This is a genomic window from Ruegeria sp. AP12, assembly GCF_056540025.1.
Genome location: NZ_JBQFVZ010000004.1, coordinates 173,014 through 230,684 on the forward strand (window position 1 = coordinate 173,014; position 57,671 = coordinate 230,684).

The window sequence follows — 57,671 nt, forward strand, 5'->3', positions numbered from 1 at the left end:
GTTCCGCCCAAAGATGCGCGCGGCACCTCGTCACCGGCCAGCACCAGATTGACCTCCCAATCCAGCGTGTCGCCAGCATAGGTGCGCAGGATCGATTCCAGCCGTTCCTGCGACACGCCGCCGGGCAGAAGACGTTTGTAATCCTCAAGCGACAAAGGCCCGATGCGAATGCGGAACTTGGCCGAGCGCGACCAGACCCGGTTGCCAATGCTGGTCGATTGCCCCAGCCGCGCAGGCCCACCCAATTGCCATGTGTCATCCGGTTCCAGTTCCAGCCACGAGCCGATGAACTGCTGCACATGCGCCTCGACCCCGAAATAGTCGGAGATGATCGCGATCAGACCCTCGACCGTCTTGGTGCCCGATCCCAGATGCCCCGCAAAAAAGCGGCGCAGCATGTCGGGCATGGCATCGCGGTCGCTGAAATCCGCACCCTTGAACCCGGCCAAGGCCGCCACGCGCTGTTCGAACGGGTCATCACCCCGGTCAAAACTGGGTGCCGGTTCCGCCGCCGCCCACGCACGATAGAGCAAGCTCATCATCCGGTGGGTCAGCATATCGGCAAAGGCGACAAAGGTCGGGTCGCGGTGGTTGCGCTGCCGGTCGCGCGCAAATTCCGTCAGGTGCAGCGGCATCGGACCTTGCGGGCCGAAGAAGCCGAAGAACAGGTTGTTCAGCTTGCCCGGAGCCGCGTCCGTCGCCGGTTCAAACCGCGTCAGCGTGGTGGGCGGAAAGGCCAGCGAGACATCCTGCCCCAAACGCACGCGATCCTCGCGCGGGCGGCGCGATTCCCCCAGACGCGGCGCATCTGCATAATGCGCCTCGATCACCCGCAACGCCTGAAAGACGTGATGTCTTTCAGGGTCGGCCGCAAGCGCGGCAAGCAGGCTCAGATGATCCTGCCCAGTCCGGCTGCCGGTCGCCATCTGGCAATCTCTCCTCGTCGTTCGGTTTTCAGAACGGTTTCCGTGAAACTGTTGATCGTGGTGTATTTGCGGAAGAACCTCTCCAGCACCGCGCCCAGCACGTAGACGCTGGTGCCTTCGTAAAAGCTTTCGTCAAAGCCCAGCGTGATTTCCAGACCCCGCACGGCGGTGCTGAGCACCTCGTCGCTCATGCGGCGCACGATGGGGCGGCTGGTGACCGAGACCACGCCTTCCAGCTGCTTTTCCGTTACGCGGTTGCCCAGAGGGGCGTAAATACCCAGAAGTTCGCGCAACGCCCCTGCCCCGCCTTCCTTGCCGTCGCCCGCGATGGACAGGTAATTGAGGCTCAGGTGGCTGATCAGCTTCCACGCGGCATCGCCTTGCGCCAACGTTGCATGAGGGCGCGTTGGCGTGACCGGGGTGCGTACCGATTTTACCGGCCCGCCATCAGGCAGGTGGAACACATCGTCGCCGCCCGCCGCCAGCAGCATGGGCAGGTCACGGTTCGAACATAAGGCTTCAACGGCCAACTGATCCAGCGATCCGGGATAGGGGGCCTGCGCCCGATCCACCAGCGTCAGGTAGACCTCGGACCCCAGATACGAGGTTCGCACCCCGCGCAGACGCTCTTTTTCATTGCGCTGCCGCATCCGCCGTTTGACGGTGTAATAGGCCGAGTGATTGTCGCCCGCCGCCGTCAGATCGGTGTCGCTGTAGAAGGGGCGGAAAGGAATATCTCCTTCCTCTTCAGACTGGATGCCGGTCACACGCTCGATCGAGAAAATCTCGTAATCCAACCCCGCCGTCCGGTTCGGCACAACGTGGTGCTGGGTGTCCATCTGGGTGATATGAACCCGGTCGCAGCGGCGGTGAAACAGGTTCACGGCGGGCACCGCATTCAGCGAAAACGCCGCAGGTGTGACCGCCGGGGCCACGTCGCGCATGCCGTCTTTCAGAAGAATGTAGATATCGACATCCGTCCCCGCCGATTGCTGCAGCGCGGGTTTCAGCCCCGTCAGTTCCACAAACAGGAACCGCTCGGGCATGGCGAAATATTCCTGCAAAAGGCGGTAGCCGTCGAAAGACTGGCGCGGGGTCGGCAACAGCGCCTCGTCCGGTTCGAACCCTTTGGGCACCACATCCGCGTCGGTCAGGCGCGTCGTCCAGTCGGCGCGGCGGTCGGTGGAACGCCCGGTCAGACCAACGCATTGGGTGGCAAGCAATTCGTGCAGCGCCCAGGGTTTGCCGCTTTGCGTGTCGAGATGCAGCACAAGGCTGTCCATCTCAAGCTCAGCCATCGGTTCGCCATCGGTGCGGTTCAGCCGCAACCGGATGCCCGCGCGGGCGTCGGTGTCGCGGGCTACACCGGCGGCCACCAGCTCTCCGCGACCGTCGATATATTCCGCCTCGGAAATCTCGATGGGCCAGAGTGTCAGGTCCGATGCGGTCGAAAACTCACAGGCCGTCTGTTCCCCCTCGGCCAAACGCGCGCGCAGGGTGGACCCCCGGGCAATCGGATACCCCTCTTTCAGCGCGGCATTGCCCACATCCGGCTCCAGCTGCGCGATCATCATCGACGGCGTCGGGGCCAGATAATGCGGGTAAACAATCTCGAGCAGGTTCGAGGTGAAAGTCGGGAACTGCATCTCCAGCTCCAACTGCACCCGCGCGGCCAGAAAGGCGCTGCCTTCCAGCAAACGTTCCACATAGGGATCGACAACTTCGATCCCCTCCATCCCCAGCCGCGAGGCGATCTTGGGATAGGCACTGGCAAACTCGGCCCCCATTTCCCGCAGAAAGGCTAGTTCGGTTTCGTAATGTTTCAGCAGTCGCGTATCCATGGCGTCTAACTCCGCTCAATCGCGACTTCGCCGGTGGTCACATCGACCCGGCTGCGCAGATAGAGTTCCAGCGGCATCGGCTGCGCCCACATCACGGCGCGGATATCGAATTCGACATGCATCTCGCCCGAGCGGTTTTCCGACCGCAAATCAACCGCGACCGAACCTTTCACGATCCGGGGTTCGAACACCTCAATCGAATCCGCAATGGATTTCTGGATGCGCTGCGCCTGCCTCAGGGTCGAAAACGCGCCCGAGGTTTCACGAATGCCGTAATTCAGCACGGATTTCGACGCGTAGGGATAAACATCTTCATCGATCAGATCGGACTGATCGGTGGTATTAAGCAACATGGACAAATCGCGCTGGATGATCTCTCGCAGACGGCCAACATCGATGACACGTGCATCGCGCCCTTCTTTCTTCTGATCCGGAGCGTTATCGGTCAGCCGATCCAGAAGCGAAGGCTGCAATCGTTCGGCAAGTGTCTTTTCAGCCATCTCCTGCCGCTTCCTCGACCTCCACGGCGACGTCCAGTACCAGTTCGCGAATATCCAACAATGCGACGTCAGATTTATCTGTCGCCAACAATCGCTGTCCAAGGCCGACAAAAGTATCCGCACCGGCATCAGCCCAGCTTGTCGCCCGCGCCAGACGCGCCGCATCGTCGCCCTGTTCGGTGGTGCCGGCATAGCGCGTCGGGATCAGTGCCGCGACCTCGCCGCCGCTGGCGACGGTCAGCGTACAGGCTGTCCAGACCGCGTCGCGCAAATCACTGGGGGGATCGATGTCCAAGCGGACGATCTGTGCAAAGGGCAGCCAGAAGTAACGGCCATTCACGATCACTTCCAGCACCGGTCCCAGACGCATATCCGCATCGGCAATCCACTCGAACGCCTCACCGTTCACAGTGCCCGAGGTTGCCGGGGCGGCGTCGAAGGCGCGCCCGCGCATCTCGGCGGCCTGATCGAAATGACCGCCCGCCGTCAGCTTCTGTGCTTCGATCAGATGGGCCAGCCATTCCTGCGGCTCGCCAAAAATCATCGGGGTCTTTTCCCCCGCAAACACCTTTTCGCGATAGACCTCGCAGATGATCGCCTCGCGATAGGTTTTGGCCATCATCGTGGCCGCTTCATCCATCTCGGCGCTCAGCTTCAGCTGGGTGATCGCGCGTTTCCAGTCGCCCATGACACAGAGCAGCTGAAACAGAAAAATCCGCAGCTTGGCATCTGCGGGATTGGCGCGGATCTTGTCTTGCAGAGTGGCCAGCGTGGCCGCCAGATCGCCTGATTTAAGATGCTCTTCCGGCGTCATGTAACCCTCGCGCTGTCAGGATGGTAAAAATGCGTAAAGGCCCCGGCAGCCCACGCCGCCGGGACCCATGGTCTTGCAGGGCTTAGCTGACGTCGCCGGTTTCCAGGTTCCACAGGAACTCGGTCGGGGCGCCCAGTTTGCCGGTGTTGAAATCAGCTTCTTTGTACTGAATCTGGATACCACGATAAGCGATGGTCCAGTTTTCCGACGGGATCGAATCCTCGCCGCCATCGACCGAGTAGCTGTCGATGATTGCGTGGCGCAGGGTGAAGATCAGATAGGGCTCCATGCCTTTCTTGTCGTCATCGCCCGACCGGCACAGATGAACAGTCATCTCTTTGGTCGCTTTGCCCGATGCAACATACAGCATCAGCTTGGGGGATGCCTTGCTCAGCTCGGTTGTCATGGTGACTTTGCCGAAGTTGGCGTTGGCATAGCCACGCTGGGTGGTGCCCAGGTCGGCCATGTCCAAGGTGCGGGCAACTTCCCATGCCAGCGTCTTACAGGCGATCCAGTCCTTGTGACCTTTCTCACGTGCTTCACCGGGGATTCCGTCGATTTTTACGAATACGTTTTCCATTTTGCCTTCCTCTAAGGTTTATGGTTCCGGTCTACGGAAATGTCGGCCCGGCGGCAGTGAAACAATTCACATCCCGCCAGGTTTTTTTACTTTTATGCGCCTTTTTCTGACGGAAGTTTCGATACGAGACGTAGCGAAACCGACAGACCTTCAAGTTGATAGTGCGGACGCAGGAAGAACTTGGATGTGTAATATCCGGGGTTGCCTTCCACGTCCTCTACGACGACCTCGGCCGAGGCCAGCGGCTTGCGGGCTTTTTCCGCTTCGGCCGAGACATCTGCGTTGAAGTCCACATACTGGTTGATCCAGTCCTGCAGCCAGGTTTCCATGTCCTGACGGCTTTTGAACGAACCCACTTTGTCGCGCACCATGCATTTCAGGTAATGCGCGAATCGGCAGGTTGCGAACAGGTAAGGCAGGCGCGCGGCCAGGTTGGCGTTCGCGGTTGCGTCCGGATCGTCATATTCGGCCGGTTTGTGCAGCGACTGCGCGCCGATGAAGGTCGCCGAATCGCTGTTCTTGCGGTGGATCAGAGGCATCATGCCGTTTTTGGCCAGTTCCGCCTCGCGCCGGTCCGAGATCGCGATCTCGGTCGGGCACTTCATGTCCACGCCGCCATCGTCGGTCGGGAAAGTATGCGCGGGCAGGCCTTCGACCGTACCGCCACTTTCCACTCCGCGAATGCGCGAACACCAGCCGTATTCCTTGAACGAACGGTTGATGTTCACCGCCATGCCATAGGCTGCGTTCACCCAGCTATAGCTTTCGCTGTTGGCACCGGTGGTGTCTTCCTCGAACGCGAACTCTTCAACCGGTTCGGTTTTCGAACCATAGGGCAGACGACCCAGGAAGCGTGGCATCGCCAGACCGACATATTTGGCATCTTCACTGTCACGCAACGACCGCCATGCGGCATATTCCGGGGTCTGGAAGATCTTGGTCAGATCGCGCGGGTTGGCCAGTTCCGACCAGCTGTCCATCTGGAACAGGCTGGGCTTGGCGCCGGTGATCAGCGGCGCGTGGGCCGCAGCTGCGATCTTGGACATCTCGCCCAGCAGCTCGATATCCTGTGGGCTGTGGTCGAAATGGTAATCCGCGACCAAAGTGCCGTAAGGCTCGCCACCGAACTGGCCGAATTCCTCTTCGTAGAGCTTCTTGAAGATCGGCGACTGATCCCACGCGGTCCCTTTGAACTTGCGCAGGGTCTTGTGCATGTCCTTTTTCGAGATGTTCATCACGCGGATTTTCAGCATCTCGTCGGTTTCGGTGTTGTTCACCAGATAATGCAAACCACGCCACGCGCTTTCCATCTGCTGGAAATCGGCATGGTGCAGGATCAGGTTCACCTGCTCGGTCAGCTTCTTGTCAATCTCGGCGATGATCCCTTCGATCGAGCGCAGCGCGTCGTCCGAGATCAGGCCGGTATTGGCCAGCGCCTGTTCGGCCAGCGTCTTGACCGCGCTTTCAACAGCGGTTTTCGCCTGATCCGATTTGGGGCGGAACTCTTTGGTCAGCAGCGCCTCGAATTCCGAGGATCCAAATGCTGTCGCGCCTTCGGCGGCTTCTACCTTGGCTTCTTCTTCGGCCATCTTTTACTCCTCCTCGGCGGCGTCGCCGCCCGGTTTGGGCTGGGCTGCCAGTGTCTTCAGCAGGCTCGGGTCCTGCATGATCCTGGAAATCAGATCCTCGGCCCCGGTCTTACCATCCATATACGTCATCAGGTTGGACAACTGCGTGCGCGCATCCAGCAGCTCTTTCAGCGGTTCGACCTTGGCGGCGATGGCCGCCGGGCTGAAATCATCCATCGATTCAAATGTGATATCCACGGCCAGATTGCCCTCACCCGTCAGGGTGTTCGGCACGGTAAAGGCCGCGCGCGGGGCCATCGACTTCATCCGGTCGTCGAAATTGTCGACATCGATCTCCAGAAACTTGCGGTCGGCCACGGCGGGTTGTTCGACCTCGGACTTGCCCGCCAGATCGCTCATGACGCCCATGACAAAAGGCAGCTGTACCTTCTTCTCGGCCCCGTACAGTTCAACATCATATTCGATCTGAACCCTCGGAGCCCTGTTCCGGGCTATAAATTTCTGTGAACTGTCAGCCATCTGATGCTCCTCGATTCATCCATCAGTTTTTACTTGCAATCCGCTGTACCGGCGCAGCCGGACCGGATTAATAATCGTCGTCGTCCTGCTTGAGACCACCAATCTGGCGGACCTCATCCAGACCTTCCTTCGCCATGTCTTCGATAATCGTCAGAAAATCGGCATTAACAAGGCGCTTTGCACGTTCCAGCAGGACCGGCAGCGGGCTGGACGGCTCGCAGCGTGCATAATAGTCCATGATGCGATCCAGCATCATCGTGACATCATCGGGCGAGTTGATCGCACCGCCCCCCGACGGCCCCGGTGCAGCAGCCCGCGCCGCCGCCGGGGCAGCGCCCGCGTCGGTGTCGCCGGCATCATCCTCGTCCACCTCACCCACATCGGCATAGCGCGCCAGCGCCTGTTTGATGTGTTTCAGGACATCGGTCAGCGGTTCAAGATCGGGGCCTTCGCCGGGTGTCTTATCGGAAAAGACCGCATCGATTGCGGCCACATCGTCCAGCGCGCCCGCAACCGCATCGGCATTGGCCGCCAGAACTTCATCATTGGTATCCTTGAACGCCGCCGCGACGCTGGTGGCATCGGGAATGTCGTCCATGTCCGGCGGCATGTTGATCTTGCCTTCGGCCACCTCAAGATGGCGCAGGGTCATGTGGCCAAACATCCGGCTTTCGGTCAGGCCGGTGCGGCGCAGCGCCCGCACGATGCGATCGGTCGAGGCCAGCCCGCGCACCGCATTGATCCGCATCGTGGCATCGCCGTCATCTTCGTCCAGTTCAGGGTGGCAGCTGTCCCAGAAATCTTCCAGCAGCGATTTCACATACCCGACCGAGGTCGCAAAGGCGGGCAGACCCTTGGTGTGCAGCACCGCCTCGGCCAGATAGACTGCGGCGCGCAGGTCGTGGCTTTTGTCCATGACCGCCAGCGATTTGTCCTCGACATCGCCCCAGTCCTGTTCTTCCGCCGCGACAACCTCGTCGCCCATCTGACGTTCTTCGCCGGGCTGCGCGGCAATCTCCAGATCTGTGAACGCAGGATCGTATTCCAGATTCTCGCCACTCGGGGCATCATCCCCCCTGGGTTCCAGATAAGACGTTAGATCCATTTTTTCCCCGTTCGCATCTGACTTTTTCGTCGATTCTTGTTCTCTTGCACCGCTTAGCGCAGCGTGTGGTCCCGTGTGTATGAATTTGTTCACAGGAGTTAAAGACTGGCAAACACTTTGCTATTTATCTGCATTCTGTGTGGTTAATCCGCCGCATTGGCCCGGTTATGTCGAACTTAACATACATATTCGCCCTTGCGCTACGGGGCGTGTTCAAAACGCCGCCCGGTTCAAGCTTTCACGAACCGCGCAGTTTTATCTTCCCGGTCTGGCCCTGTTGCTGCAATGATCGGACAGGGTCCTGACGTCACCACAGGGCTCAAAATCAATGCCGTCGCACACAAGAACAGGGAACCAAACATGAGACCAGGGATTTTCGCCGCCTTCCTGCTGGCGCTGTCGCCCGTGATCGCGCACGCGGATGAGGGCAAACTGTCGATCGAGCTGAACAAGTTCGAACCCGGTGAAACCGGCGGTTGCCGCGCCTTTTTCCTGTTCCGCAACCAGACCGGCAACAGTTTCGAAGAGTTTGAGATGTCGCTGGCCATTCTGGACGGCAATGGCGTGATCGACCGGCTGCTGTCCATCGACGCGGCCCCCCTGCCCGTCCAGCGCACGGTTCTGAAACTGTTCGAGATCCCCGAGATCGACTGCGCCAATATCTCCGAGGTTCTGCTGCACGACCTGCCTGCCTGCACGCCGCAGAATGCCGAACCCATCGATTGCTTCCCGCTGCTGGCGCTGGACAGCAAGACCTCAGCCAGCCTGGCGCAATAAGCCATGTTGGGGTTTGAAAATCTGGGCACCGGCGGCCCGATCCTGATCGTTCTTGGCGCATTGTCATTGCTGTCGCTGACCGTGATCGCGTTCAAGGTCATCCAACTTGCCCCGGTCCGATCCGGCGCGGCGGCGCGCGATGCGGCCCTTGTGCAATGGTCGAGTGGAGACCGACAGGGGGCTCAGGCCGCTGTGGCATCCGGCAAATCCCCGGCAGACCGGGTTTGCGCCTACGCGATGCAGGCGCTGATCGACGGCTTCAAGGGCCCGGCCCTGACCGCCGAACTGACCCGGCGCGGCAATCTTGAATTCACGGCAATGAACACATGGATACGGGTGCTTGAGCTGATCGCCATGATCTCACCCCTGCTGGGCCTGCTGGGTACGGTGACTGGCATGATCCAGTCGTTTCAGGAACTGGAACTGGCGCAGGGTTCGGCCAATGCCTCGGTCCTGGCGGGCGGGATCTGGCAGGCGTTGCTGACCACCGCCGCCGGGCTGCTGGTGGCCATCCCTGCCGCCATCGGGGCATCCCTGCTGTCAGGCCGGGCCGAGGCCGGGGCGCAATCCATCGAAAACGCGGTGGGTCGCCTGATGGTGCTTGAAGAACGCGGCGCGCATTAAGGGGCCATCGATGTCGCGCGAGATCAGCCTGAGCAGACGCACACCATCACGGCCAGTGATCTCACTGGTGCCGATGATCGACGTGATGCTGATTCTGCTGGTCTTCTTCATGGTGACCTCGACCTATCTGAACCTCGACATGATCCCGGCGCTGGCGCAATCCGACCGCCCCGCGCCCGCCTCGGCGACAAGCGGCCCGGATGCCTCGGGCGTTCTGCTGATCCGCATCGGTGCGGATGGCGCACCGCATTTTCAGGGCAAGGCGTTGGAGCCTGAGGCGCTGACACTGCTGTTGCGCGACCGCCTGACCCAGAACGCGGCGACGCAGGTGATCATCCTGCCCACCGGCAGCGCCCGGCTGCAATCGCTGGTCTCGGTGATGGATGTGGTCACGCAGGTGGGTGTCGCCAATCTGCGTGTTGTCCGGCTGGAGGCGCGGCCATGAGGATCACGCGCCCCGCGCCCCGCAATCGCCCCGAGACAATCATTGCCCTGATCGACGTAGTGTTCTTTCTGCTGGTCTTCTTCATGCTGATCGGCCGGATGGATGCAACCGCCCCGTTCGACGTCTCACCCCCCGTCGCGCAAACCGGTGCGGATATGCCTGCGGGCGGTCTGACCCTGTCGGTCAGTATGGATGGAACCTTCGCGCTGGACGGAGCCGAAGTGACCAGCGCGGAGGCCCTGCAACAGGTTCAGGCGGCCTTGAACGAGAACCCCGGCCTGCTGATCCGCATCAACGCCCATCAGGACGCCGCCTTGCGCGAAGTTCTGCCGCTGATCGCGGAATTCGAAGCCTCAGGCGCACGCGATGTGGTTCTGGTCGTCACCCCGCCGGGGCCGATCCGATGAGGCGCGCGCCGCTGATATGGGGCGCGGCCCTGCTATGTTCAGTGGCGCTGCATGCCGTGGCTGGCGTGGTTCTGCTGCACTCGGTCGATCCCGACCCTGTCACCGAACAGCCCGTGCCCGAAACCCGGATGCAACTGTCAGCGCATCAGGTGACCCAAAGCGCCGCCGTTGAGGCGCAACCCGAGGCCACCACTGCCGAGAACGCAGACGCATCAGGCGCGCAACTGCAACAAGGCGCGATCCCGCAATCCTCGGCCACGGCCATCGCGGCCCCATCCGTTGAACTGCGTGCCGAGGATCAGACCGCGCGCGCCGAGGCCCTGACCCCGGTTCAGGATGCCCCCCTGCCGCTTGAGACCGCCGAGGTCGCAGCCGCGCCCCTGATTGCCGCCAGCCTGCCGCTGAACGCGGTTGAGGCAGGGATTGCACCGACCCAGGCGGTGGCCCTAGCGGCCCCCGAAGCGGAAAGCGCGACAGCGGTCGAGGCGCAGCCCGTGGCATTGACCCAGACGGTCCCCGAAACGGAAACAGCCAAGGCCACCGACGTGTTTTCGGCCACGGGCGATGGCCCGGTCGATCCGGTCAGCCTCGCCGCGTTCCAAAGTTTCACAAGGCCCGAGGATGTGGGCAAAAGCGCGCAGGATCTGCGCGACGGGATCGACGGGCTGCTGTCTCAGGTACCTTGCGCCCGGTTGCAGGTTCAGTTCCAACCCGAGACCAACACGCTGGAGCTGATAGGCCATATCCCCGAGGACGGCCTGCGCGCGCCGGTTCTAAACGCCTTGCAGGCCCGGATGGGTGAAAACATCCGGGTCGCCGACAATCTGCTGATCCTGCCGCGCCCCCAATGCGGCGCGCTATCCGGGATCGCATCAGTCGGCCTGCCGCAATCGACGGACCAGATCACCAACTCGCTTCTGGTGGGTGAGGACGTGCATGCGCGCGAATTCAAATACACCCAAGGCCAGCAACTGGTGCTGGACCTGACCGGGGCTGACTATGACGCCTATGTCTATGTCGACTATTTCGACGCTGCCGGTCAGGTGATTCACCTCAGCCCCAACAGTTCAGCCCCATTGACGCGAACGCCTGCCAAAGCGGCGCTGAAGATCGGAGCCGACAAACAGGGCGATCCCGGCCTGTTCATTACCATCGGCCCGCCTTACGGGCAGGAAATCGCGGTGGCCTTCGCCTCATCCGTGCCTTTGTATGAAGGGGAACGGCCCCTTGCCGAACCCGCCGGTCCGTATCTGGATTTCCTCAAGCAACGTGTGGCGGACGCCCGTGCCGAGAACGCGGATTTCAAAGGTGAATGGGTCTATTTCTTCATAACAACCGCAGCTCAGTAACTTAGGCCGTCTGCACAGGATCAGCCTGCAGGGCGGAGGCGCGTTTCATCATGATAACCGACGCCGGATCACCCCCGCGCAAACTGTCGGCCTTTTTGAAGGCGGCGATAGCCTCGGCAAAACGTTCGGCGCGGTAATGGGACAGGCCGGTCTCATACGCGTCGATCCAGTCGCGGGGCCCGGTGAAACTGTCTGCCATGGCGATCAGTTCAAACACCACCAGTTCCTTCGACCGGCCCATGATCTCGACCGTGTCCAATTCGCGCACGACGATGGACTCGCCCGCCTCGCGCCGGGTTTCGGGACCGATGATGATCGAGCTTCCGTAACCCTTGTTGGCCCCTTCCAGGCGGCTGGCCACATTCACAACGTCACCAATCGCGGTGTAATTCAACCGCTGCTCGGACCCGATATTGCCGACCAAGGCCTCGCCGCTGTTCAGCCCGATCCGCACCCGCAGCGCATTGTCGTTTTCGCGTTGAAGGCCCGATTTTTCCACCACATCGATCAGTTCAAGCGCGGCGCGGCAGGCATGTTCGGCGTGATCCGGGTTCGCCCGGGGCGCGCCCCAAAAGGCCATCACCGCGTCGCCGATGAACTTGTCGATAGTCCCGTCATGCCGTTCGATGGTGGAGGAGGCCGCGCTGAAAAACGGCTCCATCAGTTCCACGATCTTGGGGCCGTGCTTTTCGGTCAGACCCGTAAAGCCCGAGACGTCACAAAACAGAACCGAAATCTGTTTCGTCTCGCCCCCGGGTTGGGTCTTGATGCCTTCGGCCACCAGCATCCGCACCAGATCGGTCGGCACATATTTGCGGAAAGCCGACAGACCCACCGCCATGCTGGCCGTTGCGGCCGACAGGTTCTCCAACTCGGTCAGGCGCGAGGGGCGGCGCGAGACCTGTTCGACGTCGAAGCGTTCGATCCGGCTCAGGTCCTCGGCCACGCGGGACAGCGGGTTCGCCACCACGTGGCGCACGAACCAGATCGCCAGACCGATGGCCACAACCACGACCCCAAGCAGGATATAGACGAGATTGACCAGCGTCCGGTCGATCCCCGACAGGAAAGCCGATTCCGGGATCACCGTAGCAACCCGCCAGCCGTAAAACCCAAGCGGCGTCAGCGCCACCGCATAAGGCACATCATCATAGACGATCCGCTTGGTCACCGGGCCGGGCGTCTTGTTTTCCGCATCCGCCATCAGCCGTTCGCCCGAGATCTTGGCAACCTCATACAGCTCCCCCTCGCCCATCCGGGCTGGCGTGACCTCGTCGGCTTTGGGATCGGGAATGGCGATCACCTTGCCATCGGCGTTCAGGATAAAGGCCGCGCCGAACTCGCCCGGGCGTAAGGAACCCAGAAAGCGCGACAACCGGTCAGTGTCGATGGCCACCGCCAAAACACCCTGCCGCTGACGGCGCACGTCAATTGGACCGGCGAAGGCATAGACGGTCTTGTCGCTGTCCGGCAGGTCCCGGACCTCGATCCAGTCGGGCGTGTCGCGGGTTATGAAATTACGGTACCAGGCATGCGCGCGTGGGTCGTATCCGGTTTCGGTAAAGCTGCGTTCCTCGAACTGGATATCGCCGGGGATGAAGATGTAGCGATCCTTGCGCAGTTGCCGGTCGCGGATATTCTCGTCGATCTCGATCATCTCCAGCCCGCTGTCGCCCAGGCGATGGGCAGCAAAGAAATTGCCGTCAGGCCAGCCGAAGGTGATCCACGAGATATTGGGCTGCGCCTGTAGCTGCGACAGAAACACAAACTCGCGCTTGTCGGCCTGACGGGTCTGGATGACGTTCTGGATAAAGATGGTTCGCACCGCGGCCCAGGCCGCCTCGGCCGATCTGAGGGTCAGGCCCAGTTCGGTCTTTACGGTATTGGCGATCTGGCCATTGATCTCCGCCGCCAGCATCCGGCTGTTTTCCCGTGCCGTGGTCCACCACAGGGAATGCACGACAAAGGTCGATACACCGATCGACAGGGCAACAAGTATAGATACGGCGATCCCGACACTGACACGCATTTTGGCTCCACAACGGCCCTTGCCGGCAGGAACAAAACCTCTCTGCCGCAAGGTCGGGCCGAGCTTAGTGGGTGCACCACGCCGTTACCAGACGGTTGAGTCCGATATCCCAACTTGTTTACTTGACGTTGAACGAAACCGGGTTTCAGGCCAGTGATGCGCAGCCTGTTAGCGCCGCCGCATCGTCATCGATGATCCAGACCGAAGGCGAAAGCGATACATAGTCGTTTTTCTGTAACAAAGCCGCGCAGCAAATCTCGGCCCGTTTGCCCACAAGCGAGCTGCGCGCAACGCCCCCGGCCAGAAAGATTCCATCGGTGGGCAGGTAGGCCACCTTCAATTCACGCAGCAACACGCCGATCAGATGCGCATAGCTGTCAAGCGCCGTGTCGAAGGCTTCGTTTCCGGGTTCGCCGGTTTTGGCGATATAGGGCGTGGCGCTGTCAACGCGCTGCCCTGTGACCAAGGACAGGAACTTGCGGCGGCCACGGCCCGAGAACAGCGTCTCGACTGTGGGAAAGGCTGCGGACAGGCCCAGTTGCACGTCCTCCAGCGCAGCGCTGACCGAGCTATAGAGGCTTGCATGCCCGGCCTCGACCGGCGGACAGACCGTCCGGTCGCCCAGATCGACGGCGGGGCTGACGTTGAAACCGGTGCCGATCCCCACCACCAACGCCTGTGGTTGCTCAGAGCCCAGTGGATCATTTTCCACGACAGACAAAAGCTGCGCAGGTTTCAGGTGAAAGGCCGCGTGGCCCAAGGCGGTCAGATCATTGATCACACGCACCCGCGCGCCCGAAAAGCGCGACGACAAGGCCGCCCCATCAATCACCCAGTCCAGATTGGTCAATCGGCCCTTATTGCCACTGACCGGCCCGGCCATGGCAACCACGATCTGGTCGGGGTCGCGGGCACCGACCTCATCGAAATACGCCAAAATCACATCCTCGAACCTAGCGTAGTCCGCGTTTTTGTAGCCCTTGGCGTTTTCGATCAACGCGGAACCGGCCCCTGTCAGGGCCAGCCGCGTGTTTGTGCCGCCAATATCCGCAACCAGTCGCATGGGGTCAGTTCAGCCGCTCGCCGGTTTCTTTTGCGAAATACGACACTTTGCTCATGTCGATGGCAAAGTTCAGCATCTCTCCGGCTTTGGCGCTGGTTTCGGCGTGCAGCCGTGCAGTGACCTGCTTGCCGCCCAGTTCCGAGACCACATAGGTATCGGCCCCGGCGGGTTCGACCATATCGACCAGACATTCGGCCTCTTGCACCCCTGCCCCGGCGCGGAACCCGGCCTCGGCGATGTCTTCGGGGCGCAGGCCAAGGATCACGTCCTGCGGCAGCGACAACTCGCGCGCATCGTTCAGAACCAGCGTGTCCCCGGACGGGCGCGAAATGGCGATCTGCGTGCCGGGGCCGTTCTTGCTGGCCTGCGCCGGGATCAGGTTCATCGCGGGCGAGCCCATGAAATCGGCCACAAACAGGTTGGCCGGGTTGTTGTAGATCTCGGCCGGGCTGCCGATCTGCTGCACGACACCGCCCTTGAGAACGACGATCTTGGTCGCCAGCGTCATCGCCTCGATCTGGTCGTGGGTCACGTAGACGATGGAGGCATCCAAAGTCTGGTGCAGCTTCTTGATCTCGGTCCGCATCTCGACCCGCAGCTTGGCGTCGAGGTTCGACAGCGGCTCGTCAAACAGGAACAGCTTGGGATCACGCACCAGCGCCCGGCCCATCGCCACCCGCTGACGTTGACCGCCCGACAACTGGCTGGGGCGGCGGTTCAGCAGCGGCTCGATCTGCAGCAGCGAGGCCACGTCTTTCAGCCTGGCCTCCTGCGTGGCCTGATCGACCCCGCGCACCTTCATGCCAAAGGTTATGTTCTTGGCCACCGACATGGTCGGGTACAGCGCATAAGACTGGAAGACCATCGCAATATCGCGATCCTTGGGGCTGACATGGGTCATGTCATTGCCGCCGATGGACAGCGTGCCGCCGGTGATCTCCTCCAACCCCGCGATACAGTTCAGCAGGGTGGACTTGCCGCAGCCCGACGGCCCGACCAGCACCAGAAAGTCACCCGGATCGATCGAGATGTTGATGTCCTTCAGAATCTCGGTCGCGCCGTAATTCTTGTACAGTTTGTTGATGTCGAGAATAGGAGCCATGGGTCTTATCCCTTCACAGAGCCAGCGGTCAGGCCGCGGATGAAATACTTACCGGCAACGACATAGACGAGCAGCGTCGGCAGCCCCGCGATGATCGCGGCGGCCATGTCGACGTTGTATTCTTTGACGCCGGTGGTGGAGTTTACGATGTTGTTGAGCGCCACGGTCACGGGCTGTGTGCCCGCCTGGCTGAACGACACGCCGAACAGGAAGTCGTTCCAGATCTGCGTGAACTGCCAGATCACGGTCACAACGATGATGGGCAGTGACAGCGGCAGGAAGATCGACCAGAAAATCCGCAAGAACCCCGCCCCATCGACGCGCGCGGCCTTGGTCAGCTCGGCCGGGATGGTGACATAGTAGTTGCGGAAAAACAGCGTGGTGAAACCCAGCCCGTAGATCACGTGGACAAAGATCAGGCCCGGAATGGTTCCGGCGATCCCCATCATGCCCAGCAGCCGCGCCATCGGCAGCAGAACCACCTGAAACGGGATGAAGCAGCCAAACAGCATCAGCGAGAAGATGATATTCGCCCCCTTGAACCGCCATTGCGCCACGACATAACCGTTTAGCGCGCCCAGCAGGGTCGAGATGGCCACCGCTGGCACCGCGATCAGGATTGAGTTCCAGAAGTATGGCCGCAGGCCTTCGCATTGGATACCGGTACAGGCCCCGGACCAAGCGGTTTTCCAGGCGTCGAAACTGACCTCTCGCGGCAGCGAAATCAGGGACCCAGTGCGGATTTCCTCAAGGCTTTTCAGCGATGTGGTCAACATCACGAACAGCGGCATCAGGTAATACAGCGCAAACAGGCCCAGCAGGACGTAAAGCAGCCAACGCAGGGCAATCTTGCCAGCGGCGCTTTGGGTGCGGGTTTGGGTTTGGGGCATCGACAGATCAGTCATTTTTCGCCCTCAGCTCTGAATAAAGATAGGGAACCACGATGGCAAAGACGACCAACATCATGATCATCGCGGACGAGGCCGCCTGACCGATGTCACCGCGCGAAAACGCCATGGCGTACATATAGGTCGCGGGCAGATCGGTCGCGTACCCCGGACCACCGCCTGTCAGGGCAATGACAAGGTCAAAGCTTTTGATCGCAAGGTGAGCCAAAACGATGAAGGCGGACAGGAAGATCGGGGCCATCGACGGGATGATGATCGCCGTATAGATGCGCCATGTGGGGATACCATCGACCTGCGCGGCCTTGATGATCTCACCATCCACCGACCGCAGACCAGCCAGAAACAACGCCATGACAAAGCCCGAGCTCTGCCAGATCGCGGCCATCACAATGGTGTAGATGGCGTAATCGGGGTTCACCAACCAGTCGAACTCAAAGTTTGTGAAGCCCCAGCCCTGCACCATGGATTCAATGCCCAGACCTGGGTTCAGTATCCACTTCCACGCTGTGCCGGTGACGATCATCGACAGCGCCATCGGGTACAGGTAGATCGTGCGGATCGCCCCTTCGACGCGGATTTTCTGATCCAGCAGAATGGCCAGCAACAGGCCCAGCACCATCGCAATTACGATGAACAGCGCGCCAAAGATATACAGGTTGTTGATTGCCGTATCCCAACGCGGGGAGTCAAACAGGCGTTCATATTGGATGAAGCCGTTGATCTCGTATTTCGGCAGTAGTTTCGATCGGGTTAGTGACACCCAAGCCGTCCATCCGATAAAGCCGTAGACAAAGATCAATACGGCAATGAACGACGGTGCCAGCACCACCTTGGGCAGGTGGTTTTCCAGCCATTCGGACATTTTAGCCTCCGGGGAAAGATGCTCTGCCCCTCACTATAGGGGGCAGAGCGTGTTGGATCAGTAGCTGTTTGCCACTGCGGTCGCCAGTTGCTGAACTGCGTCAGCCGACGACATATCCGAGTTGAAATGCGCGGTCACAACATCCGTAATCGCACCGGACTGCGACCCGCGCAGCGCCATGCCGTGGGCATAAGACGGCAGCAGCGAACCTGCGTCCGAGGTCGAGCCCATGTCTTCGGCCGACAGGCTGGCGCAGATGTCAAAATCATCCAGCGCAACGTCGGTGCGTGCAGGGATCGAGCCTTTGTTCAGGTTGAACACTTTCTGGAAGTTCGGCGCAACGATCAGCTTGGCCAGCAGGTCCTGACCGGCTTTCTTGTCATCGCCGTCCACGTCGAACATGGCAAAGCTGTCAACGTTATACAGGTAGCCGTCACCGGGGGTCGAGGCACACAGGAAATCCTCGCCGGGCTTCTTGCCCGCCGCCAGGAACTCACCCTTGGCCCAGTCGCCCATGATCTGGAACGCCGCTTCGCCGTTCATGACCATCGCGGTGGCAAGGTTCCAGTCGCGGCCCGAGAAGTTCTCGTCCACGTAACCACGCAGGGTGCGCATCTGGTCAAAGACCTGAACCATCGTGTCCGAGGTCAGCGCGTCGGGGTCCAGATCAACCAGAGCTTTCTGGAAGAACTCAGGCCCGCCAATGCCCAGAACCACGGTTTCAAACACGGTCGCGTCCTGCCACGCCTGACCACCATGGGCCAGCGGGATCACACCAGCGGCCTGCAGCTTCTCGGCAGCGGCGTTGAACTCGTCCCATGTATTGGGCATTTCGATGCCATTGGCCGCCAGAACGTCGGCATTGGCCCAAATCCAGTCGACGCGGTGCACGTTCACAGGTGCCGCGCACCACGTGCCCTCACACTGCATGTGACCGGCGATCGAGGCGGGCAGCACATCGGCCCAGCCTTCGGCCTCGGCGACGCTGGAAATGTCGGCCAGAACGCCCTCTTCATACCATTCCTGAATGGCGGGGCCTTTCAGCTGAACGGCGGTAGGCGCGTTACCGGCCAGAACGCGGGCACGCAGCGCGGTCATCGCCGCATCACCGCCGCCACCGGCCACCGGCATGTCGGTCCATGTACCGCCGTTCGAGGCGAACTCTTCCTGCAGAACGGCCACCGATTTGGCTTCACCACCCGATGTCCACCAATGCAGAACTTCGGCCTGCGGCTCGGCCACAACAGACGACGCGACCGCAATGGCCAGTGTCGAAACGGTGGCAAATGCAAAACGATTCATTATGTGTCTCCTCCCTGAGAACTCAGTGACTGCGAAAAGCAGCGATGGCTGCATTACTGCGACCGGATCATCATCTGGCAACGCAGAATCCGCGACGAATGCGTGCCACTGCCCAAATTTTCACCGCTTTTGTTACAGCGTGTTACGTTGACATTGAATCTGTTTCCGTTCGTTACAATGCATGATGTCGGAGGCGCAGAAATCGGGAGGAGAAACCGCGTGAGCATTCCGCGACTTTTGGTGGTGGATGACGACCCCGAGATGCGGTCGATGATGACCCAGTTCATGCATCAGAACGGGTTCATCGCCCTGCCCGCCAGTTCCGAAAGCGAAATCCGCTCGCATCTGACGTCGGGCCGGATCGACCTGATTCTGCTGGACGTGATGCTGGGGGACGAAAACGGGGTCGAAATCTGCGCCCGCCTGCGCGCCGAACAGGATGTGCCTATCATTCTGGTCTCGGCCCTGTCTGCCGATCATCAACGCATGGCTGGGTATGAGGTCGGGGCCGACGACTATATCGCCAAGCCCTTCAACCCCCAATTGCTGCTGGCCCGTGTCCGCGCCGTGATGCAGCGCGCAAGGCGCACCCCCTCGCTGGCCTATCGCCGCCGGACCAAGAGCTTTCGGTTCAACGACTGGAGCTATGACGGCAAGCGCGATGAGGTGCATTCGCCCGAGGGCTATCTGGTATCCCTGTCGCAACGGGAAACCGCGCTGCTCAAGGTTCTGCTGGCCAACCCGCATATCCCCCTGACACGGGATGAGATCGCCGCCGCGCTGGATGTCACCGGCAGCGCCGACAAGCCCGAGGCGCAGGGCCGCGCCATCGACATGCTGGTCGGGCGGCTGCGGTCCAAGATCGAGGCCAACCCGAAAGACCCGCAGATGCTACGCACTGAACGCGGGGTCGGTTATGTCTTCGCCGCCGAGGTTTCGGTGGAAGAAGACGCATGACAGCGCGCGCCCCGCGCCTGCGCAGCCTGGGCTGGATCTGGACCGGGGCGGCCTTTGCCTCGGGCCTGCTGGCGGCGGGGCTGTGGTTCGCCTCGGCCCGCGCGTGGGAGGACTTCCTGACCCGCGCCTATGTCGCGGGCTTCGCGGTCTACGAGGACCTGCGCATTGGTCAGATCCCCCCGCCAGGGATCACCATCACCCCCCTGCCCGCCCAGGCCGCAGCGCTGGCCGATGCCGGGCTGTTCGAGCAATTGCCGGGCCTGTCGGACCGCAGTTTTGTTACCAACCTGTCGATCCTGACCGACAACACCGCCCCTCTGGCCGGGCGCGAGTTGACGCTGGCGGTGATGTCCGACCGGCTGGTTTATCCGGTGTCGGATATAATGTCCGGCATCGATCAAACGCCCCCCGAGAAACTGGCCAACCTGACCCGCCTGCTGGCCACCTATTGCAGCGAGCCGATCCTGATCGCGCAATTCGGGCGCAGCCCCTGGCAGCGGGTCGATGGCACCGGGGTCTGGGGCTGCAAGGCCGCCCCTGCCGATTTGCGCCTGCCCGCCATTCTGGCCGCGATTGTGGCGCTGGCGGTCATTCTGACCTCGGTCGGCAATGTCTCGGACAGCTTCACCCGTTTCGCCACCGCTCTGCACGACCGCAAACGCCGGGGCGGGCCAAACAGCTATGACGCGGACGGGCCTGCAGAATTGCGCGAGATCGTCTCGGCCGTGAACGCCCATCTGGATGACGAACGGATGCAGCTGGAAAAGCGCGCCACGGTTCTGTCCGGCGTCAGCCACGACCTTGGCACCCCCGCCACCCGCGTTCGCCTGCGCGCCGCGCTGATCGCCGATGACGAGCTGCGCGAAAAGCTCGAGGCCGATGTGGACCAGATGACCGGCATGATCGAAAGCGTGCTGACCTACACCCGCTCGGAACTCAGCATCGAAGAGCCGCAGCAGATTTCACTGACCGCTTTGGTCGAGTCCCTCGTGGCCGATTATCAGGATATGGACCTGCCGGTGACGCTCAGAAAAATCGCTCCGGTCAAGATCGAGGGCGCACCGTCGGTATTCATGTCGCGGCGCGGCCATGGATCCCTGCCGGAAACCCGGCGCATGCTGGTGATGGGGCGGCCTATTTCGCTGAAACGCGCCTTGACCAACCTGATCGACAACGCGCTGAAATACGGTCGCCGCGCCGAGGTGCAACTGGAAACCGACGCCACCACCGCGACGATCACGGTCGAGGACAAGGGCACCGATCTCTCGGTCTCGGATATCGAGGCGCTGATGGCCCCGTTCCGCCGCGGCTCGAACACCGGATCGTCAGACGGGTTCGGCCTGGGCCTGACCATCGCGGCAACCGTCGCCGAGCAACATGGCGGCGGCCTGAGTTTCGAAGCCGGAGATCAGGGCCTGCGCGCGCAGATACAGATTACCCGGCAATAGGTCTTTGAATGAACGCGCCCGCCGCGGCTTAGCGGAACCGGTAGTCCCAGCCGTCAAGGTAATAGCCGATCAGAGCATGGGATTGCAGGGATGTGTCGCAAACTTTTGAAACGACCATAGGCGGTCAACTACTGGACACACCTATCCTGCGATCTCGGCAAACATCCGAAAACCCGAGCCCGTATTGCTGGGGAATTGCTGCTTGCGGATCATGTTGGCGACCTCAATGCCGTCCAGAGTAGCTGATGCGGTTCTGAACGATTTGAACCCACACATATGCCGTACGCGACGCTTGATAAATCGATGATCCTGTTCGATCAGGTTATTCAGATACTTGGACCTGACCGTTTGGATTTTGGCTGGGCAGCCAAACCGATTGAGGATTTTGTTCACCTCTCGAATGCCCGCCGCGTTGGCTCCACTTTTGTCGATGACGATCTTGCTCGGGATTCCATTTGAAGCCAGCGCGTTGCCAAAGAACCGTGCTGCTGCTGGACGGTTCCTACGCTCAGACAGCATGAAATCAAGAGTATTCCCAGCTTTATCGACGGCCCGATAGAGGTACATCCATTTGCCGCGAACACGAATATAGGTTTCGTCCATGCGCCATGAATTCAGCATTGGACGCTTCTTTGATTGCGCACGAGCTGCGACGATCGGCGAGTATTTCACAACCCACCTATTCAGGGTGGCGTGGTCAACCCGAACACCGCGCTCAGCCATGATCTCTTCCAGATCACGATAGGACACCGTGTACCGAAGATAGAAGTAAACAGCGTACAAAACTGCATCCTTGGGGAAATGGCAGCCTTTCAAGGAGATCATGCTGAAACCTGTTGGAGAACTATGCTCTGAGAAAAGACGTCAGAACCTGTCTTCCCGTCAATCCAAACGACAAAAGTTTGCGACACAACCCTGGGATGCAAAGAAGGGTACGCAAATCCTTGCCCGGCCTCATGGAGCACAGCTATTGGATAGCTATAAAAATAGTCCTATTCCAAAAATACTTTCTGGTGTCCCGATGATACGGCTGCATGACTTGAGTATTGAGTTTGCTTTTGGGCAATCCCTCAAGTCAGACGGTGCCACAGATGCCGTCTTTATGAGTTTGCGCTTCAGTCAAAATCGTCCACAGGTTCTGTGCTGCGCAACAGATCAGCCTTCGGGTTTCACTCCAAAACACATCATGAAAATCGCATCACTTTTGCCAGCACTCGGATGTGTTGTTGAACTGCTCACAGCTCGCAGAACGGCTGTTCATCTTTTGGATGCTTACGTGGGGCATGATGCCGGTACCCGCATTCTGAATGGAGAAATCACGCGTGGGTCCGGTAAAACTCAAAGCGGGATCATATGGTTTTGCGACCTTGCCGGATTTACGTCAATGAGCGATGCACTATCCAGTAGCGATTTGATTGGAATGCTAAATCAGTTTTTCGACGCTATGGCCAAACCGGTTGAAAAATACCAGGGTACAACTTTAAAGTTTTTGGGAGACGGCATTCTAGCGTTTTTTGCTTTGCCGGCAGACGTCGATGATCCTTCGAAAGTGTGCTCGTCGGTGTTAAATGCCGCGCGCGAAGCTTGCGAAAACGTAGATCGACTAAACTCCGACCGCAGTAATGTAGGAGATCCGCCAATTTCATTTGGGATTGGTTTGCACATCGGTGAAGTGCTTTATGGGAATGTGGGCGCGGTAAATAGACTCGACTTTACCGTGATTGGGTCTGCCGTGAACTACACGGCGCGATTAGAAGCGATCACCCGCCGCACGAACCACCGCATTGTGGTGTCATCTGAGTTTGCGTCTCGTGTCAGCGAAACGTTGCCTTTGGTTGGCCTCTTTGAGTTGCCGGGCATTCGCGAACCGCAGCCTGTTCACGGCGTGTTGTCGTGTTAACCGCCATTCGATTGTTTCTTATGGAATTTGTTTCACGCCCGTTCGTTAGAAAAAGTACTTGATACCAATGTATGGACCATGCTGGTCGACGTCATAGGCAAATTCACCGGAACTCAGTGTGTCGCTATAGTCGACGCTAAAGTAACGATACCCGAACGTGAACGCGGTCTTCTCCCAAGGTTGATAGTCGAAGCCAACATTTACACCAATCTGGAGGTCATTTCCTCCGGCACCAAAACCGCCAAGTTCCAAGGACCCAATCCCAGTCCATTTCTGGTTTAGCCGCCACATCCCGCGTATGCCGACGACTGGTTCTATCCAACCCTGATCTCCGCCCAACGTAGGTGGGTTCCCCGGTCCTGGGGTAGTTAGGTCGAGTTCCTGACGAATGGAATTGTACCTCAGACCGCCTTGGAGATCGATTGCATATCGCTGGCTCCTGCTACCGTACAAGCCATCTGCAACACGGTAAGCCCCCAGCACACCAAACCACTTTTGACGAACGTCGACGTTAATCCCGGCACCCAGAGGACCAGGCAATGTGGTATCCTGTTCGATCCCCACATAATTCGCTTCTACGACGACCCCAAAATCCCCGTTCCATGCCTCGTACCGGCCGGCTGCCGCGAAATCGAGCACATCCAGGACGTCGCCAAGGTTCAGATCCAGATCCGCGGATTGTCCAGCCACGGTTGACGTTCCCGTGGTTCGTAGGGGTGTGAACAGATAGAATGACGCTCCATGACGCCAGCCTGTTTCGTCCTGACCCGGTGCAGGTAGAGACTGAGCGCAGGAAAGCCCGGGCATAGATAATACGCTTGCCAGAAATACGGTGGCGCCAATTGATCTGATATGGAGCATCGGAGTTTCCTTGCGTTTTGGCGGTGCTTAGTAGTTGAACCTGAGACCGATCCCAGCACCTTGGTCATAGGGTCTGTCAGCACCAATACCGACCAACACATCTGCGTAGAGAGCAATTCCAGGGCTGAGGTTCTTACCGATCTGGAATTCGGCTGTCGCGGGCCAGGCTTCATTTTCCCAATCGTATGGCGCTTTGATGTCTGCTTTGGCCCAATACCCGTCACCAAATGGCTGAAGCGCAATCAGGCGCATCGCAGTTTGGCTGACATCGGTCGAACCGTTATACGAAGCAAAGTGCTGGACCAGAGGGATCAGAGTCAGCCCAGTATTCGTGTTTGCAAAAGCGAACCCTCCAAATGGGGCGATCTGATCCGACCCGGTGCCGATGCCTTCGTCGGGGTCACCAAAATCGAGGATCCACTCCAAACCAAGTGCGGATTTTACGCTCCAGGTGTCAGTCAAGGGTTTCTGTGAGGGAAAGTAGATCAGCTTGAAGCTGGTCTTTTCGAACCCGTTGAACCTTTCGCCAGTCGCATTCGTTGAATTGTAGTGGAGCTCGTATTTTAGTTTTAGATCGGGGCGTAACATGTATGCACCGTCGACAAAGGCATCCTGACGGTCTGCACCCCCTCCCAAATCAAAATACTGATATCGAATGTCGGTATTGTTAACTGCAGCCAATGGATTTGACGCGTTTTCCTCAGCTTCTGATGCAGAGCCTGCCACGAGCAGTGCATAGATCAGAGAAACAAGACAATGGAAGATGCGTGACATCATACACCTGTGAGAAATTGGATGGTCTGGTTAGACAGCGGCAGGTTCTCTCCGCCGTCTACCTTCATCATTGCCAGCTGGAGAAGACTTCTCGGGTCAACTCGCTTTCGGGACGAAGGTTCTCAATACCTTCATACGGCACACCCTTGCCCAGCGGCAGATGCGGGTGCTTTGCAATGGTTTTCTGATGGCGCTTCACCATGTCTTGGAATGATGCACCAGACCATAATGAATACCCGACAAGCGGATGTTCTTCACGTGGGTCGCGATAGACATTGAAAACTGGGGCCGCAGCTCCGGGCTGACCGGGGGCCGGCAAATGCATCTTGAACTCTTGCTTCACGACTGAGCGCAACACCGGCCCTTCGTACACATAGACGTAGTCGCGACGCGAGTTGCCTTCGCCTTCAAGTAACAACGCCGTCTGGTCAATGCCGTCGATCACGCGATCGCGCGGGATACGGTCAGTTGCGCCTGCTATCCGCGCGAAGGTCGTGAACAGATCCGCGACATGCACGATGTCACCCGCCGCGCTTCCCGGTTCGATTGCGCCGGGCCAGCGGATGAATGCATCAGTTCGCACTCCGCCTTCAAGGTGCTGCGTCTTGCCGCCGCGATAGATCAACTGGTTCAGACCGGACGTTCCTTCGTAGTGATACATCAGGCCATTGTCAGCCATAATCATGACGATGGTGTTGTCCGCCTTGCCAGTTTCATCCAGCTTAGCCAGTACTTCACCGATCCAGCCGTCCAGAACCTGCAACTTGTCGGCATGAAAGCCGCCGTTGCGGGAAACGGCCTGATCCGGATAAGCAAAATTCAGCGGATAGAGTGGCCAGTATTGCATAAAGAATGGGTCGTCCTGCGAGGCGAGGCGGTCTAGCTGTTCCAGTGCCTGACGCTGATAGCGCAGGTTCATTTCTTCGTATTTGGCCTGTGTCCATTCTTCGCCCGGCGCCATGTCGACTTCGCGAGCAAGGCCACCTGCTTCCCCTTCAACGCCGGTTACAAGACCGTAGGGCTTGAATCGCTCATCCAGCTGGAATTGGTTGGACTGTCCGGACGGATGGAAGCCAAGCATATTGTTGGCAACCATCGCATCCCGTGTCATCAGACTGAGTTGAACCTGCTGATGCAAAGGGAATGCGGCCCAGTCAAAACCCTGATTGTGCGGGTAAGCCTGCTCAATATCGCCCTGATGCCATTTCCCGACATGAGCAGTGTTGTATCCTTCTTCCTTCAGGATCTCGGCAATCGTAACTTCTTCAGCTGCAAGACCTTCGCCAACCAGCGCAACTTTGACCTCTTCAACGCCGGCGCGCACCGGATGACGACCGGTCAACATCGCAGTTCGTGTCGGTGTGCAGGATGGCTCAGTATACATTCTCATCAAGGACATGCCTTCGTTGGCAAAGTCGTTGATGTTGGGCGTGTCGAAACCTGTGACGTAGTTCATCGTCCGGTTACCCATTTGACCGAAGCTGACATCGTCGATCAGGATATACAGGATATTGGGCGGCTGGCCGCCATTGGCGTCGCGAATCTCGGCAAGTTTCGCCTCAATCTCGGAGTCCTGCGCATCCCATTGCTCGCCAAACTGTGCGCGTAGGAACTCAAACTCGCCATCATGAATGATAGGCGCATCCTGGGCAAAACCCGCGCCAGCCATCAGCACCATGGCTGTGGCATGTTTCAATATTGATCTCATCGGTATCCCTTCCCCTATGGATTACATCTTTCCTGCGCGCCGCAACGATTGGGTGATTTCATCCCGAAGACCATCCAGAGTATCGCGGATATCGCTAGCGAACTGGTTTAAGTTGCTTCCCGGCTCGATGTTCATTGATAGATACTCGTCACAAAGAAGCTGATAGTCGCGGCAGATCTCATCGAATTCCGTATCCACGCGCCGTAAATCCGCAATTGCGGATTGGTGATCGGGAAACAGGGTATCAAAGGCGTAACCTTCCAATTGCGATGGCTCATTCGATGGATCAACAAACTTCGCTGAGTTTTCGTCGAATTCACTTCTCACAAAAGGTTTATCGGGGCATAATACGGTGTAATCTAATGCGTAACTTACTGAAAACATGGAAGTAACCAAAGACACATCTATTGCATTGAATGAGAGCGGGTCACCTGCTCCCAAAGATGTGCGGGCGGCACTGCAGCGGCTTGTCAGGTCTTCAACTTTCGCAGGTTCGCAGCGATTGCAGGACTTTTTGGTGTATGTGGTCGAAGAATCGCTCAACGGTCGAGCTGACGATATTCGTGCCAAGACTATCGCCTTGGATGTCTATGGTGGGACCCCTTCAGAGATGTCGCGCCGTGAAAACGTCGTTCGGGTCGACGCCGGTCGCTTGCGTCGCAAGCTTGCCGAATTCTATGCCGGAGATGGTCTCGAAGAGGGCATGATATTCGACCTGCCAAAGGGCGGCTACGCTCCTGAGATTCTGGTCAGGTCGCCCGAGACGCTTCAACCTCCTCCGTTTGGGCTGGAAATCAGAGCAAACACTTGGCGTCGCCCGTTCGTTGGAGTTGCCGGCCTCTTCGTTCTAGCCTGTTTTGTAGTTGTTGTTGTGTTGCTATCGAAAAAACTAGCCGATCCAGTCGTTTCGCCAGTCGATGGCCTGAGTCGTGACGAGCGCAGCGCCATTTTTGATGCATCCCCTATGCGTCTTCAGGCTGTGAATCTAGCCAATACTGGTCGTGATCTAATCTTCCCGGCCTTGGAACCTGCGCGTATTGACGCGGCCTTAACCATATTCAAGGGGGCAATTGAAAACGACGACAGCTATTTCGGCGGCCATGCAGGCGCTGCGCAGGTCGCTGCGACAATTGCTGTGCTGACATCCGATGCCGACCTAGCCAAGGAAATGTTGAACTACGCCGACGCTCGGGCCAACAGGGCCATCGAGTTGGCCCCGGAAACGGGTTGGAGCCAGTCCGCAATGGCTTGGGTCAAGTTTGCAATGGGAAACTGGCCTGAGGCCATAGAATTTGCACAAAGAGCACAGCGTTTGGCACCACACGACGTACATGTGTTGGAGTTCGTGTCGCTGGTCCTGCTCTTTTCCGGTTCATTTGAACAAGTCGTAGAAATTAGCGAGGACGCACTCTCAAAAATCGAGCTAGAGCGGGGTTACGTGTTTCAGAACGCGATGGGGTCAGCAAAGTTTCATATGAAGGACTATGAAGGCGCCGTGTCAGCCTTTGAACGAGCAACGGAAAAAGGAGGCCCTGTCGGACCTGTATCCGTTGCTTACCTAATTGCGTCACATCAGATGATGGGCAATCAGGCTGAAGCTCAGACTCTATCGGAACAACTCTCACGCGAGTGGCCTGACAGTCGCGTGGATGCGCTATTCGAGAAGCTTTTTGCAAATCCGAAACACGGGGAAGACCTTGGTAATGCAATGAGACAGGCCAGTTGGAAGCCACCAGGCTAGGAGCGTAAATTCGAACTTTGGCCGCTAGATTTGCTCTCAATGTCATCGAGACCGAATGCTCAGCAACTGCACAATGCCTGATTCATGCGAAACAGACGATGTGAAATCGGCTTTCTATGTACCTTCCAACGGTCAAGTAATACCTCTGGACGTCATGGTTGCTCTTAGCAAAGGTGCCCGTGCCTTGGGGGCTAGGTGTTCGAAGACACAAAGGTCAACCAGTTGGTTACGGGTCAGCCCGCGCGTGAGCGTGACCCATGCGCGAACCGCTTTTTCACAACAGGAGAATTCTGACGACTAGGGCTTCGAGCACACACCATATCGACTTGCATGAATCCGACACGCAATCAGACTGGCTCGAGAAACACGTCCTCCAGCATACTTTCTGAAACCGCTCCGGGTGCTCCGATTGCAACCAGACGGGTTTCGGGCTTGCGGTTACCCCACAGCTCCTCTCTTGCAATGTCGATGCGTTTGCCGACGACTTGCACTACTACCCGATGGTCCGGATCCTCTTCGGATAGCACAAATCCTTTCACCCGGTAGACCTCGCCAGGCAAACGCTTGATCGCGTCACGCAGTCCGGACAAGGGGACGGGTCGTTCGGATTGCAAGAAGGTCGTCGTGAACTGGGCAGAATGGTCATGGTTCGGACAACCACAGCCGGGACCATGTTCGTGATGATCTGGTACTTCGGTATCTAGCTGCTTGGCGGCAAAACGCCCCACCGACAAAAGGATGTCGAGCGGTACTTCAGCGTTAACGGCCTCCACAAGTCGGTAGCGACGGAATCTTGATCCAAGCCAGTCGTGAACCTTCTGAACAGTAGTACGGTCAACCAAATCAATCTTGTTGAGGATAACCATGTCAGAGAAGGCGATCTGGCGTAGTTTCAGCTCCATCTGCTCGGGCGCAGCAAATACTTGTTCAGCATCCACAAGGCACATGATGCTGTCCAAACGGATCATGTCCCGGAACCGTTGGTCAGTGAAAGTCATCGCAATCGACGAAGGGTCCGACACTCCACTTGCTTCAAGCACGATGTACTCCGGTTTTTCCGGGCGCGCGAGAACGGCCTCCACCGTTTCGATCAGGTCATCTCGGATCGAGCAGCAAACGCAGCCATTCGCCAGACTCATTACGTCATCTTCAACACCTACCACGAGGTCGGCGTCCACGTTTATTGATCCAAAATCATTCACAAGAACGGCCACGCGCAATCCATGGTTGCCGGTCAGGATGCGGTTTAGAAGTGTTGTCTTACCGGCTCCTAGAAAGCCGGTAAGAATGGTGACTGGGACAGCAGCGGTCGAGCCAAACTCAATCATGGCACTCACCTCTTAGTCCTCGTCTCGCGGACCGATTACATCGGACACCTTGATCGTGAAGTTTTGGGGCCATTCCCCACCAGGCGCACGAAAGACATCTGACGGGTAGTATTCGCGCGGATCGATCTCCATATCCCGGTACTTCTGATCTTGTTGATCTGCGCGGGTGAGCCTTGGGTTCGGCAAGGTAACTTCGTCTGGAAGCTCAATGCGCCCGGCCTCTGCTGCCGCAGCCAGTTCGCGGAATGGCGGAACAGTTCCAGATTTCCCGGGCAACGCCGCCTTCCGGTACCAGATCGCATCTTTGGTAACGTTGACGACAGCCACATCAAGCCCCCATTGGAATAGTCCGTCGTAGTGAGCGCGAATGCCCGCCAGCATTTCGGCGTCGATGTCTTCGTCCTGGGTATAGTGTGTCACCATTCCCAAACGCGGCCTTGTGTCAGCAAAGAGCTTACCCACGGCATAGTGGGAGGTGTGATGCGTATCGATAGTATAGTTAAAAAGGTCCTGTGGGATGCCGTATTTGTAGGTCATCAACTGACCAATATCCTGTCCCGACATTTCGGTTACAAAGACATCTACGCCTTCGCCGTATTTCCGTGAAAGCTCATCCGGGCGACCATCGCCGGTCCATACAAAGCTCAGACCGTTCCAATCGAGCCGATACCCGACTGCGCCGTCTTTGGCATGGCTACGAGGCCATGACCGAACTGTGACCCCATCCTGATCATATACGATGCCACCTTCTTGGCGGAAATCGAACTCGTTCACCTCGATCTCGTAACCGTCACCGATGGGGAACACGTCAAACGCTTCGAGGTGCCACTTGAGCATCTGCTGCATGCCCTTGACCATACCAGCAGTACCGAGTTCCGGTGTCCGACCGGAAGGACCATGGATGCGCAACGGCGTGTAGCCACCCGACCACGCACGGAAGGGGTAAATATAGGGAATGTCGGCATAGTGATCGACATGCAGGTGAGAGATGAAGATGTCGTTGATCAGCTGTCCTGGCACCTGCATGGCAATGATGTTGCGTACACAACCGGATCCGAAATCGAAGAAGAAACGTTTTCCATTTCCAAGTTCCACCATGATGCAGGTACCTGCCTGATCTTCGCGCGGCGGATAAGGTGTCGAACCACAAAACGAGATGCGCATCTCATCTGGGCCCAACTCTTCACTGAGTGGAAAATAGTTTGCGTTTGAACCGGTCATGTACTTCGTCGGGCGGAAATACTCTGGCAGAGAGATGCCGCCTGCGGGCCGACCACCATACGGATTCTTGAGAGATTCACCGAGTGGGCCGTCGCCTTGGTGCGCCTCGGCACTCCCCGCCGCAAACCCCGCTGCCCCCGTTGCAGCTGCGCCAGTGGCCAAGCCCTTCAGAACGTTCCGCCGCGACGGATCTTCAATCTGGTCTGTCTCTTGGCCCTGTTTGTTTTCCTGGTCTTTCCCACTATCGTCTTTGGTCATGGATTGGTCCTCAGTTAGAGTCGTTATGAAGATTGCGCTTCACCATCCGGCGAAGTTCTTTCACGAGTTCAGATCTGATGTGGGCCCATTCAGCGCGCTCGGCGTCCGTGATTGATGCGTCTTTCGAAAACGCAGATGCTTTCTTCAGGTCTTCGATGACCTCGCCGAGAAGCGCGTCCGTTTCGATGCGCCTCGACAGCACATCGGAAAGCTCTGGAATTTCTTCAATCAGGTCCACCGTCACTGGAAAAATCCCGACACCCACTATCTATTCTCAAATCAAGATGAGTGCGGTTGACCGCAAAGGCCAAGTGAGTCACCGTGAGTTAGGGGTGAGTTGACATTGAACAAATCCAACGAATTGCCAATAAATCAACATGTTGGACAGCCTTCTCCGGAGCTCATCCGGGAAGCTCTGAATCAAATTGTATCAAGTGAAGGGTTTCAAGCCTCGCCCCGCCTGAAGCAATTTCTAACCTATATAGTAGAGGAATCTTTATCGGGTCGAAGCGATCAGATCCGAGGTAAAGCTATCGCTGTGGAGGTCTATGAGCGTCGCATTGATGGCACTGGCAGTCAAAACCTCGTTCGCGTAGAAGCCAGGCGGCTGCGTCGACTGCTACACGCGTTTTACGAAGATCACTGGGACGGTGAAGGTGTTCGCATTTTTGTCGACCCCGGCGGATACAAGCCTCGGTTTTCATACGAACCTACAATCGAAAACCGCGCGTCAGGTACTTGTGACAGCGATGAGCCTGATGGGTGGCGGCGTTCGCTGAAGCTGCTGCCAGCCGGACTGGGTGTTCTTGCATTAGTCGCTGTGCTTGGAATCTGGATGAGCCAGGATAACAGGGAGGTTGTGCCAACAACTCGATCCATCGAACAAGTAGAACGTGTGGCGCTTGGCGAACAATCGTTGACAAGACTCCAGGCAGCCAATCTTGCGGATCAAGCCCGCGGCATGCTTTTCCCCGTTTTTGATGTCAAGCGTCAGCAAATAGCGCTGGGAATGTTCCAGCACGCGATGGAACTCGACCCGGCTCTGTCCGACGGCTATGCTGGATCAGCGCAGGTCCTTGCGATCCTGGCGGTGTTGTCACCGGATGAAGCACAAAGGGATGATCTCTTCAATCAAGCCTCAGAAATGTCTGGAAAAGCGCTTGAATTGTCCCCCGCTGATGCGTGGGCAAACGGCGCAAATGGTTGGGTGCTGGCTGTCAAAAACCAGCCAAACGAGGCATTGAAATACGTAAGAATGTCCGTCGAACTTGCGCCGAAGGATGGCCATATTCTGGACCTTGCAGGCATCACTGCCATCATGGCTAACGCCCCGGAACTTGCCGCCGAAGTTAGCAATCCGGAGAGACCCAGATCAGGATCTGGCCGCTTTGGCGCAAGAAACATCTGGGGCGTGTCGCAACTTATGCTCGGCAACTACGAAAATGTTGTCGAAGCCTTTCAGGACGCCCCAGCCGCAGGTGCGCCTGTCAGCGCTCCTTCCCTACTATTCCAAGCTGTTGCACAGGATCAGCTGGGAAACTCGGAAGAGGCACAACGTCTCGTTAACAAAATGCGCAAGACTTGGACCGAGTTTCCGTCTGAGTTTCTCGCCGACAGGATTTTTCAAAACGACGACGCAACTCGCAATGCAGTTTTCGAAACATTGAAAAAATACTGACAAATCCAGCCGCGCGCAACTCATCGAAAAAATGATGCTTTGCACGGATCCATCCGCTTAATGTGCAATTCCATACCTTTTTGCTCACAACATTTCCAGTTTCGGCTTTCATAAATTAAACACGATAAGTATCCCTTATCATGATATTTGAAATCTGACCCAAATTGACGCAGAATGGGTACATGAAGCCCCCTGCCCCTTACCTCCCCGCCACCGCCCCTGCCCTCTCGCAGGCGGATCAGGACGCGCTGACCGATCTCTATATCCGCGGCACCCCCGCAAATACGCTGCGCGCCTATGAGCGCGACCTGCTATATGTCACAGCGTGGAAATCTGCCCGGTTCACCGCTGCATTGGACTGGCCCGAGTCTGAGGCCACAGCCCTCGCCTTCATTCTCGATCACGCCCGCGATCTGAATGACGCACCAGAAACGGATGTGGCGCGCGAAACCGCAGAAGCGCTGATTGCTCAGGGGCTGCGCAAGTCTCTCGCCTGCCCTGCCCCTTCGACGCTGGACCGGCGCATCGCCTCCTGGCTTGCCTTTCATCGAATGAAGAACCTCGAAAGCCCGTTTAACGCTAGCCAGGTGAAACAGGCCCGGGCCAAGGCGCGCCGGGCCGCCGCCCGGCCCCCTGCCCCAAAGTCGCAGCACCCGATCACCCGTGACATTCTCGAACAGCTGCTGGCCACCTGTCGGGGGTCCCGGCGGGATTGCCGCGACCGCGCTATCCTGATGTTGGGCTGGGCCTCGGGTGGTCGGCGGCGGTCGGAAATCACCGCGCTCACGCGCGAGGATGTCTCGCTCACGGACTTCGGCAATTCCGGTGTGGTCTGGCTCTCCCTGTTGGAGACCAAGACCACGCAAAAGGGCGAGACCCCGCGCCTGATCCTGAAGGCCCGTGCGGCGCAAGCTTTGGTGCACTGGATCGAGGTGGGCGAGATTGCGGATGGCCCGCTGTTCCGCCCTGTCTCCAAGGCCGACCGGGTGTTGAAACGCCGCCTGTCCCCAGACGCCATCGCACAGATCATCAAACACCGGCTGACACAGGCCGGCCTTCCCCAGGACTTTGCCTCACCGCACGGGCTGCGGTCCGGGTTCTTGACCCAGGCCGCACTCGACGGCGCCCCGATCCAGGCCGCCATGCGCCTGTCGCTGCACCGCTCCCTCGCACAGGCACAGAAATACTACGATGACGTCGACATCACAGAAAATCCGGCGGCGGATTTATTGGGGTAGGAACAAAAAAGAAAACACCGGGTTATGGACCCGGCGCTTCGCCTTAGCAATTACATGTATCAATCTTACCCATGGGTAAGACTGCCATCCTCCTGCAAATCGTCAATCAGAGTGGCAATGGCCTGTTCCAACTTGGCTCTATCCACACGGGTAAAGTCGAGATCATAGCGCAACTCAATCCTACCACTGGATGCCGAACACTTGGCCACCCCTGCCCTACCCGACACCTGAAATGTGGTTTTCGCACGGCGCGTTTTACCGCTCCCGGATGCTATAGGTTTTTTCAGCGCGCTGGTCTTCGGTTCCACAAATTCTCGAAGAATGGATACTTCTCGCGGGCCATCGCGATCAGGTTCGCTCATCACCGCCGTGCTGACTTGCCGGATCAATCCCGGATTGGCATCGAGTTTGCGTTTCAGTTCGACCCCCAGATTACGGGGAATTTCATTGGGGTGAATGAGCACCTTGTCCAGCATCATCAGCAAACTGGCGAAAGATCTAATGTAGCTCCGCTTGGTATAGCTGGCGGACTTGAACAGAATCGCCACGGCTTTGTCCACGTCTGGGCAATCATTCGCCGGGTCGTCTGCGAAGGCCCGCGCCAGCGCACCCATTTCCGCAAAGGAGATATCCTTGCGGATCAGGTTCTCATCAACCATCCGACGGTAGCTGTCATTCAGATCGGTCGCATCGGAGATGCCCGCCGGGATTCTCGCATAAGTCTCGTCGCCGGTTTCCTCATGCAAAGCCCGATATGCGGACAGGCGGCGCATCCCCTGGATCAGGTCGAACCGACCGTCCGACCGGCGTTCGAGACGAATGGGATTCGACAGACCGATATCCCGGATCGAGTCTTTCAGTTCCTCCAGTTCGGGGTCGACACCGCTCTTGCGGTCGCGGGTCAGTTTTTCGGTTACGACATCCGCCAAGGCCACATGCTCGGTCACCAAACCTTCGGACCGCAAGCGAACCAGTTCATGCGCCAGACGGTCATTCTCGGCGCGGATGGAATCCTCGGTCGATTGCTGATTGCGCAGCGCATCGGCGTTTTCCGAGATCGCCGTCGCCATCGGCCCGCGTCTTTTTTCCAGCACCTTGTCCGGAACCTTGCCAACCGGGATGTCATCCATGGCCGGCATGTCGATGTCGAACATTCTGCGTTTACGGCTCATACGTCATCCTCCAGCTTATCCCAGGCCGACAGCATCACGCCCCGGAATTCTTCATACACATTGTCAAAGGTCGAGCGCGCACGGCGCCAAGTCTCGCGCGTCATCTCGCGGTAGTCCATCTCGTAGACCGAACTGAGGAAGCGGCCAGATTGTTCGACAGCGCGCGTCATCTCGACCGGGTGCTCCGCCACATGTTCGCCGAACACCTTCTTGAACGCGTCGAACATGGCCAGGTGCAGCGCATTGCCCGGCTCGTACCGGGTCAACAGAAAGCGCAGCTCGCAGAACGTTTTCGGTAACCCAATCTTACCCGTGGGTAAGGTCTTATCGAAACCATAGGCCAGATCTTCCAGCGCCTCGGCCAGCTGGCCGATGAAGGACGTGGTCGAGTCATATTCCCAATAGCCGGGGCCGGAGGGAACGTAGAGCATATCCGCGGCGAACACCGCGTTCATCGATTGGTAGCCGATCGCAGGCGGGCAATCGAATAAGATCAAGTCATAGGCATCGTCAGGAATCTGATCCAGATAGCGCGACACCGCGGCAAAGAACGACCACTCGGGGTTCAGATGCCGATACTGCGCCGAGGCAAATTCCACGAAGGCGGCGTTAGCGCAGGAGGGCACGACATCAATGGTCGACCACGAGCTCTGCTTGATGAAGTCCGAGATGCGCAGATCGCCGAGACCCATATCGGTGATTGATGGCGGCAACTCGCGGTGGGGCAGGGCGGTCCCGGATTCGGCAGCAGCGGGGCGGTTGTTCATCCTCTCGGTCTCGCGGATCAGATCGCGGGCCATGATACCCCAAACAGTGAAATCCTCAGCCACGTCAGTCAGACCCATGGAATGGCTCAGCGTTGCCTGCGGGTCGAAATCCACCACCAGCACACGGTAGCCATCCAGCGCGGCGGCGTGGGCCAAATGCAGGGCAACAGTGGACTTGCCGGCGCCGCCTTTGAAGTTGGCCACGGCTGCTCGGATGGCGCGTTTGCCGGCGGGGCGAGGCGGCATGAGGGACTTGCGGTTCACCTTGAGCCGGCGGCGCAGCTCATTCACCTCTTCCAGGCTGAACCAGCGCTGGCGGCCATCAGGCTCAACCTCGCCTCCGGGCAGCGAGGGGTCGGCGGCCAGCTTACCGCGAAAGGTGGATTGGTTGACGCGAAAGATCAGTTCGGACACTTCCCAGCTTGAAAAGCGGCGGAGGGTCTTTTCCATCTCGGGGCTGAAGGTCTGCTGGCGAATCCAGCCCTGCAGCTTGAGGGACTGGTTGCGCAATGCATTAAGGTCTTCGTGCGTGTACATGCCTCAGGTCTCGTTCTTTGGGACGCTATTTTCTACGTTTTCTCTTTTTACGCTTAAATTGCACATTTCGCAAAAGGAAATATGATGAGTGAACAATCGTACCCACGGGTAAGAAAACAAGGGGTTCCCAGCCACCGACTGATTCGGGGGTCGTCTGCCTCCAACGCCGCCCGGCTAACGTTGCCAGCGTCAGTATTTAGGGGGACGAAATCGGTAGAACCACCCCATTTAGGGGGACATAACAAGGAAATAGGGGGACTCTCAACCTGTCCCCCATCACCAATACTTCACCCATTTTCTTTTTGAAATTGGATTTGGATTTGGATCACACTCCCGCTCAAATCAGACTCCGCTTGACAGAATCGTCGGTTTGGACGCTAATCAGGCCAATACGACGAAAAGCGTTGGAAAACGACGCGATTTAGGCGGTGCCATCCGTCCGAGGCAGATAGAACGGTGAGAATAGGGATGCAGGTTGCAAAACCGGTCGGGCGAAATGCGCCCGCTATTAAATATGACATTCTCTCGGCGTTGACCGTGCACGCCCTATCCGGCGACAAGCACCGCCAGCGCAGCATTCTCCGCGTTATCGCTCTGATTACCACCCGCTATAACTGGCGCAGCAATGAGCTGTCGATTGGCCGGGAAGAGATCGCCCGGCTCTGGTCGGTGAACGAACGGACCGTAAAACGCGAAATGGCCAAGCTGAAAACAATGGGTTGGATCACCGTCAAACGTCCGGCAGCCCGTGGTCGCGTTGCAGTTTATGAGTTTGATCTGAAGCAGGTGATGGTGGACACCTCCGAGGTCTGGCCCACAATCGGCCCCGATTTCCAGGCGCGGATGACCGAAGAGCCGAAGGGTGACACCAATATCGTGCCATTCAAGGTGAAGCCACCTGCACCCGATTCGAGCGGCGCGGATGTCTGGACGCAGGTTCAGACCATTTTGCACGGGCGCGATCCCGAGCTTTGGTCCAGCTGGTTCCAGCATCTGACCGAGGCCGACAGGGCAGGGGGCGTGGTGACTCTGATGGCACCGTCTCGGTTTATGGCCGACTACATAGCACAGAAGTGGTCCGGGCGTCTGCTCTCTGCCTACGGCCGCGTTGACCCAGAGGTGCGTAGCCTGCGCTTCGAGGCAGCAGAATAGCACCGCCCAAGCGACACATTTGGCTTTAATATGTGTGTGAAGGGCCACCCTATCAAACATGGATATGGCAAAAATTTTTGGAGCGGCCAGTGCCAGCGACTTACTGGAAACACCTATCCTGCGATCTTGGCAAATAGCCGAATGCCTGCCGCGTTGGCTCCACTTTCGTAAATGACGATCTTGTCTGGAATTCCATTAGAAGACAGAGCTTTGGCAAAGAACCTGGCTGCCACTGGACGGTTCCTCTGCCCAGGCAACATGATATCAAGGGCCGTTCCAGCTTTGTCGACCGCCCAATAAAGGTACATCCATTTGCCGCGAACACGAACATAGATCCCGCCCATGCGCCAGGAACTCAGTGTTGGTCGCTTCTTCGATTGCGCGCGCCCCGCGATTATTGGTGAGTACTTAACAACCCACCTGTTGAGGGTAGTGTGGTCCACCTGCACGCCGCGTTCAGCCATGATCTCTTAGAAGTTACGATAGGACACCGTGTACCGCAGATAGAAGTACGCAGTGTGCAAAGTTGCATCCTTGGGAAATGACAGCCTTTCAACGAAATCATGCCGAAACCGTTTGAAAAGCTATTCGACGGGAACAAACGTCAGATCACGCATGTTCGTCAATTGTGTCTCATAGTTTGCGACACATCCCGATAGCCGTCGGTGATATTTTGGCCTCATGTTGTCGCATATGTAATGCTCAAAAACATTATATTATGCACATAATAAAAGCATGGAGTCTGTGACATGGAATCGTGCAGCGCGTTACCCAAGAGGCCATGAATGCATAAAAGCGGTATCATCGCGGGCTTCCTGCGCGTGGGAAGTCGAGCCGATTTGCCCGAAGTTCAGCCGACCGGCCCCACACCATGTTTGAACGAAGGCCGGCATTGGCTGGCCTTATGCATCCAAATACGTGACGGCAGGGCTGACCTGCATTTACGCTTTTCAGAGGATTTGCCCCGGTTCTTATCTATACAATGGGAATAACACCGGTTAAGGGGCGGTCTTTACCCTTGGATGATGCGCTGATTGCAATACCGCGCAGCCACATCACCTGGCCGATACAAAGAACCACCACCGTGAAACAAACCATTGCAGATGCGCTTGCGCGCAAGGGCTATGATACTCTGACCCAGGTCCAGCAGGCTGTGACCCGGCCCGAGCTGGAAGGGCGCGATATGCTGGTATCGGCTCAAACCGGATCGGGTAAAACCATCGGTTTTGGTCTGGCGATTGCGCATAAGGTACTTGGCGAAGGTGAAAAACTTGGGGCATCAGGTGCCCCGCTGGCTTTGGTTGTCGCACCGACAAGGGAACTGGCGTTGCAGGTCAAGCGTGAACTGGGCTGGCTCTACGCCGATGCGGGTGCCTATCTGGCCTCATGCGTGGGCGGTATGGATATCCGGGACGAGCGGCGCGCACTGGCGCGGGGTGCGCATATCGTTGTTGCCACTCCAGGGCGGTTGCGCGACCATATCATGCGGGGCTCGATTGACCTGACAGCCATCCGTGCAGTGGTGCTGGATGAAGCCGACGAAATGCTGGATCTGGGCTTCCGTGAGGATCTGGAATTCATTCTGGATGAAACACCCGAAAACCGTCAGACCCTGCTGTTTTCCGCCACTGTGCCGCGCGCGATTGCCAATCTTGCGACGCGGTATCAGCGCGATGCGGAACGCGTAAGCACCGTCAGCGAACAGACCCAGCATGCGGATATCGAGTATCGCGCCATGATGGTGGCCCCGCGCGACGGGGAAAACGCGATCATCAATGTGCTGCGTTACTATGAGGCACCAAATGCCATCGTTTTCTGCAACACCCGCGCGATGGTGTCCCGCCTGACCGCGCGTCTTTCGAACCGGGGGCTTTCCGTCGTCGCGCTCTCGGGCGAATTGACCCAGAGCGAGCGGTCGAATGCCTTGCAGGCCATGCGCGACGGGCGCGCGCGGGTTTGCGTTGCAACGGATGTGGCGGCTCGGGGCATCGACCTGCCGAACCTTGATCTGGTGGTCCATGCCGAATTGCCAAACAGCCACGAAACCCTGTTGCACCGTTCTGGCCGGACGGGCCGCGCCGGACGCAAGGGTGTCAGCGCGCTGGTCGTTGAACCTTCGTCGCGGAAAAAGGCGGAACGCATTCTGAAATTCGCAAAACTGACGGCGGATTGGGGAACGGCCCCGTCCGCCGACGAGGTGAACGAACGCGATCAGGCCCGGATGCTTGCCTCAGATGACTGGCTGGCAGAGATCACGGAAAGCGAACGTCCTTCGGTTCGGAAACTGGTTGAGGGGTTCACGCCCGAGCAGATCGCGGCGGCCTATCTGCGTCAGTACAAGCTGCGCCATTCCGCACCGGAAGAGCTGGCGGCGGTCGATCAACCCGCTCCGAAACCACGCGCGGCGTTTGGCCCAAGCGTTTGGTTTTCGCTGTCCGAGGGGCGCAATCAGAATGCCTCGCCGCGTCATATGTTGCCAATGATCTGCAAGGCCGGGGATCTGACCAAAGACGATATCGGGGCCATTCGGATTGCAGATGACGTGACCTATGTCGAAATCCGCGAGACCAGTGTCGCAGGTTTTCTGGCGGCCATTGGGCCCGATATGAAGATCGAAAAGACCAAAGACCTCGTGCGTCTGGATCAAGCCCCGGACTTATCAGCAACCGGTCGGGCCGGACCCAATCGCAAGCACAAGGGCAAACCGTTTGGGCCGAAAAAAGGCCCCGATCAGGTAAAACGGGATCAGGCCACAGCCCCGCATCGTCGCAAACCCGATCCCGAGGGTCGTGAGCCTTTCAAATCAAAGAAGCGACGCCCGGAACCTGAGCATTCTGACAGAAACGAACGCCGCGACGCTCGGACAGGCGACGGGGATGGTCTGTTCAAGGCGGCGGGGGCAAAACCAAAAAACCGCAAAGCCCGTGGCGCTGCACCCAAAGGCGGCGATACGCAATCGACCCGAGGCGCCTCAAAAGGCCCACCGCCGCCAAAGGGGAAGCCAAACAGCAAAAAGAACCTCGCACGTGCTGCCGCGGCCAAGGCCGGAAAAGGCGGCGATGCGGTTCCGAAACGGCGAAAGACCTAATTTGCTTCGGGTACTACGTGACTCACTCTGAGACGCGAATGTCCTAAGAACGCCGCAGGCGTGGCAGGGGAAGCAAGCGACACTCACGATATTTGATTGGCCCTAACTGCCGGGGCCAAGAGAACAGGTCAGGTTGCCACCATACCACCCGGCAAACACGCCGCGCGAACGTTGACCTTTGAGTTTTCTTTTCAAAAGCAATCCTGCTTGGGTGTTGGGATAGTTACGAAGATAAGCCTCCGCCCAAGCGAGGTTGTGGTACCTATCGCTTCGCGTAGTCCAGAAAAAGGTATCTTGGGGACCGCTTAAGCCAACTGGGTTATTCGGCGCTGCGGATGACTGAACAAGCCATACCAATGCTCCATGGATATCTGTCTGACGGCTCTTATGTCGAAAGCCTTTTCCACCGCCACGCCGCGATGCATCCATCGCAATCACGAGGTACCCGTACGTGATGAACGTGTAATGTAGTTGCCGTTTGGCCGGACGTTTGTTGCGAGCTTGGTCAAATGTACCGGCCAAAGGGGCGTTAGGGCGCATTTGCCGCGCCAGATATGCTAGATCTCTTTCACCTTTTTTGAACGCCTTTCGATTACCTGTTTCTGCACCCCACGCCAAAAGTCCAGCCGCACGGGCGGCATGGCCTTCTTTACCGTACATCTGCTCGAAACCGCCTACTGAGCCTGCCCTTGCCGCAAGTCGATCTCCCCAATCCGCAATTGCGACAACTCTCGGGTCATTTTTTCCCAGAATTGCGCTTAGTGAACTGTGCACCATCGACAAGTTGAGCAGAATGTTCGCTTGCCACCAGGCTGCGTCTATCTTCACGCCATCGTACAAACCTTGCTTTTCGAATGATCTGGCCTGAGCGGCTGCCGCAAGCTGATCGGCGATCTGGTTGGCGTCCGCCTTGGAACCGGTACGGAGTAGATGGGAATTTGCTGCGCCGAGTTCATTCATGAAAACAGCGGGAGGTCGGTCTTTGCCGGATGCCGTTTTGAAGGGTTGAGTGATTGGTGCGGTTGTGAATTTGGAAGGTTTACGTTCTGGGCACCAGGCATTTCTGTAGGAACTATTCGCGGAGAAGAATTCCAGTCTTTTTTGGGCGTTTGCGAAATCGGCCATCACGGGTTTTGCGCCAAAAAAACAAACACAACATATTAAAAATAAAGCGAAAAAAGACCGCATATCACCTATACTCCACTAGAATACTTTTCACTGATGCTAGTGAGGTGTTTTGGATTCAGTCAAGCACCACGCTTGAAATATGAAACTTCCGCAAAACTGTGACTGGCGCATTTCGGAGTTAGGGTTTGGGAACCTCAACTATGAACGAACGCTTCCATATTGTTGTGTCGTTCCAAAGAGGGCTGGTTTTGGGAACATTAGGGCCTTGAAAATTTCCGAAATCCTGGTTGCCGCTGCTGTTGTCGGGACTACCCCGCTTCCAATTGGAGAAATTCATGGGCTCATTATTTGCCCATCCCCAGCCACCATCAGGCTCTGCGCCTTCGGGGTCCTGCACCAAGCCAATTAATGGTCCCAGAGCGAGGTTTCCCTCAAACGCCCAGTGCCCCTCATCTTCCAGCGTCAGTTGATACACAAAGTCGTTTTCTTCTTCGTCAGTGATGGTAACGAGGTGTCCACCCAAGGCTTCGGAAACCTTTTCAAGACTCTCAAATTCTGCGCCCCACGTTCTGATTACGTAGTAAGTCGAATTCTCGTATTCGCCGACGGTTACCAAATCAAAAAATTCGAGCAACTCTTCGGGAGATGGATCTAAGGTCAGAAAATCCTCGAGGTATTCAGGGTCAAAACTTTTGGCTTCGTCGGATTTGTTTGACAGAAGGGCAAAGGCTGAGAAGCCAATAGATACTAAGACAACCGCGAACAAGAGGGGCAAGAAGTACTGCCCACGAACCCATGCCTGAAGTCTACGCGCGGCCTTCTCGTAGGTTGGCAAGGTGGCCTCACCTACCTTGTACACCTTTAGCGGTTGATCAAGGTTTTTGACAAAATGCTCGCCGATCTTTGTGAACCGATAGTCCAGGCTTCCTTTGACTTGCTCAATAACGTTTTCAGCCAAGCAGACGCCGCCAGGTTCCGAAATCGTCTCAAGCCTGGATGCTACATTCACTCCGTGACCCAACAAATCACCGTTGGGTTGCTGAACTACCTCACCAATATTGATACCGATCCGGTACCTCATGCGGTCGCTTGTTCTAAGCTGAGCGTTGTTGGCATTGTGTTGTTCTTGAATAGAAATAGCGGCTTCCACCGCGCCGGTGGGATTGTCAAAACACGCCAGAACACTATCGCCAGCCGTGTTCGCAATCCTGCCTCCGTAAGACTCGATAATCGGATCCATAATCGAGCGAAGCTCTGCAAGGCGATGGAGGGTGGCTTCTTCATCCTCAGAAACGAGTTTTGTGAATCCGGCGACATCTGCCGCCAATATTGTCAATAATCGCCTTGAATTCTTGTGCACGCTAAACTCGCAATAAATACATTCATTGGTTTCGAATTAGGTCGTTTCCGAAAAGTATGCTGGCAGATTTCCGATGCTGTATCAACAAAAGGTAACGGCGCGCGGTACCAGGTTTTAGTTTGGGTGAGAGGAGTTCACCTGTCGGAAAAATGAACCTGGCACACGGTAAACCCCCTCAGAGCTTTGACAGCGCTGTTCATGGAAAGGATGATACACCTCCGACAATTTTTTGCCGGGACAGATAGGGGGTTTGGGTCGTCACGCCGGAAATGTCAGTTTGGACCCGCCGCAGGTGAATTCGACGGATACAAGATTTTACCTTTGCTTAGATGTCCGTACAGCTGGTTTGGCCACTGTTTCCGGAAGCAAGAGATCGCATGAGGTCAATGTGCTTCCGGCGTTCCCTAGTCATCCGTAAGTTCCGCCTTCAGCAACCTGAGCTCTTTGATTTTCTTGAATACTTCTGCCGGGACCGGCTCGTCTGGCTTTGTCTGCAGCATATCCAGTTTCAAGTTCTGAAAATGTGCTTTCACCTTACGATAGCCCGAGGCTTTCTGCGCAAGCCCAAAGTTCTTCTCGATGGTTCCGAAAATCGTTGTACACAAGGCCAATGCCGCCGTCAGGATATTGTTGTCTATTTTGACGGCGGACAGGAACGTGGCCAATGCACCGGCAACTATGACCACCAGCAGAAGCACTGTAGAGAGCAGCCAATAGATCTTTTGCTGCTTTTTCGAAGCCCTTATTTCGCTGTCTATCGCTTCTAGTACCGACGTACGAACTGAAGTGTCTTCCATTTCCAACGATCCCCGTACAAGAGCCTTAAGCCAGACTGTTGATGGTGTGACAACCATGCTAGATACTCTGTCATTGTTGGTTTCAAGATCAATTTAAATTGCCGCGTTTCATCGACGCAACGGGCAAAACGCTGCTGGCTGCGGGCGGAGGATATGCCATCGCCGTGGTGCTGGGGCTTGTGTTTGCACTGGCGCAGCGCACGCCTTACCGCATCCTGCCCCTGTGCGTGCGGGAATTTGTCGAGTTCATCCGCTCGACCCCGCTGCTGTTGCAGGTGTTCTTTGTTTTCTATGTGGGCCCGCAATTCGGGATCAACCTGTCGCCCTGGACATCCGGTTTGATCGCCATCGGGTTGCACTATGCGGCCTACCTGTCCGAGGTCTATCGCGGCGGCATCGAAAGCGTGCCAAAAGGCCAGTGGGAGGCCGCGACGGCCATCAACATGCCGGTCCCGCAGACCTATCGCCGCATCATCATCCCGCAGGCGCTGCCACCAGCCGTATCGGGAATGGGCAATTATCTGGTGGGTATTTTCAAGGACACACCGATGCTATCCGTGATCGGCGTGGCCGAGTTGATGCATACCGCCAATGCAGTTGGGGCCCAAAGCTATCGCTACCTTGAACCCTATACCATGGTGGGGGTGATTTTCCTTTTGATCTCGCTGCCGACCGCGTTTCTGATCGCCCAGTTCGAAAAATGGGTACGCCGCAAAATGGGAATGAGATAAATGACCGAAGACATGAGCCAGTACCCCTTGCGTCTGGAAGGTGACGACATCCCCATGGTCCGGTTTCAGAACGTGCGCAAAAGCTATGGCGCTCTGACGGTGCTCGACAATCTGAACCTGGATATCGACGCGGGCGAGATGGTGACGATCATCGGCCCGTCGGGATCGGGAAAAACCACCGTTCTGCGGATGCTGATGACGCTGGAGACCATCAATGGCGGGGTCATCTATGTCGATGGGGAGCCCTTGACGCATATGGAAAAGGACGGCGTTCTGGTGCCCGCCAACCCGGCCCATATCCGGCGCATTCGCAGCAAGATCGGCATGTGTTTCCAGCACTTTAACCTGTTCCCGCACATGACCGCCCTGCAAAACTGCATGGAAGGGCCGGTTCAGGTTCTGGGCCTGCCAAGGAAAGAGGCCGAAGAACGCTCGATGGAGCTGCTGCAGATGGTCGGCATGGCCGAAAAACGCGATCAGCACCCCTCGCGCCTGTCGGGTGGACAACAGCAGCGCGTCGCCATCGCCCGCGCCCTTGCGATGCGCCCCAAGGTCATGTTGTTTGACGAGGTCACATCTGCGCTGGACCCCGAGGTGATCGGCGAGGTGACCAATGTCATCCGTAAACTGGTAGATGCCCATAACCTGACCATGCTGATGGTCACGCATCAGATGGGGTTCGCCAAGGACATCTCGGACAGGGTCTGTTTCTTCTTCAACGGCGCAATCGAAGAACAGGCGACCCCCGGGGAGTTGTTCGAAAACCCACAACGGGAACGCACGCAACAATTCCTGAACGCAGTTTTGGAATCGAACTGAGCGAACACCTGACCGCAGCCATCCTACTGAAACCCAGCCATACCAGAATTCACAAAGCTCTCGGTAGGGCCTTGCGGAATGACGCGTGGTTACTCCGCAGTGCAACTGCCAGCGCGGATAAAAACCTTTGCGTTGTCGCGCGGGTATGAGATGACCACACAAATCAGTGGTACGGCACTATTTGAACGAGGCAACTGGGACGATGGAGATTAGGCTTCTTGCCATTCCGGATGTGAAACTGATCACGCCCAGTCGGTTTGGCGATCATCGGGGCTTTTTTGAAGAGACCTATAACCTGGACAGGTTTACGGCCAGTGGAATCTACACGGTCTTCGTGCAGGACAACCACTCGCTGTCCAGCGCTGCCGGAACCGTGCGAGGCCTGCACTTCCAAGCCCCGCCAAAAGCGCAGGCCAAGCTTGTGCGATGCGGGCGCGGTCGACTGTTCGACGTGGCGGTAGACATCCGCAAGGGGTCACCCACATTTGGTCATTGGGTCGGCGAAGAGCTTAGCTTTGAGAATGGCCGAATGTTGCTGGTCCCCGCCGGATTTGCCCATGGTTTCATGACGTTGGAGCCGGAAACCGAGATTGTCTACAAGTGTTCGGACATCTATGCACCGGAAACGGAACGGTCCATTCGGTGGGACGATTCCGATATTGGTATCATCTGGCCGCAGGTCGGTGCCGCGCCGCAATTGTCAGAGAAAGATAAAGCAGCGCCAAATCTGCGGGACCTCGACTCTCCGTTCTCGATTGAGGGCGCGTCATGAAAATTCTGGTGACAGGCGGTGCGGGTTTCATTGGCTCTGCCGTGATCCGGCGCGCTATTTCCGAAGGTCACTCGGTCGTCAATGTGGATGCGCTGACATATGCGGCCTGTTTGGAAAATGTCGCGTCGGTTGCTGGGGCGCAGGGTTACTCTTTTGAGCACGCCGACATCCGGGACGCGGATGCGATGGCCGAAATTCTCAGCCGTCATCGACCAGACGCAGTCATGCATCTGGCTGCCGAAAGCCATGTCGATCGTTCAATCGACGGACCCGCGGCCTTTATCGACACCAACATCACCGGAACCTATGTTCTGCTTGAAGCGGCGCGCAATTATTGGGTGAATGCCGGCCGACCAGAAAGCTTCCGCTTTCACCATGTCTCGACAGATGAGGTTTTTGGGTCCTTGGGTGAGAAAGGTCTTTTCACTGAAGACAGCCCCTATCGGCCTAACTCGCCTTATTCGGCTTCGAAGGCAGGGTCTGATCACCTTGTTCGCGCCTGGCATGTAACCTACGGATTGCCAGTGGTTTTCACCAATTGTTCGAACAATTACGGTCCATTCCAGTTTCCCGAAAAGCTGATCCCGGTCGTGATTCTGAACGCGCTATCGGGCAAGCCTATTCCGATTTACGGGGCAGGGGACAATATCCGCGACTGGCTCCATGTCGAAGATCATGCCGAGGCGCTGTTGCTGGTGCTGAAAAAGGGTGAGCTGGGCCGCAGCTATAACATTGGCGGTGAGAATGAGATGACCAACCTTGAACTGGTCAAAATGCTCTGTGCCATTCTCGATCGGTTGAAGCCGGGTCAAACGCCTTATGCCGATCTGATAACCTATGTTCCTGATCGGCCCGGTCATGACCGTCGTTATGCCATAGACCCGACCCGCGTCCGGAACGAGCTGAACTGGCGTCCATCCTATACCCCGGAAACCGGGTTGGAGCAGACGGTTCGGTGGTATCAGGACAATGCTGCGTGGTTGAATGCGCTTAAGACGCGCAGCGGTGTGGGCAAGCGGCTTGGGGTTGTCAGATGAAAGCGCTGGTTTTCGGTCGCAATGGTCAGGTCGCCACAGAGTTGCGCAGGCGTGCCGGGACGCATGGAATTTCGGTTGAAGCGCTGGATCGATCTCGGGCTGACTTAACCGACCCACTGGCTTGTGCAGCCGTCATCGAACAAACTGATGCGGCGGTGATCATAAACGCTGCCGCTTACACAGCAGTCGACAAGGCCGAGGATGAGGCGGATCACGCACGGCTGATCAACGGAGACTCACCGGGAGAAATGGCTCGGGCAGCAGCGCAGCGCGATCTGCCTTTCCTGCATGTTTCAACCGATTATGTTTTTGACGGATCTTCCGATACTCCCCGGTCCACACAGGATCCGACTGGCCCTTTGGGTGTCTATGGCCTGACCAAGCTGGACGGCGAACGCCAGATCGCGCAAGCTGGCGGGTGGTACGCCATCCTGCGAACGAGCTGGGTATTTTCGGCCCATGGCAACAACTTTGTCAAAACCATTCTGCGGTTGGCCGAAACCCGCGATCAGCTGACAATCGTGGCGGATCAGATTGGCGGTCCGACGCCCGCCGCAGATATCGCTGATGCGCTTTTGACCATTGCCAAATCCGGGCAGCGCGCCGACGGAGGCCTGTTTCACTATAGCGGGGCCCCGGATGTCAGTTGGGCCGATTTCGCCCGCGAAATCGTCGCGCAAGCCGGACTGGCCACCAGCATCGTTGATATTCCGACATTGGAATACCCGACCCCGGCGCGCAGGCCTTTGAATTCAAGTCTGGACTGCGGGCGTATCGAAAAGATTTACGGACTTCGACGACCTGCCTGGAAAGCAGGCCTTTCGGATGTGTTATCCGAGATGAAGGTGGCAAACGGCCCCGCCGGAGAAGGATAGGACATGCAACGAAAAGGGATCATTCTGGCCGGAGGGTCGGGAACGCGGCTGTATCCGATCACCACAGCGGTCTCAAAGCAGTTACTGCCGATCTACGACAAGCCGATGATCTTTTATCCGCTGAGCGTTCTGATGCTGTCGCAGATCCGCGAGATTGCGATCATCACCACGCCACAGGATCAAGAACAATTCCAGCGACTGCTGGGCGATGGCAGTCAGTATGGTTTGTCACTCACTTGGATTACGCAACCGTCGCCCGAAGGCCTGGCGCAAGCCTATACTTTGGCCGAGGATTTTCTGGATGGTGCGCCGTCCGCGATGATCCTCGGCGACAATATTTTCTTTGGTCATGGTCTGCCCGAGTTGCTGCAAGAGGCGGATGCCCAGGAAAGCGGCGGGACAGTATTCGCCTATCGCGTTGCCGATCCCGAGCGATATGGGGTCGTCGATTTCAACGGTGACAAGGTGCGTGGTATCGTTGAAAAACCCATAGTTCCACCATCGAACTACGCTGTGACGGGGCTTTACTTTCTGGACGGCGATGCACCGGCCCGTGCCCGTCAGGTGCAACCGTCCGAACGCGGTGAGTTGGAAATTACGTCATTGCTGGAAATGTACCTGCATGACGGTCTGCTGAACGTTTCGACCATGGGTCGTGGTTTTGCCTGGTTGGACACCGGAACCCATGGCTCACTTTTGGATGCAGGTAATTTCGTGCGAACCCTGACAGACCGTCAGGGTATGCAGACCGGCAGCCTGGACGAAATCGCTTGGCTGAACGGCTGGGTAGATGACGCCGCACTGGAGGCACGCGCAAAGCTGTTCGCCAGATCCACCTATGGCGAATACCTGAAGTCCCTGTTGGGTTAGGCCGCAAGACGAGGTCGAGCACCCAAGACGGGTACTTGACCAATCATTTCGTGCGCTTAAGCGGTTTGTCCTTTGCCCGCATCAAGCCAACCGTTCTGCTCAAAGGAAGATTGGGTTTCATTGCGGATCGTCACAAGGGTCGGGTGATATTGGGTGCCTAACACCGCGTTCCGAATCCGGTGTTCCCCGTGTAGAGCTTTCAGGTTTTTTTGGCCTGCGTCGTTATATTTTAGACGTTGCTCGGACGTGTAGCTCTTTGTTTTTGAATGGAAAACAAAGCAGTCAATTGATACAGCGCACAGAAAACCGGCATCCTGCGCCCGCAGGACAAAATCACTTTCCTCGCCGTAGCCCATTGGAAAACGTTCTTCGTCGAACATCCCGATGGCGTCCAGCACCGGCCGACTGATCGCAAGGCAGAATCCATTCAGCTGCTCGACAACCGGATAGCCAAAACGCTCGGCGAATTCACCGCATAGTGTATGTATGGCACCGATCACTTCGCCGTTTGAGGGGACTTCGTTTGGCCGTGCATCTGGCCCCGGCAGGAAAGGAATGGACTGCCAGCCCCCCGCGTTCGATAATGGTCCGGCCAACCCGATCTTCCAATTTGAGTTTAAGCAGGCATCGAGACGATTTAGCCAATCACCGCTTACAATTGTGTCGCTGTTGAGCAGAACAATCATATCAGCAGTGGAATACCGCATTCCGGCATTTGCCGCCTTGCAGAACCCGCTGCCTTGCGGTCGACGGATCAAGTGGCAGTTGCCGGGATTGCTGGCAGCAAATCCCTCACACAGTTTCTGCGTTTCCGTCTCGGATCCATCATCTACAATGATAAGCCTGTCATCGTTCCTGAGTGTGACGAGAACAGATTGGATGCAGGCTTGCACATCGTCAAAACTGTTGTGGACGCAGACAATAACCTCGGCCGGGGTCGGAGTTTTGTTTCTTTTCATGCGCGATGCCTCGTACGCGCGAAATACGCGGATGACCGCATGTCACCGGGCAAGTGTTTGACGCGTAAATCGGGTGTTTCTGCAATGGCCAAAGGCAATGAAACCTGGTCGCGTTTCGAGCCGCGTGCCAGCATCCGCCACCAACTGTTGCACATCTGCCGAACTTTCGAAGACGAAGGGCGCAAAACCATAACCATAGTTTCATACAGATCAGTGTCGCGAAACGCTGGGTGGGATTGGTTCTGGCTCAGGTGAAGCGCCATCGTGCGCAGATCGTCTTTGGCAAGTTGCACGCATTTTGCGGCCTCGGCCATCAAACCTTGACGGTCAGGATGTCGGAAGGTCGCAAAATCGAAGGACTCGGGATCCAGCGAGTTCAAAATATCTTCTGGACCATGACACATCCTTATGTTGCCGTCGATCCAGATCACCCATTCGTAGTCGGAGAAAAATGCCGGAAGGTTCAGCTTTGTGAACCGGGCCTTGCGGCGGGTATCCGCATGGTGAAACGGCGCGTGTACCTGTTGCCATCCGCCGGTTGCATCATATGCCCGATCTGAAAACACAAAGAAGTCAGCAGTTTCTTTCCAAGCCGGATCGATCGGAACAAGCGAGTCAAATTGACCGAAAATTGCCGTTACAACAGCAATACGCTTTTTGTTGCTGTTCGTTAGGCTAAAGGGGTCCAACGCCCGGCGGTCATCGGGGCGCAGGGGCTGATCTCCGGTGTCACCCAAGGGAAATCCCATGCGCACAAGGTACTCAATACCCCACATCGACAGGGTTTTGCCATCTTCAGCTGCCAGTTCCTTGAACGGTGCCAGGGCAAACTTTACCCCGTCCGATTTGTAGTGCGACAGGGCGTCTTTGGCAGACGGCAGACCATTTACTTGCGCGTACCATTCCCGGTCTAGGTGACTGGATGCAGACGCGGCAAAAAACTCTGCTGCATTTGTATCATCCTGACCCAAGCCCGCTTCAGTTAGGTACCGGCCAAACTTCTCAAGCTCGAACTGACGCCGTTTCTTGCGCCTTGCAAGCAACACTTTGAGCGCCGTCCGAAAGTCTTCGTCGCGGACCAGCATCATCCGGCGGTTGATTGATTTGGCCAATCCCATGCAGCTACCCTTGTTTACCGCGCAGCAGGCTAACCGGTGTGATGCCACGTTCAAAGGCAGCGGCCTTTCGCGGCAGGACGACGGAAAGCTCGCGTAAATCCAAGACTTCTTTGGGCATGCGCGAACCGCTTTGCAGTATTGCTCTAGTCGCTCTGAGGATCACCAACACTACTGCTGTTTGTTCCCCGCGAGCGACCAAACTTCTAGGTGGGTGCGCACGTCAGTTCAAGGTCTGCCCGGCGGATCCATCAGGCATATCACGCGTGTGTGCATGCGTGTGTCACTAAATCGACACGCAATCGGTTTTGGTGGTCTTTGTGCAATCCGGTCATTACTTGGAAACACCAAACGTGATCAACAATTATCGGGTGAGGGTTACTCGGCCGGAGGGTACATATATGACACCAAGGGAATTCCTAAGAGAACGCGGTCGGGCGAACCCCAAATTCTTCCCCGCAATTCTGGCAGACGCACAGGCTGTCGCTGCCTCTTTGCACAGTGCCGAACTTTGCAGAAAGTGGTCAGCCGCCCATGTTGTTCTAAGAATGATTTGGGAGGCTGACGGGTATCTCGCGCTTGTTTTGATTCGGGCTGCCGCGCGACTGCGCGCACATGGGGTTCCGATCTTACCGACCGTCCTTCGACGCCTTTCCATCCTGATTGCTCAGGTGCACATTGGTGCCCCTGTCGTTATGGACCCTGGTATCGTTTTGCCGCATGGGCAGGTGGTCATTGACGGCATTACTCATATCGGAGCGCGCGCCACGATCAGACCCTTTGTAACGATTGGCTTGCGTGACGGCGATTATGTCGGCCCTACGATTGGAAAGGGTGTGAGCATTGGTACGGGCGCAAAGATCATCGGCCCCATTACCATCGGGAACGGCGCACGGATAAAGGCCAATGACGTTGTCGCCTCGGATATTCCTGCCGCGAAAACCTGAAGGCGGGCTGACAGATTTCGACCGAGCGCGGCAGGTGCCGTTGGTAGCTTGCTAGATTATTTTAACAGAGTTCGCCTTAGATACTGCGCTTCTTCCGCAACGTCCCAGGTGTCGCCAAAGCTGTTGATGATCCTCATTGTAATGTCGGACGCTTCCCGCTGATGCCAGACGGGTGTTTTCTTCAGAAACGGAAACCGCATTTCTCTTAGGTTGAAATCAGGCAATGCGTAAGAAACGCCCAAGCATCTCGCGGCCGCAAGAAGAAACGATCGAAGTGTTTCGGCGTCAGGGCAGCTTTGCAGGACTTCACGCTTTAACGTTTCAAATCTGGGATTACCCAAGACGATCACATTCTCGGAAATCTGTTGCAGACGTTCAAAGGGTAAATTTGCCAGAAGGTTGTCAAGCTGTTCAACCGGATAGGTGCTTGACATTGAAAGGCCTTGTTCAAGCGCCCATTTCGTCAGGCCCTTTTCGCCCCTTTTTACGGTCAGGTCTTTGTCATTGACCAATGGGTAGTTTTTCCAGAACTCAAAAAAACTTTGATTGCGCAGCACGTTCGGTGAAAAGGACACGGCGAAGGACTGAAGATGGTAGCCGGACGCAAAAGAACCATAATCCCAGGGCTCCGGCGTTAGCGATTTCGGGACAATTGTAGATCCTCCAAAATTGGAGGTCGCACCGATAAAATCTGTCGGGCTTTGTTCAACGGACGCGAACCAGTTCTGCGATCCCGGAGCCGGAAACCAGGTCGAGTCGTTCAGAAGCGTCAAGCGCGTCAAGCTGTCCAGCCGATCCCGCAGGTACAGGTTCGCCTCACGATACGCGCCGAAGTCATAACCGTGGTTTGGACGTTCAATTACAATCGCGCTTCGTTCGGAAACGGATGCCTTGTCTTTTTCCGACAATGGCATGTTCGAGACCGTGATAGGGGATACTCCGGCTTCGAGCATGTAGTCCAACGCAGCAAGTCTTGATGGCCACAATCCAAAAAAAGGAGCTATTACATAAATGCAGACATGATCCTTCAATGCGACCGCGCCGGGTGAGATTCGAACCTTTGACCGCTGGGTATGGTCGTAAATAAACGGCGAATACACGCTGGATGCGGATCGATAGATCAGGCGGCTGAGTTGCCGGGCGGGCCGAACAAGTTCCCTTCTTATTTTTGCACTCCGGCTAATTGGCATGGCGATTGGCACCCGTTTCGGGCCAGTTCTGCTTTGCGGCCGTCGAAACGGCTATTAGGTGCCAGCGGTCCACAACCGGAATGTTGCCGATACGCAAACTGCAAACGACAAGCCCGTCTTTTTCAGGGATAGCATGTGCCGCAGGCAGTCCAGAAGCCGCAAGATGCGACATACAATTCTGGTCGAACGCCGGACAGTTCTCGGCTTTTTTGATCTGCGGAACCCAATGGCGCTGCCAGAGCGAGTCTTTTTTATTGCGTTCAGTCAGCTTAGTCATTCTTACCTATCATCGATCCTATAGGGCCATTCGGCAATGCCGACGTAGCCTTAAGGCACTCGTCTCGTCGAACGCGCATTTGTTTCAGCGCAAGTATGGTTCCTCATATGTTTCAGTGCGTCGATGCTCTAAATAGTCTCGCTGGTTCATGATCTGAACTCAAAACTGATCACAAAACCGGTTTTGCCGTTTCACGTTCAGAGCCGACGAAATTGGCAGGAACGTCCGGGCGGCGGTACGGCGCCTTACGGATCGTTTCGTATTCCGCGTCGAAAGCAGGTCGCTTTGAAACCGGCGCATTGCTCGAAACACCACCATGTATCTGGTGGAATGTCCCTTCACCCAGCAACATATGAATCGTCACGCCCGGTTTCTCGCAAGCGCGTTTCCACAGATCAAGGTTCGCTAGACCACCGCCCGGTGAGCGGAAGCGCTCCTCGAACCCATCCAGTTCTATCCAAAGTTTCTTGTGCATAAAGACAGCGTTTGCTTCGGACGGAAGAACCTTCCAACCCTTGCCTGACGATTTTGCGAATACCGAAACATCGAACAGGCGATACCCGTCGTCTTCCCATCCCGAGTTTTCCAAAAGGGCATCCTCGGCAGGGGCGTCATATCCAGACAGAACCGCATCGGCCTGCACTTCGTGCCCCAGATGAAAACCGAAGGTTCCGACAATTGCATTTGGGTCTGTGTTCAGTTGATCCAAAGCGCGAGACAGCATACCGGGTGATGCCATGCGCGCGCCGTCAATGAACACGCCGATCTGATCCGCCTTGGCGGCGGCAAGCCCTATGTTCACGGCGTGACATGGGGAGACATTGCCAGCTGGCAGGGAAATGACCCTTGCATTGGGGGTTGTTTCAACCCAGCTGGCAAATCCGCTCGTGTCGGTGGAACCGTTGTCCACGATGATTATCTCGTAATCATCCGTCGAGATGTCCTTTTGCATTTTGGCGGACAGCGTACGCAGTGTGCGTGGAATTTCCCGCGCCATCTCATGTGCAATCACTACGACCGACAGGCGCGGGGTGGCGGGAACCTCAGATCCCGTCGCAGTATCTGCAACGGGACCATCCGCCAGACACGCCGCCAGATTTCGGACAGGTCGTCGGCCGGTTGCCGCGCCCAGACCCGCAATCGGTTCGGGTTTCATCACCTTGTCCAGTGCCTCGATCGAGGCGACATCATAAGTGTTTCCCAGAACCCCCGCCTCGATTTCCTTGTAGTGGCGCCTGAGTTTGGTGTTGTCGGGATCAAGGCCAGAGACAACGGCAAGACCCTTGCGGTAAGGCCCGACAAAGGTTTCAAATACCGATACGGACAAATCCGGCCGGTAGCGCCTGAGTATCGGGACGATCTTGTAGACGTCGCCGCACCAGGCGTTGAACCGGCGGTCGCGCTCCAGCATCTCGATCTTGTCCGGCAGCACGTCGTCGATCAGAATAACGCCGTCGCGACCCATCCATTTCTCGGTTTCGATGAAGTCGCGCACCACATATTCGGCCAGATGCATGCCGTCGATGAAGGCAAGATCGATGCCTTGCGGGAACAGTGCCTTGCATCTGTCCGTGTTGGCAAAGAAATCGTCGCTTGTTTCCCGATACAGCCGCGCCGGAGCTTTAATCTGATTTGACAGAGTAAACGCCGGATCGACACCTACACTGGGGCAGTTGGCAAGACTCAGGCTTGCCCCTGTATCCACGCCAATCTCGAAATAGCTTTCAGGCCGTACATGACGATGAACCTGTCGTAAGCAGTTCAGGTAACTCAGCTTCTTTTCTTCAACGCCGTTGCGGCGCGCAGCTTCGGATAGCAGACCCAAAGGGGCAAGATGGGGCCGCGCCCTTCGTTCATCCGGCACAAGACCAACGGTCAGGGTTGGTTCGTATTTTTCGGTAATGCCCGCGCGGATACGGCTGATATAGACGTCTGCCAACTGAGACAGAACTTTGTTGCTGGCTTTGCCGAACTCGGTTGAGATGGTTGGTACACGCTGCGTCATGCGCCGCGTTTTGCCGTACAGGATAGGGCTGCGCGCATTGACGATGGCCTGGCTTCCGGTGACTTCTGCGTGGCGGTTCTTGTATTCGGCGACAAGTGCGTTGCGGTCTTCCGGTGACTTTTGCGTCGTAACGCCGCTGTGATCCTGATGGAACGTGCCTTCGCCTGAAAGAATGATGTAGCAGTTGTCCTGCTCATGGATAAGGCGCGAAAAAATCTCGAGATTTGCGAACCCCGCGCCGGGCTCGCTGTATCGCTCATCAAAGCCGCCGTTTTCCTGAAACACTTTGCGTGTCGTAATCAGGCAATTGGTTTCGATGGCGTCGACAAAACTGCGCCGATAGTTCTCGCCCGGATAAACCGCATATTCAAACAGACGATAGCCATCCGCGGGCCAGCCAAGCGCTTTCAGATCTTCGGTCTCACGTTCAAATGCATCGGATGCCAGAGTGAGGTTCTGGGATTCAGCCCCCAGAATGTACTGAGGTACGTTGATAACCGGGTTTTGGAATCTCTCGTAGATTTCGCCGGAATTGCGGACGACACCCGGCGACAGCATATGGGCCCCGTCGATCATCAGCGCGATCATCTCATGACGGGCGGCTTCGATACCCTGGTTCAGTCCGAAAACGGGCGAGGGGTGGCCATCCACCCTGATGATCTGGCTGACAAATGGAAACCGGGCTTGAAGATCGGCAGGCAACGGTTCGTTCGAGCCGTTGTCGATGATGATGACCTCGATGTCACCGTCAGAAACGCCCTGATAGTCCGGTGAACACGAAATCAGGGTCCGTTCGATTTGTCTGGGGATATCGTAGTAGGCGATAACGATGGACAGGCCGGTAAAGGCACCTTTCGTGGCGTCATCTTTCGGCCGTTCGGATTTCAGGCTGTCGGTAACCCTGTCAAACGTCGCCTGATAGATGCGATCACGCTCTTTCAGCTTATCACGTTCTTCTTCAAGCGCGCTGATGTGCCGAAGCAACTGATCTATCCGACGCTGTGTTTTTGTATTCGGTGACATCGTCCGAACTTTCTCAATTCTGCTCGCGTCCCAGAGTGGTAATTGAGTAAATTTACCAACACAACCACACGAATCACGGGATCGCGCATTTATGACACAGGTACCATCGCCCTTGCACGGGGCCGTTCTGAACGATGAGCTGGTTGCGAAGGTTTCGAAGGCAGCCGGGGTTTTTCGCAAGGACGGTCAGATCGGCGACTTGGTGCGCCTGCGCGATTCAAGGGTGATGGCAGGTAAAAGCGTGCACACCGATCTGAACACCTCGTGGATGCGAGGCAGGCCCGTGGCGCCCGAAAACCTGTTCGATTTGGGCCCGCATGGAATACCGGAAGTCGATATTCATGAGCTGACAAGCGATGCTGTCATCAGCGCGATGCATCACTACGGCGCGATAATCGTCAGGAACTTTTTTGAACCGGCTCGGGCGTTGCGGTTCCAAAAAGACATTGATGAGGTCATGGACTCGGCCAAAGCATTTGCAGAAGCCACACAGGACGGTGGGCCTGACGATCGTAGCACGACCCAGAAATCTTACTTCATGCCTCTGACCAAGGAAGCCGGGTTAGACAGAGAAACGGCGCATGTATTCCTGAATGACAGTGGTTCGATCGAGACATTTCTGTCTCCGCTCGTTTCGCACAATCTGTTCGACAGTTTTGAACGCGTCGGGTTGCGGGAAATTTTACAGCGCTACTTTCAGGACGAGCCATGCGTTTCCTACCAGAAATGCGTGCTGCGCCGGGCCACGCCACTAAAGCATAAGGCTGAATGGCATCAGGATGGCGCCTTCATGAACAAGAACATTCAAAGCCTGAATGTCTGGGTCGCTTTGACTGATTGCGGCGAAGGCACCGAAAGTCCCGGGATGGATTTGATTCCGAAGCGACTGACCAAGGTTTTGAAGCCGGGTACGAATGGCGCGATTTTCAACTGGTCGATCTCAGGCGCAACGGTCGCCGAAACCTTTCCCGACATCAAACCGGTCAGACCATATTTTGGCGCAGGTGATGCGCTGTTTTTTGACCACTTCAACCTTCACGCAACATCGTCGGACCCGGGTTACACGCAGCCGCGATATGCCATCGAAACATGGTTCTTTTCCAAGTCGCACTGCGCGACGAACCAGACGCCGGTGTATTGGTAACCGGCATCTTCCGAAGCGTATTGGGGCGGCTTGTCAACGGGTGCGAAGCGGC

The 57,671-nt window shown here is 57.1% G+C and carries 54 protein-coding genes (1 of these 54 running past the window's edge); 21 read left to right on the forward strand and 33 right to left on the reverse strand.

Translation table 11 applies throughout. From position 1 onward, the window contains the following. The 8 genes from tssG to tssA all read right to left on the reverse strand — a co-directional run. A protein-coding gene (gene tssG / locus ACR0E6_RS13430) for a type VI secretion system baseplate subunit TssG (RefSeq protein WP_480584224.1) crosses the window boundary here: on the reverse strand, positions 1-926 show its 5' portion. 145 nt of this gene lie to the left of the window's left edge; the window shows 926 of its 1,071 coding nt (coding positions 1-926); the start codon lies at positions 924-926; its stop codon lies beyond the left edge, outside the window. Then, positions 890-2,767, reverse strand: coding sequence for a type VI secretion system baseplate subunit TssF (gene tssF, locus ACR0E6_RS13435; protein WP_480584226.1), 1,878 nt, complete (start codon positions 2,765-2,767; stop codon positions 890-892). Before tssF ends, tssG begins: the two co-directional genes overlap by 37 nt. A 5-nt stretch (positions 2,768-2,772) precedes the next feature. Beyond that, a complete protein-coding gene (gene tssE / locus ACR0E6_RS13440; RefSeq protein WP_170630634.1) occupies positions 2,773-3,267 on the reverse strand; it encodes a type VI secretion system baseplate subunit TssE in 495 nt (164 codons plus the stop codon). Then, positions 3,260-4,081 carry a type VI secretion system accessory protein TagJ gene (locus ACR0E6_RS13445; RefSeq protein WP_480584228.1) on the reverse strand — a complete coding sequence of 274 codons (822 nt, stop codon included), beginning with the start codon at positions 4,079-4,081 and terminating at the stop codon, positions 3,260-3,262. Before ACR0E6_RS13445 ends, tssE begins: the two co-directional genes overlap by 8 nt. 82 nt (positions 4,082-4,163) lie before the next feature. Further along, complete coding sequence (locus ACR0E6_RS13450; protein WP_170630637.1) at positions 4,164-4,661, reverse strand: Hcp family type VI secretion system effector; 498 nt, start codon at positions 4,659-4,661, stop codon at positions 4,164-4,166. 92 nt (positions 4,662-4,753) lie between these two features. After that, positions 4,754-6,250, reverse strand: coding sequence for a type VI secretion system contractile sheath large subunit (gene tssC / locus ACR0E6_RS13455; RefSeq protein ID WP_170622521.1), 1,497 nt, complete (start codon positions 6,248-6,250; stop codon positions 4,754-4,756). Between the two features lie 3 nt (positions 6,251-6,253). Next, positions 6,254-6,769, reverse strand: a complete 516-nt coding sequence (gene tssB, locus ACR0E6_RS13460; RefSeq protein ID WP_480584231.1) for a type VI secretion system contractile sheath small subunit — start codon at positions 6,767-6,769, stop codon at positions 6,254-6,256. Between the two features lie 67 nt (positions 6,770-6,836). Then, a complete protein-coding gene (tssA, locus tag ACR0E6_RS13465; RefSeq protein WP_480584233.1) occupies positions 6,837-7,874 on the reverse strand; it encodes a type VI secretion system protein TssA in 1,038 nt (345 codons plus the stop codon). 360 nt (positions 7,875-8,234) lie between these two features. On the opposite strand from tssA, the gene ACR0E6_RS13470 reads away from it, so the two are divergent. The 5 genes from ACR0E6_RS13470 to ACR0E6_RS13490 are packed head-to-tail and all read left to right on the forward strand — an operon-like array spanning position 8,235 to position 11,476. Further along, complete coding sequence (locus ACR0E6_RS13470) at positions 8,235-8,651, forward strand: hypothetical protein (RefSeq protein ID WP_170622519.1); 417 nt, start codon at positions 8,235-8,237, stop codon at positions 8,649-8,651. 3 nt (positions 8,652-8,654) lie between these two features. After that, entirely contained in the window at positions 8,655-9,275 is a 621-nt protein-coding gene (locus ACR0E6_RS13475; protein WP_480584235.1) for a MotA/TolQ/ExbB proton channel family protein, read from the forward strand. A gap of 10 nt (positions 9,276-9,285) precedes the next feature. Beyond that, the gene (locus ACR0E6_RS13480) at positions 9,286-9,720 is read left to right on the forward strand and encodes an ExbD/TolR family protein (RefSeq protein WP_480584237.1); all 435 of its coding nucleotides are present in this window, start codon (positions 9,286-9,288) and stop codon (positions 9,718-9,720) included. After that, a complete protein-coding gene (locus tag ACR0E6_RS13485; protein WP_480584239.1) occupies positions 9,717-10,127 on the forward strand; it encodes an ExbD/TolR family protein in 411 nt (136 codons plus the stop codon). The genes ACR0E6_RS13480 and ACR0E6_RS13485 overlap by 4 nt, the downstream gene beginning before the upstream one ends. Further along, positions 10,124-11,476: a DUF4384 domain-containing protein gene (locus ACR0E6_RS13490; protein WP_480584241.1), complete on the forward strand. Its 1,353-nt coding sequence runs from the start codon at positions 10,124-10,126 to the stop codon at positions 11,474-11,476. Before ACR0E6_RS13485 ends, ACR0E6_RS13490 begins: the two co-directional genes overlap by 4 nt. 1 nt (position 11,477) lies before the next feature. On the opposite strand, the gene ACR0E6_RS13495 is transcribed toward ACR0E6_RS13490, so the two are convergent. From ACR0E6_RS13495 to ACR0E6_RS13520, 6 genes are all read right to left on the reverse strand, one after another. Beyond that, positions 11,478-13,505 carry an adenylate/guanylate cyclase domain-containing protein gene (locus ACR0E6_RS13495; RefSeq protein WP_480584243.1) on the reverse strand — a complete coding sequence of 676 codons (2,028 nt, stop codon included), beginning with the start codon at positions 13,503-13,505 and terminating at the stop codon, positions 11,478-11,480. A gap of 145 nt (positions 13,506-13,650) precedes the next feature. Then, positions 13,651-14,568 carry a glucokinase gene (locus ACR0E6_RS13500; RefSeq protein WP_480584245.1) on the reverse strand — a complete coding sequence of 306 codons (918 nt, stop codon included), beginning with the start codon at positions 14,566-14,568 and terminating at the stop codon, positions 13,651-13,653. A gap of 4 nt (positions 14,569-14,572) precedes the next feature. After that, positions 14,573-15,670 carry an ABC transporter ATP-binding protein gene (locus ACR0E6_RS13505; protein WP_480584247.1) on the reverse strand — a complete coding sequence of 366 codons (1,098 nt, stop codon included), beginning with the start codon at positions 15,668-15,670 and terminating at the stop codon, positions 14,573-14,575. 5 nt (positions 15,671-15,675) lie between these two features. Further along, positions 15,676-16,575, reverse strand: coding sequence for a carbohydrate ABC transporter permease (locus ACR0E6_RS13510; protein WP_480584249.1), 900 nt, complete (start codon positions 16,573-16,575; stop codon positions 15,676-15,678). After that, positions 16,568-17,440, reverse strand: coding sequence for a carbohydrate ABC transporter permease (locus ACR0E6_RS13515; protein WP_170622510.1), 873 nt, complete (start codon positions 17,438-17,440; stop codon positions 16,568-16,570). The genes ACR0E6_RS13510 and ACR0E6_RS13515 overlap by 8 nt, the downstream gene beginning before the upstream one ends. Before the next feature lie 57 nt (positions 17,441-17,497). Continuing rightward, positions 17,498-18,742, reverse strand: a complete 1,245-nt coding sequence (locus ACR0E6_RS13520) for an ABC transporter substrate-binding protein (RefSeq protein ID WP_480584251.1) — start codon at positions 18,740-18,742, stop codon at positions 17,498-17,500. 219 nt (positions 18,743-18,961) lie between these two features. Here ACR0E6_RS13520 and ACR0E6_RS13525 point away from each other — a divergent pair, with 219 nt between their 5' ends. Continuing rightward, a complete protein-coding gene (locus ACR0E6_RS13525; protein WP_170630660.1) occupies positions 18,962-19,699 on the forward strand; it encodes a response regulator transcription factor in 738 nt (245 codons plus the stop codon). Continuing rightward, positions 19,696-21,147 (forward strand): sensor histidine kinase, encoded by a 1,452-nt coding sequence (locus ACR0E6_RS13530; protein WP_170622507.1) that lies wholly within the window; start codon positions 19,696-19,698, stop codon positions 21,145-21,147. The genes ACR0E6_RS13525 and ACR0E6_RS13530 overlap by 4 nt, the downstream gene beginning before the upstream one ends. A gap of 141 nt (positions 21,148-21,288) precedes the next feature. Here the strand turns inward: ACR0E6_RS13530 and ACR0E6_RS13535 are convergent, their stop codons facing one another. Next, entirely contained in the window at positions 21,289-21,972 is a 684-nt protein-coding gene (locus ACR0E6_RS13535) for an IS6 family transposase (RefSeq protein WP_480584253.1), read from the reverse strand. Here ACR0E6_RS13535 and ACR0E6_RS13540 point away from each other — a divergent pair. Further along, positions 21,971-23,047 (forward strand): adenylate/guanylate cyclase domain-containing protein, encoded by a 1,077-nt coding sequence (locus tag ACR0E6_RS13540; RefSeq protein ID WP_480584255.1) that lies wholly within the window; start codon positions 21,971-21,973, stop codon positions 23,045-23,047. The two genes, ACR0E6_RS13535 and ACR0E6_RS13540, sit on opposite strands and share 2 nt — an antisense overlap. Before the next feature lie 45 nt (positions 23,048-23,092). Here ACR0E6_RS13540 and ACR0E6_RS13545 read toward each other — a convergent pair whose 3' ends face one another. The 4 genes from ACR0E6_RS13545 to ACR0E6_RS13560 form a co-directional block, all read right to left on the reverse strand. Then, positions 23,093-23,737, reverse strand: coding sequence for a hypothetical protein (locus tag ACR0E6_RS13545; RefSeq protein ID WP_480584257.1), 645 nt, complete (start codon positions 23,735-23,737; stop codon positions 23,093-23,095). 198 nt (positions 23,738-23,935) lie between these two features. Continuing rightward, on the reverse strand, positions 23,936-24,685 hold the full coding sequence (locus ACR0E6_RS13550; RefSeq protein WP_480584259.1) for a hypothetical protein: 750 nt from the start codon (positions 24,683-24,685) through the stop codon (positions 23,936-23,938). A gap of 64 nt (positions 24,686-24,749) precedes the next feature. Further along, positions 24,750-26,378: a sulfatase-like hydrolase/transferase gene (locus ACR0E6_RS13555; RefSeq protein ID WP_480584261.1), complete on the reverse strand. Its 1,629-nt coding sequence runs from the start codon at positions 26,376-26,378 to the stop codon at positions 24,750-24,752. Between the two features lie 33 nt (positions 26,379-26,411). Then, on the reverse strand, positions 26,412-26,774 hold the full coding sequence (locus tag ACR0E6_RS13560) for a hypothetical protein (protein WP_480584263.1): 363 nt from the start codon (positions 26,772-26,774) through the stop codon (positions 26,412-26,414). Here ACR0E6_RS13560 and ACR0E6_RS13565 point away from each other — a divergent pair. Then, positions 26,773-28,131, forward strand: a complete 1,359-nt coding sequence (locus tag ACR0E6_RS13565) for a tetratricopeptide repeat protein (RefSeq protein ID WP_480584265.1) — start codon at positions 26,773-26,775, stop codon at positions 28,129-28,131. The two genes, ACR0E6_RS13560 and ACR0E6_RS13565, sit on opposite strands and share 2 nt — an antisense overlap. A 347-nt stretch (positions 28,132-28,478) precedes the next feature. Here the strand turns inward: ACR0E6_RS13565 and ACR0E6_RS13570 are convergent, their stop codons facing one another. Genes ACR0E6_RS13570 through ACR0E6_RS13580 form a run of 3 tightly spaced genes read right to left on the reverse strand, consistent with a single transcriptional unit; the run spans position 28,479 to position 31,182 of the window. Next, the gene (locus tag ACR0E6_RS13570) at positions 28,479-29,459 is read right to left on the reverse strand and encodes a CobW family GTP-binding protein (protein WP_480584267.1); all 981 of its coding nucleotides are present in this window, start codon (positions 29,457-29,459) and stop codon (positions 28,479-28,481) included. 12 nt (positions 29,460-29,471) lie between these two features. After that, the gene (gntH, locus tag ACR0E6_RS13575; protein ID WP_480584269.1) at positions 29,472-30,938 is read right to left on the reverse strand and encodes a guanitoxin biosynthesis MBL fold metallo-hydrolase GntH; all 1,467 of its coding nucleotides are present in this window, start codon (positions 30,936-30,938) and stop codon (positions 29,472-29,474) included. Between the two features lie 10 nt (positions 30,939-30,948). Next, positions 30,949-31,182 (reverse strand): hypothetical protein, encoded by a 234-nt coding sequence (locus ACR0E6_RS13580; protein ID WP_480584271.1) that lies wholly within the window; start codon positions 31,180-31,182, stop codon positions 30,949-30,951. A gap of 99 nt (positions 31,183-31,281) precedes the next feature. On the opposite strand from ACR0E6_RS13580, the gene ACR0E6_RS13585 reads away from it, so the two are divergent. Next, positions 31,282-32,616 carry a tetratricopeptide repeat protein gene (locus ACR0E6_RS13585; RefSeq protein ID WP_480584273.1) on the forward strand — a complete coding sequence of 445 codons (1,335 nt, stop codon included), beginning with the start codon at positions 31,282-31,284 and terminating at the stop codon, positions 32,614-32,616. Positions 32,617-32,798: 182 nt separating this feature from the next. After that, positions 32,799-33,854 carry a tyrosine-type recombinase/integrase gene (locus tag ACR0E6_RS13590; RefSeq protein WP_480584275.1) on the forward strand — a complete coding sequence of 352 codons (1,056 nt, stop codon included), beginning with the start codon at positions 32,799-32,801 and terminating at the stop codon, positions 33,852-33,854. Between the two features lie 65 nt (positions 33,855-33,919). On the opposite strand, the gene ACR0E6_RS13595 is transcribed toward ACR0E6_RS13590, so the two are convergent. Further along, positions 33,920-35,026 (reverse strand): ParB N-terminal domain-containing protein, encoded by a 1,107-nt coding sequence (locus ACR0E6_RS13595; RefSeq protein ID WP_480584277.1) that lies wholly within the window; start codon positions 35,024-35,026, stop codon positions 33,920-33,922. Continuing rightward, on the reverse strand, positions 35,023-36,330 hold the full coding sequence (locus ACR0E6_RS13600; RefSeq protein WP_480584279.1) for an AAA family ATPase: 1,308 nt from the start codon (positions 36,328-36,330) through the stop codon (positions 35,023-35,025). The genes ACR0E6_RS13595 and ACR0E6_RS13600 overlap by 4 nt, the downstream gene beginning before the upstream one ends. 468 nt (positions 36,331-36,798) lie before the next feature. On the opposite strand from ACR0E6_RS13600, the gene ACR0E6_RS13605 reads away from it, so the two are divergent. After that, the gene (locus ACR0E6_RS13605; RefSeq protein WP_170622504.1) at positions 36,799-37,482 is read left to right on the forward strand and encodes a DnaA N-terminal domain-containing protein; all 684 of its coding nucleotides are present in this window, start codon (positions 36,799-36,801) and stop codon (positions 37,480-37,482) included. Between the two features lie 113 nt (positions 37,483-37,595). Here ACR0E6_RS13605 and ACR0E6_RS13610 read toward each other — a convergent pair whose 3' ends face one another. Then, a complete protein-coding gene (locus ACR0E6_RS13610) occupies positions 37,596-37,946 on the reverse strand; it encodes a DDE-type integrase/transposase/recombinase (protein WP_480584281.1) in 351 nt (116 codons plus the stop codon). A gap of 620 nt (positions 37,947-38,566) precedes the next feature. Between ACR0E6_RS13610 and ACR0E6_RS13615 the strand changes: the two genes are divergently transcribed. Further along, the gene (locus ACR0E6_RS13615; RefSeq protein WP_480584283.1) at positions 38,567-40,570 is read left to right on the forward strand and encodes a DEAD/DEAH box helicase; all 2,004 of its coding nucleotides are present in this window, start codon (positions 38,567-38,569) and stop codon (positions 40,568-40,570) included. A 102-nt stretch (positions 40,571-40,672) separates the two neighbouring features. Here ACR0E6_RS13615 and ACR0E6_RS13620 read toward each other — a convergent pair whose 3' ends face one another. The 3 genes from ACR0E6_RS13620 to ACR0E6_RS13630 form a co-directional block, all read right to left on the reverse strand. Beyond that, positions 40,673-41,695 (reverse strand): hypothetical protein, encoded by a 1,023-nt coding sequence (locus tag ACR0E6_RS13620; protein WP_170630673.1) that lies wholly within the window; start codon positions 41,693-41,695, stop codon positions 40,673-40,675. Between the two features lie 181 nt (positions 41,696-41,876). Beyond that, entirely contained in the window at positions 41,877-43,058 is a 1,182-nt protein-coding gene (locus tag ACR0E6_RS13625; protein WP_480584285.1) for an adenylate/guanylate cyclase domain-containing protein, read from the reverse strand. 404 nt (positions 43,059-43,462) lie between these two features. Further along, positions 43,463-43,855 (reverse strand): hypothetical protein, encoded by a 393-nt coding sequence (locus tag ACR0E6_RS13630; protein WP_480584287.1) that lies wholly within the window; start codon positions 43,853-43,855, stop codon positions 43,463-43,465. A gap of 98 nt (positions 43,856-43,953) precedes the next feature. On the opposite strand from ACR0E6_RS13630, the gene ehuD reads away from it, so the two are divergent. From ehuD to rfbA, 6 genes are all read left to right on the forward strand, one after another. Beyond that, positions 43,954-44,586 carry an ectoine/hydroxyectoine ABC transporter permease subunit EhuD gene (ehuD, locus tag ACR0E6_RS13635; RefSeq protein ID WP_480584289.1) on the forward strand — a complete coding sequence of 211 codons (633 nt, stop codon included), beginning with the start codon at positions 43,954-43,956 and terminating at the stop codon, positions 44,584-44,586. Then, the gene (ehuA, locus tag ACR0E6_RS13640; RefSeq protein WP_480584291.1) at positions 44,587-45,405 is read left to right on the forward strand and encodes an ectoine/hydroxyectoine ABC transporter ATP-binding protein EhuA; all 819 of its coding nucleotides are present in this window, start codon (positions 44,587-44,589) and stop codon (positions 45,403-45,405) included. It begins immediately after the preceding gene. 202 nt (positions 45,406-45,607) lie between these two features. After that, on the forward strand, positions 45,608-46,177 hold the full coding sequence (rfbC, locus tag ACR0E6_RS13645) for a dTDP-4-dehydrorhamnose 3,5-epimerase (RefSeq protein WP_480584293.1): 570 nt from the start codon (positions 45,608-45,610) through the stop codon (positions 46,175-46,177). Further along, positions 46,174-47,214 (forward strand): dTDP-glucose 4,6-dehydratase, encoded by a 1,041-nt coding sequence (rfbB, locus tag ACR0E6_RS13650; RefSeq protein WP_480584295.1) that lies wholly within the window; start codon positions 46,174-46,176, stop codon positions 47,212-47,214. The genes rfbC and rfbB overlap by 4 nt, the downstream gene beginning before the upstream one ends. Next, the gene (rfbD, locus tag ACR0E6_RS13655; RefSeq protein WP_170622496.1) at positions 47,211-48,089 is read left to right on the forward strand and encodes a dTDP-4-dehydrorhamnose reductase; all 879 of its coding nucleotides are present in this window, start codon (positions 47,211-47,213) and stop codon (positions 48,087-48,089) included. Before rfbB ends, rfbD begins: the two co-directional genes overlap by 4 nt. Positions 48,090-48,092: 3 nt before the next feature. Beyond that, entirely contained in the window at positions 48,093-48,959 is an 867-nt protein-coding gene (rfbA, locus tag ACR0E6_RS13660) for a glucose-1-phosphate thymidylyltransferase RfbA (protein WP_480584297.1), read from the forward strand. 56 nt (positions 48,960-49,015) lie between these two features. On the opposite strand, the gene ACR0E6_RS13665 is transcribed toward rfbA, so the two are convergent. After that, positions 49,016-49,918, reverse strand: coding sequence for a glycosyltransferase family 2 protein (locus ACR0E6_RS13665; protein WP_480584299.1), 903 nt, complete (start codon positions 49,916-49,918; stop codon positions 49,016-49,018). Beyond that, positions 49,915-51,006 (reverse strand): glycosyltransferase domain-containing protein, encoded by a 1,092-nt coding sequence (locus ACR0E6_RS13670; protein WP_480584301.1) that lies wholly within the window; start codon positions 51,004-51,006, stop codon positions 49,915-49,917. The genes ACR0E6_RS13665 and ACR0E6_RS13670 overlap by 4 nt, the downstream gene beginning before the upstream one ends. Positions 51,007-51,728: 722 nt before the next feature. Between ACR0E6_RS13670 and ACR0E6_RS13675 the strand changes: the two genes are divergently transcribed. Further along, positions 51,729-51,980, forward strand: coding sequence for an LbetaH domain-containing protein (locus ACR0E6_RS13675; protein WP_170622492.1), 252 nt, complete (start codon positions 51,729-51,731; stop codon positions 51,978-51,980). Between the two features lie 56 nt (positions 51,981-52,036). Here ACR0E6_RS13675 and ACR0E6_RS13680 read toward each other — a convergent pair whose 3' ends face one another. From ACR0E6_RS13680 to ACR0E6_RS13690, 3 genes are all read right to left on the reverse strand, one after another. After that, positions 52,037-53,170, reverse strand: a complete 1,134-nt coding sequence (locus tag ACR0E6_RS13680; RefSeq protein WP_170622491.1) for a rhamnan synthesis F family protein — start codon at positions 53,168-53,170, stop codon at positions 52,037-52,039. Beyond that, the gene (locus tag ACR0E6_RS13685) at positions 53,160-53,447 is read right to left on the reverse strand and encodes a hypothetical protein (protein WP_170622490.1); all 288 of its coding nucleotides are present in this window, start codon (positions 53,445-53,447) and stop codon (positions 53,160-53,162) included. The genes ACR0E6_RS13680 and ACR0E6_RS13685 overlap by 11 nt, the downstream gene beginning before the upstream one ends. A gap of 169 nt (positions 53,448-53,616) precedes the next feature. After that, entirely contained in the window at positions 53,617-56,436 is a 2,820-nt protein-coding gene (locus tag ACR0E6_RS13690; RefSeq protein WP_480584304.1) for a glycosyltransferase, read from the reverse strand. A 241-nt stretch (positions 56,437-56,677) separates the two neighbouring features. On the opposite strand from ACR0E6_RS13690, the gene ACR0E6_RS13695 reads away from it, so the two are divergent. After that, positions 56,678-57,619 (forward strand): phytanoyl-CoA dioxygenase family protein, encoded by a 942-nt coding sequence (locus ACR0E6_RS13695; RefSeq protein WP_480584306.1) that lies wholly within the window; start codon positions 56,678-56,680, stop codon positions 57,617-57,619. Positions 57,620-57,671 lie beyond the last annotated feature (52 nt).

Coding starts and splice junctions, on each gene's coding strand:
- tssF (WP_480584226.1), bottom strand. CDS start 2,767: ATGGATACGCGACTGCTGAAACATTACGAAACCGAACTAGCCTTTCTG.
- tssE (WP_170630634.1), bottom strand. CDS start 3,267: ATGGCTGAAAAGACACTTGCCGAACGATTGCAGCCTTCGCTTCTGGAT.
- ACR0E6_RS13445 (WP_480584228.1), bottom strand. CDS start 4,081: ATGACGCCGGAAGAGCATCTTAAATCAGGCGATCTGGCGGCCACGCTG.
- ACR0E6_RS13450 (WP_170630637.1), bottom strand. CDS start 4,661: ATGGAAAACGTATTCGTAAAAATCGACGGAATCCCCGGTGAAGCACGT.
- tssC (WP_170622521.1), bottom strand. CDS start 6,250: ATGGCCGAAGAAGAAGCCAAGGTAGAAGCCGCCGAAGGCGCGACAGCA.
- tssB (WP_480584231.1), bottom strand. CDS start 6,769: ATGGCTGACAGTTCACAGAAATTTATAGCCCGGAACAGGGCTCCGAGG.
- tssA (WP_480584233.1), bottom strand. CDS start 7,874: ATGGATCTAACGTCTTATCTGGAACCCAGGGGGGATGATGCCCCGAGT.
- ACR0E6_RS13470 (WP_170622519.1), top strand. CDS start 8,235: ATGAGACCAGGGATTTTCGCCGCCTTCCTGCTGGCGCTGTCGCCCGTG.
- ACR0E6_RS13475 (WP_480584235.1), top strand. CDS start 8,655: ATGTTGGGGTTTGAAAATCTGGGCACCGGCGGCCCGATCCTGATCGTT.
- ACR0E6_RS13480 (WP_480584237.1), top strand. CDS start 9,286: ATGTCGCGCGAGATCAGCCTGAGCAGACGCACACCATCACGGCCAGTG.
- ACR0E6_RS13485 (WP_480584239.1), top strand. CDS start 9,717: ATGAGGATCACGCGCCCCGCGCCCCGCAATCGCCCCGAGACAATCATT.
- ACR0E6_RS13490 (WP_480584241.1), top strand. CDS start 10,124: ATGAGGCGCGCGCCGCTGATATGGGGCGCGGCCCTGCTATGTTCAGTG.
- ACR0E6_RS13495 (WP_480584243.1), bottom strand. CDS start 13,505: ATGCGTGTCAGTGTCGGGATCGCCGTATCTATACTTGTTGCCCTGTCG.
- ACR0E6_RS13500 (WP_480584245.1), bottom strand. CDS start 14,568: ATGCGACTGGTTGCGGATATTGGCGGCACAAACACGCGGCTGGCCCTG.
- ACR0E6_RS13505 (WP_480584247.1), bottom strand. CDS start 15,670: ATGGCTCCTATTCTCGACATCAACAAACTGTACAAGAATTACGGCGCG.
- ACR0E6_RS13510 (WP_480584249.1), bottom strand. CDS start 16,575: ATGACTGATCTGTCGATGCCCCAAACCCAAACCCGCACCCAAAGCGCC.
- ACR0E6_RS13515 (WP_170622510.1), bottom strand. CDS start 17,440: ATGTCCGAATGGCTGGAAAACCACCTGCCCAAGGTGGTGCTGGCACCG.
- ACR0E6_RS13520 (WP_480584251.1), bottom strand. CDS start 18,742: ATGAATCGTTTTGCATTTGCCACCGTTTCGACACTGGCCATTGCGGTC.
- ACR0E6_RS13530 (WP_170622507.1), top strand. CDS start 19,696: ATGACAGCGCGCGCCCCGCGCCTGCGCAGCCTGGGCTGGATCTGGACC.
- ACR0E6_RS13540 (WP_480584255.1), top strand. CDS start 21,971: ATGCTGAAACCTGTTGGAGAACTATGCTCTGAGAAAAGACGTCAGAAC.
- ACR0E6_RS13535 (WP_480584253.1), bottom strand. CDS start 21,972: ATGATCTCCTTGAAAGGCTGCCATTTCCCCAAGGATGCAGTTTTGTAC.
- ACR0E6_RS13550 (WP_480584259.1), bottom strand. CDS start 24,685: ATGATGTCACGCATCTTCCATTGTCTTGTTTCTCTGATCTATGCACTG.
- ACR0E6_RS13565 (WP_480584265.1), top strand. CDS start 26,773: ATGGAAGTAACCAAAGACACATCTATTGCATTGAATGAGAGCGGGTCA.
- ACR0E6_RS13560 (WP_480584263.1), bottom strand. CDS start 26,774: ATGTTTTCAGTAAGTTACGCATTAGATTACACCGTATTATGCCCCGAT.
- ACR0E6_RS13570 (WP_480584267.1), bottom strand. CDS start 29,459: ATGATTGAGTTTGGCTCGACCGCTGCTGTCCCAGTCACCATTCTTACC.
- gntH (WP_480584269.1), bottom strand. CDS start 30,938: ATGACCAAAGACGATAGTGGGAAAGACCAGGAAAACAAACAGGGCCAA.
- ACR0E6_RS13590 (WP_480584275.1), top strand. CDS start 32,799: ATGAAGCCCCCTGCCCCTTACCTCCCCGCCACCGCCCCTGCCCTCTCG.
- ACR0E6_RS13595 (WP_480584277.1), bottom strand. CDS start 35,026: ATGAGCCGTAAACGCAGAATGTTCGACATCGACATGCCGGCCATGGAT.
- ACR0E6_RS13600 (WP_480584279.1), bottom strand. CDS start 36,330: ATGTACACGCACGAAGACCTTAATGCATTGCGCAACCAGTCCCTCAAG.
- ACR0E6_RS13605 (WP_170622504.1), top strand. CDS start 36,799: ATGCAGGTTGCAAAACCGGTCGGGCGAAATGCGCCCGCTATTAAATAT.
- ACR0E6_RS13610 (WP_480584281.1), bottom strand. CDS start 37,946: ATGGCTGAACGCGGCGTGCAGGTGGACCACACTACCCTCAACAGGTGG.
- ACR0E6_RS13620 (WP_170630673.1), bottom strand. CDS start 41,695: ATGGCCGATTTCGCAAACGCCCAAAAAAGACTGGAATTCTTCTCCGCG.
- ACR0E6_RS13630 (WP_480584287.1), bottom strand. CDS start 43,855: ATGGAAGACACTTCAGTTCGTACGTCGGTACTAGAAGCGATAGACAGC.
- ehuA (WP_480584291.1), top strand. CDS start 44,587: ATGACCGAAGACATGAGCCAGTACCCCTTGCGTCTGGAAGGTGACGAC.
- rfbC (WP_480584293.1), top strand. CDS start 45,608: ATGGAGATTAGGCTTCTTGCCATTCCGGATGTGAAACTGATCACGCCC.
- rfbB (WP_480584295.1), top strand. CDS start 46,174: ATGAAAATTCTGGTGACAGGCGGTGCGGGTTTCATTGGCTCTGCCGTG.
- rfbD (WP_170622496.1), top strand. CDS start 47,211: ATGAAAGCGCTGGTTTTCGGTCGCAATGGTCAGGTCGCCACAGAGTTG.
- rfbA (WP_480584297.1), top strand. CDS start 48,093: ATGCAACGAAAAGGGATCATTCTGGCCGGAGGGTCGGGAACGCGGCTG.
- ACR0E6_RS13665 (WP_480584299.1), bottom strand. CDS start 49,918: ATGAAAAGAAACAAAACTCCGACCCCGGCCGAGGTTATTGTCTGCGTC.
- ACR0E6_RS13670 (WP_480584301.1), bottom strand. CDS start 51,006: ATGATGCTGGTCCGCGACGAAGACTTTCGGACGGCGCTCAAAGTGTTG.
- ACR0E6_RS13675 (WP_170622492.1), top strand. CDS start 51,729: ATGGACCCTGGTATCGTTTTGCCGCATGGGCAGGTGGTCATTGACGGC.
- ACR0E6_RS13680 (WP_170622491.1), bottom strand. CDS start 53,170: ATGCCAATTAGCCGGAGTGCAAAAATAAGAAGGGAACTTGTTCGGCCC.
- ACR0E6_RS13685 (WP_170622490.1), bottom strand. CDS start 53,447: ATGACTAAGCTGACTGAACGCAATAAAAAAGACTCGCTCTGGCAGCGC.